This is a genomic window from Catenovulum sp. SX2, from assembly GCF_052056295.1.
In the GTDB taxonomy this organism is placed as follows: domain Bacteria; phylum Pseudomonadota; class Gammaproteobacteria; order Enterobacterales; family Alteromonadaceae; genus Catenovulum.
Genome location: NZ_CP182493.1, coordinates 3,344,945 through 3,402,615, shown reverse-complemented (window position 1 = coordinate 3,402,615; position 57,671 = coordinate 3,344,945). Strand labels below are relative to the sequence as shown.

The 57,671-nt window shown below is 38.8% G+C and carries 51 protein-coding genes, 7 tRNA genes and 1 riboswitch (2 of these 59 running past the window's edge); of the genes, 5 read left to right on the top strand and 53 right to left on the bottom strand.

From position 1 onward, the window contains the following. The 11 genes from ACMZOO_RS14225 to prfC all read right to left on the bottom strand — a co-directional run. On the bottom strand, positions 1-57 hold the start of the coding sequence (locus ACMZOO_RS14225) for an HvfC family RiPP maturation protein (protein WP_440903969.1). 687 nt of this gene lie to the left of the window's left edge; the window shows 57 of its 744 coding nt (coding positions 1-57); the start codon lies at positions 55-57; its stop codon lies beyond the left edge, outside the window. Continuing rightward, on the bottom strand, positions 44-907 hold the full coding sequence (locus ACMZOO_RS14220) for an HvfB family MNIO-type RiPP peptide maturase (protein WP_440903968.1): 864 nt from the start codon (positions 905-907) through the stop codon (positions 44-46). Before ACMZOO_RS14220 ends, ACMZOO_RS14225 begins: the two co-directional genes overlap by 14 nt. After that, positions 894-1,271 (bottom strand): HvfA family oxazolone/thioamide-modified RiPP metallophore, encoded by a 378-nt coding sequence (locus ACMZOO_RS14215; protein WP_440903967.1) that lies wholly within the window; start codon positions 1,269-1,271, stop codon positions 894-896. Before ACMZOO_RS14215 ends, ACMZOO_RS14220 begins: the two co-directional genes overlap by 14 nt. A 181-nt stretch (positions 1,272-1,452) precedes the next feature. Then, positions 1,453-2,727, bottom strand: a complete 1,275-nt coding sequence (locus tag ACMZOO_RS14210) for a tetratricopeptide repeat protein (protein WP_440903966.1) — start codon at positions 2,725-2,727, stop codon at positions 1,453-1,455. A gap of 65 nt (positions 2,728-2,792) precedes the next feature. Continuing rightward, positions 2,793-3,407 carry an energy transducer TonB gene (locus tag ACMZOO_RS14205; protein WP_026016878.1) on the bottom strand — a complete coding sequence of 205 codons (615 nt, stop codon included), beginning with the start codon at positions 3,405-3,407 and terminating at the stop codon, positions 2,793-2,795. Position 3,408: 1 nt separating this feature from the next. Next, positions 3,409-3,810 (bottom strand): ExbD/TolR family protein, encoded by a 402-nt coding sequence (locus tag ACMZOO_RS14200; protein ID WP_016956802.1) that lies wholly within the window; start codon positions 3,808-3,810, stop codon positions 3,409-3,411. An 11-nt stretch (positions 3,811-3,821) separates the two neighbouring features. Then, a complete protein-coding gene (locus tag ACMZOO_RS14195; protein ID WP_016956801.1) occupies positions 3,822-4,346 on the bottom strand; it encodes a MotA/TolQ/ExbB proton channel family protein in 525 nt (174 codons plus the stop codon). Between the two features lies 1 nt (position 4,347). After that, positions 4,348-5,709 (bottom strand): MotA/TolQ/ExbB proton channel family protein, encoded by a 1,362-nt coding sequence (locus ACMZOO_RS14190; RefSeq protein ID WP_440903965.1) that lies wholly within the window; start codon positions 5,707-5,709, stop codon positions 4,348-4,350. Beyond that, positions 5,709-6,470, bottom strand: coding sequence for a DUF3450 domain-containing protein (locus tag ACMZOO_RS14185; protein WP_440903964.1), 762 nt, complete (start codon positions 6,468-6,470; stop codon positions 5,709-5,711). The genes ACMZOO_RS14190 and ACMZOO_RS14185 overlap by 1 nt, the downstream gene beginning before the upstream one ends. 479 nt (positions 6,471-6,949) lie before the next feature. Beyond that, complete coding sequence (gene argS, locus ACMZOO_RS14180) at positions 6,950-8,689, bottom strand: arginine--tRNA ligase (protein WP_440903963.1); 1,740 nt, start codon at positions 8,687-8,689, stop codon at positions 6,950-6,952. Positions 8,690-8,698: 9 nt separating this feature from the next. Further along, positions 8,699-10,279 carry a peptide chain release factor 3 gene (gene prfC, locus ACMZOO_RS14175; RefSeq protein ID WP_440903962.1) on the bottom strand — a complete coding sequence of 527 codons (1,581 nt, stop codon included), beginning with the start codon at positions 10,277-10,279 and terminating at the stop codon, positions 8,699-8,701. 203 nt (positions 10,280-10,482) lie between these two features. On the opposite strand from prfC, the gene ACMZOO_RS14170 reads away from it, so the two are divergent. Beyond that, positions 10,483-11,490, top strand: a complete 1,008-nt coding sequence (locus tag ACMZOO_RS14170) for a phospholipase A (RefSeq protein WP_440903961.1) — start codon at positions 10,483-10,485, stop codon at positions 11,488-11,490. 380 nt (positions 11,491-11,870) lie between these two features. On the opposite strand, the gene ACMZOO_RS14165 is transcribed toward ACMZOO_RS14170, so the two are convergent. From ACMZOO_RS14165 to thiC, 11 genes are all read right to left on the bottom strand, one after another. Beyond that, positions 11,871-14,261, bottom strand: a complete 2,391-nt coding sequence (locus tag ACMZOO_RS14165) for a PilZ domain-containing protein (protein ID WP_440903960.1) — start codon at positions 14,259-14,261, stop codon at positions 11,871-11,873. A 93-nt stretch (positions 14,262-14,354) separates the two neighbouring features. Continuing rightward, positions 14,355-14,813, bottom strand: a complete 459-nt coding sequence (rimI, locus tag ACMZOO_RS14160) for a ribosomal protein S18-alanine N-acetyltransferase (RefSeq protein WP_440903959.1) — start codon at positions 14,811-14,813, stop codon at positions 14,355-14,357. Between the two features lie 9 nt (positions 14,814-14,822). Then, a complete protein-coding gene (locus ACMZOO_RS14155; RefSeq protein ID WP_440903958.1) occupies positions 14,823-15,272 on the bottom strand; it encodes a hypothetical protein in 450 nt (149 codons plus the stop codon). An 18-nt stretch (positions 15,273-15,290) separates the two neighbouring features. Then, a tRNA-Trp gene (locus tag ACMZOO_RS14150) sits at positions 15,291-15,367 on the bottom strand. 87 nt (positions 15,368-15,454) lie between these two features. Beyond that, positions 15,455-16,300, bottom strand: a complete 846-nt coding sequence (locus tag ACMZOO_RS14145; RefSeq protein ID WP_440903957.1) for an HDOD domain-containing protein — start codon at positions 16,298-16,300, stop codon at positions 15,455-15,457. An 89-nt stretch (positions 16,301-16,389) separates the two neighbouring features. Further along, a complete protein-coding gene (locus tag ACMZOO_RS14140; RefSeq protein WP_440903956.1) occupies positions 16,390-17,151 on the bottom strand; it encodes a HesA/MoeB/ThiF family protein in 762 nt (253 codons plus the stop codon). Between the two features lie 93 nt (positions 17,152-17,244). After that, complete coding sequence (thiE, locus tag ACMZOO_RS14135; protein WP_440903955.1) at positions 17,245-18,771, bottom strand: thiamine phosphate synthase; 1,527 nt, start codon at positions 18,769-18,771, stop codon at positions 17,245-17,247. Positions 18,772-18,815: 44 nt separating this feature from the next. Then, entirely contained in the window at positions 18,816-19,619 is an 804-nt protein-coding gene (locus ACMZOO_RS14130; RefSeq protein ID WP_440903954.1) for a thiazole synthase, read from the bottom strand. A gap of 1 nt (position 19,620) precedes the next feature. After that, a complete protein-coding gene (thiS, locus tag ACMZOO_RS14125) occupies positions 19,621-19,818 on the bottom strand; it encodes a sulfur carrier protein ThiS (protein ID WP_440903953.1) in 198 nt (65 codons plus the stop codon). After that, a complete protein-coding gene (locus ACMZOO_RS14120; protein WP_440903952.1) occupies positions 19,809-20,915 on the bottom strand; it encodes an FAD-dependent oxidoreductase in 1,107 nt (368 codons plus the stop codon). Before ACMZOO_RS14120 ends, thiS begins: the two co-directional genes overlap by 10 nt. A gap of 32 nt (positions 20,916-20,947) precedes the next feature. Beyond that, positions 20,948-22,873, bottom strand: a complete 1,926-nt coding sequence (gene thiC, locus ACMZOO_RS14115; protein WP_026016876.1) for a phosphomethylpyrimidine synthase ThiC — start codon at positions 22,871-22,873, stop codon at positions 20,948-20,950. Between the two features lie 62 nt (positions 22,874-22,935). Continuing rightward, a riboswitch (TPP riboswitch) is annotated at positions 22,936-23,034 on the bottom strand. Positions 23,035-23,221: 187 nt separating this feature from the next. Between thiC and ACMZOO_RS14110 the strand changes: the two genes are divergently transcribed. Next, entirely contained in the window at positions 23,222-24,865 is a 1,644-nt protein-coding gene (locus ACMZOO_RS14110) for a response regulator (RefSeq protein ID WP_440903951.1), read from the top strand. On the opposite strand, the gene ACMZOO_RS14105 is transcribed toward ACMZOO_RS14110, so the two are convergent. The 3 genes from ACMZOO_RS14105 to gshA form a co-directional block, all read right to left on the bottom strand. Further along, entirely contained in the window at positions 24,862-25,242 is a 381-nt protein-coding gene (locus ACMZOO_RS14105) for a hypothetical protein (RefSeq protein ID WP_440903950.1), read from the bottom strand. The genes ACMZOO_RS14110 and ACMZOO_RS14105 overlap by 4 nt on opposite strands. A 280-nt stretch (positions 25,243-25,522) precedes the next feature. Next, the gene (locus ACMZOO_RS14100) at positions 25,523-26,143 is read right to left on the bottom strand and encodes a transglycosylase SLT domain-containing protein (protein ID WP_440903949.1); all 621 of its coding nucleotides are present in this window, start codon (positions 26,141-26,143) and stop codon (positions 25,523-25,525) included. A 4-nt stretch (positions 26,144-26,147) separates the two neighbouring features. Continuing rightward, positions 26,148-27,707 (bottom strand): glutamate--cysteine ligase, encoded by a 1,560-nt coding sequence (gene gshA, locus ACMZOO_RS14095; protein WP_440903948.1) that lies wholly within the window; start codon positions 27,705-27,707, stop codon positions 26,148-26,150. Between the two features lie 347 nt (positions 27,708-28,054). Here gshA and ACMZOO_RS14090 point away from each other — a divergent pair, with 347 nt between their 5' ends. Further along, the gene (locus ACMZOO_RS14090) at positions 28,055-28,498 is read left to right on the top strand and encodes a DUF3010 family protein (protein WP_440903947.1); all 444 of its coding nucleotides are present in this window, start codon (positions 28,055-28,057) and stop codon (positions 28,496-28,498) included. 59 nt (positions 28,499-28,557) lie between these two features. Here ACMZOO_RS14090 and ACMZOO_RS14085 read toward each other — a convergent pair whose 3' ends face one another. Then, complete coding sequence (locus tag ACMZOO_RS14085) at positions 28,558-29,439, bottom strand: flagellar protein MotY (protein WP_016956780.1); 882 nt, start codon at positions 29,437-29,439, stop codon at positions 28,558-28,560. Between the two features lie 168 nt (positions 29,440-29,607). On the opposite strand from ACMZOO_RS14085, the gene rnt reads away from it, so the two are divergent. Beyond that, entirely contained in the window at positions 29,608-30,249 is a 642-nt protein-coding gene (gene rnt, locus ACMZOO_RS14080) for a ribonuclease T (RefSeq protein WP_440903946.1), read from the top strand. A gap of 394 nt (positions 30,250-30,643) precedes the next feature. On the opposite strand, the gene ACMZOO_RS14075 is transcribed toward rnt, so the two are convergent. Continuing rightward, on the bottom strand, positions 30,644-31,249 hold the full coding sequence (locus ACMZOO_RS14075) for a peroxiredoxin (RefSeq protein ID WP_016956778.1): 606 nt from the start codon (positions 31,247-31,249) through the stop codon (positions 30,644-30,646). Positions 31,250-31,455: 206 nt separating this feature from the next. On the opposite strand from ACMZOO_RS14075, the gene ACMZOO_RS14070 reads away from it, so the two are divergent. Further along, the gene (locus ACMZOO_RS14070; protein WP_016956777.1) at positions 31,456-31,665 is read left to right on the top strand and encodes a bacterioferritin-associated ferredoxin; all 210 of its coding nucleotides are present in this window, start codon (positions 31,456-31,458) and stop codon (positions 31,663-31,665) included. A gap of 323 nt (positions 31,666-31,988) precedes the next feature. On the opposite strand, the gene ACMZOO_RS14065 is transcribed toward ACMZOO_RS14070, so the two are convergent. The 26 genes from ACMZOO_RS14065 to ACMZOO_RS13940 form a co-directional block, all read right to left on the bottom strand. Next, a tRNA-Leu gene (locus ACMZOO_RS14065) sits at positions 31,989-32,075 on the bottom strand. A 42-nt stretch (positions 32,076-32,117) separates the two neighbouring features. Then, positions 32,118-32,193 (bottom strand) — tRNA-Gly (locus tag ACMZOO_RS14060). Between the two features lie 28 nt (positions 32,194-32,221). Then, positions 32,222-32,297, bottom strand: a tRNA-Gly gene (locus tag ACMZOO_RS14055). 26 nt (positions 32,298-32,323) lie between these two features. Continuing rightward, positions 32,324-32,410: transfer RNA gene (locus ACMZOO_RS14050), tRNA-Leu, on the bottom strand. A 30-nt stretch (positions 32,411-32,440) separates the two neighbouring features. After that, positions 32,441-32,514: transfer RNA gene (locus ACMZOO_RS14045), tRNA-Cys, on the bottom strand. 7 nt (positions 32,515-32,521) lie between these two features. Continuing rightward, positions 32,522-32,597 (bottom strand) — tRNA-Gly (locus ACMZOO_RS14040). A gap of 137 nt (positions 32,598-32,734) precedes the next feature. Next, positions 32,735-33,283, bottom strand: a complete 549-nt coding sequence (gene pgsA / locus ACMZOO_RS14035; RefSeq protein ID WP_440903945.1) for a CDP-diacylglycerol--glycerol-3-phosphate 3-phosphatidyltransferase — start codon at positions 33,281-33,283, stop codon at positions 32,735-32,737. A gap of 79 nt (positions 33,284-33,362) precedes the next feature. Continuing rightward, the gene (gene uvrC / locus ACMZOO_RS14030) at positions 33,363-35,201 is read right to left on the bottom strand and encodes an excinuclease ABC subunit UvrC (RefSeq protein WP_440906307.1); all 1,839 of its coding nucleotides are present in this window, start codon (positions 35,199-35,201) and stop codon (positions 33,363-33,365) included. A 327-nt stretch (positions 35,202-35,528) separates the two neighbouring features. Beyond that, the gene (locus ACMZOO_RS14025; RefSeq protein WP_440903944.1) at positions 35,529-36,335 is read right to left on the bottom strand and encodes a flagellin N-terminal helical domain-containing protein; all 807 of its coding nucleotides are present in this window, start codon (positions 36,333-36,335) and stop codon (positions 35,529-35,531) included. 92 nt (positions 36,336-36,427) lie between these two features. Beyond that, entirely contained in the window at positions 36,428-37,231 is an 804-nt protein-coding gene (locus tag ACMZOO_RS14020; protein WP_440903943.1) for a hypothetical protein, read from the bottom strand. A 2-nt stretch (positions 37,232-37,233) separates the two neighbouring features. Further along, positions 37,234-38,550, bottom strand: a complete 1,317-nt coding sequence (locus ACMZOO_RS14015) for a nucleotide sugar dehydrogenase (protein WP_440903942.1) — start codon at positions 38,548-38,550, stop codon at positions 37,234-37,236. Between the two features lie 62 nt (positions 38,551-38,612). Beyond that, positions 38,613-39,773, bottom strand: coding sequence for a hypothetical protein (locus ACMZOO_RS14010; protein ID WP_440903941.1), 1,161 nt, complete (start codon positions 39,771-39,773; stop codon positions 38,613-38,615). A gap of 46 nt (positions 39,774-39,819) precedes the next feature. Further along, on the bottom strand, positions 39,820-40,935 hold the full coding sequence (locus ACMZOO_RS14005; protein WP_440903940.1) for a nucleotidyltransferase family protein: 1,116 nt from the start codon (positions 40,933-40,935) through the stop codon (positions 39,820-39,822). A gap of 2 nt (positions 40,936-40,937) precedes the next feature. Then, entirely contained in the window at positions 40,938-41,522 is a 585-nt protein-coding gene (locus ACMZOO_RS14000) for an acetyltransferase (protein ID WP_440903939.1), read from the bottom strand. After that, positions 41,519-42,670, bottom strand: a complete 1,152-nt coding sequence (locus tag ACMZOO_RS13995; RefSeq protein WP_440903938.1) for a LegC family aminotransferase — start codon at positions 42,668-42,670, stop codon at positions 41,519-41,521. Before ACMZOO_RS13995 ends, ACMZOO_RS14000 begins: the two co-directional genes overlap by 4 nt. Before the next feature lie 3 nt (positions 42,671-42,673). Next, positions 42,674-43,873, bottom strand: a complete 1,200-nt coding sequence (locus ACMZOO_RS13990) for a UDP-N-acetylglucosamine 4,6-dehydratase (RefSeq protein ID WP_440903937.1) — start codon at positions 43,871-43,873, stop codon at positions 42,674-42,676. Further along, entirely contained in the window at positions 43,870-44,661 is a 792-nt protein-coding gene (locus tag ACMZOO_RS13985; RefSeq protein ID WP_440903936.1) for a sulfotransferase, read from the bottom strand. The genes ACMZOO_RS13990 and ACMZOO_RS13985 overlap by 4 nt, the downstream gene beginning before the upstream one ends. A 5-nt stretch (positions 44,662-44,666) precedes the next feature. Beyond that, entirely contained in the window at positions 44,667-45,803 is a 1,137-nt protein-coding gene (locus ACMZOO_RS13980; RefSeq protein ID WP_440903935.1) for a glycosyltransferase, read from the bottom strand. Between the two features lie 3 nt (positions 45,804-45,806). Further along, positions 45,807-47,246 (bottom strand): methyltransferase domain-containing protein, encoded by a 1,440-nt coding sequence (locus tag ACMZOO_RS13975; RefSeq protein ID WP_440903934.1) that lies wholly within the window; start codon positions 47,244-47,246, stop codon positions 45,807-45,809. A 3-nt stretch (positions 47,247-47,249) separates the two neighbouring features. Continuing rightward, positions 47,250-48,389, bottom strand: a complete 1,140-nt coding sequence (locus ACMZOO_RS13970; protein ID WP_440903933.1) for a glycosyltransferase family 8 protein — start codon at positions 48,387-48,389, stop codon at positions 47,250-47,252. Position 48,390: 1 nt separating this feature from the next. After that, complete coding sequence (locus ACMZOO_RS13965) at positions 48,391-50,298, bottom strand: sulfatase-like hydrolase/transferase (RefSeq protein ID WP_440903932.1); 1,908 nt, start codon at positions 50,296-50,298, stop codon at positions 48,391-48,393. 9 nt (positions 50,299-50,307) lie between these two features. Next, entirely contained in the window at positions 50,308-51,456 is a 1,149-nt protein-coding gene (locus ACMZOO_RS13960) for a hypothetical protein (protein WP_440903931.1), read from the bottom strand. Between the two features lie 131 nt (positions 51,457-51,587). Continuing rightward, a complete protein-coding gene (locus tag ACMZOO_RS13955; RefSeq protein ID WP_440903930.1) occupies positions 51,588-53,894 on the bottom strand; it encodes a 6-hydroxymethylpterin diphosphokinase MptE-like protein in 2,307 nt (768 codons plus the stop codon). A gap of 17 nt (positions 53,895-53,911) precedes the next feature. Beyond that, a complete protein-coding gene (locus ACMZOO_RS13950) occupies positions 53,912-55,114 on the bottom strand; it encodes an acyl-CoA reductase (RefSeq protein WP_440903929.1) in 1,203 nt (400 codons plus the stop codon). After that, positions 55,098-56,192: a LuxE/PaaK family acyltransferase gene (locus ACMZOO_RS13945; protein WP_440903928.1), complete on the bottom strand. Its 1,095-nt coding sequence runs from the start codon at positions 56,190-56,192 to the stop codon at positions 55,098-55,100. The genes ACMZOO_RS13950 and ACMZOO_RS13945 overlap by 17 nt, the downstream gene beginning before the upstream one ends. Then, positions 56,182-57,671: the 3' portion of an AMP-binding protein gene (locus ACMZOO_RS13940; RefSeq protein WP_440903927.1), read on the bottom strand. 37 nt of this gene lie beyond the right edge of the window; 1,490 of the gene's 1,527 nt are visible here — the last part of the coding sequence; its start codon lies beyond the right edge, outside the window; the stop codon is at positions 56,182-56,184. The genes ACMZOO_RS13945 and ACMZOO_RS13940 overlap by 11 nt, the downstream gene beginning before the upstream one ends.

Here is a 57,671-nt window from a genome sequence, read left to right as displayed (position 1 = left end):
GTTGCCTTGCCTGATAGCATTAGCAAAGTCGATTTGTTGTTGTTTAAATGATGACATTGATTTGCTCAAATTGTTCAGCTGCTACCTGAGCCTGTTTTATCTTGTTAACTTCCTGGCATAACTCCGGCAAAGATGGAATATTAAAATCGCGTTCAAGCAGGGTTGGAAATGTGCCGTGTTGTTGGTATGCATAAGCTAATAACTGCCAAACTTCGGCTATAACGTCGGTACCATGTGTGTCGACAATCAAGTCTTCAGCTTCGTTATAGTGACCAGCTATATGCCCATAGACTATTTTTTCTGTTGGCATAGCATCAATAAATGCTCTAGCGTCGTATCTATGATTGATTGAATTAACATAGACATTATTAACATCTAGTAATAATAAAGCGCCTGACTCAGTTAGTACTGAATTGATAAAGTCGATTTCGGATATTTCGCTATTCAAAGGTGTATAATAAGATACATTTTCTAGCACAAGCGGCCTTTCAATAATATCTTGTACCAGCTTAACCCGCTCGGCCACATAGCTGGCAGCTTCTTCGGTAAAAGGAATAGGCATTAGGTCGTACATGTGGCCATTCGCTGAGCAGAAGCTTAAGTGTTCAGAGTATAATTCTATCTTGTATTTGTCTAAAAAGGCTTTTATCTCTTTAACAAATTGGATGTCTAGCGGATCAGGGCTACCAATAGATAACGACAGTCCATGGGTTGTCATAGTATGCTGTTCTGCTATTTGCGCAAATAAACGCTCAAAACGACCGCCCATTTTCATCCAGTTTTCTGGTGCGACTTCGAAAAAATCTATCGGTTCGTCCAAACCATCTAACACTGAATCAGCAAAGTCTCGGCGTAAACCGAGACCTCCACCAGATAAATTATGGGGGAAAAGCTTATTTATTGCCACCACACTTACCTTCGCCGCATTTTGCTTCTTTATCGGCTTTACCACCACACTTGCCTTCGCCGCATTTTGCTTCCTTGTCGGCTTTGCCACCACACTTGCCTTCGCCGCATTTAGCTTCTTTGTCGGCTTTGCCACCACACTTGCCTTCGCCGCATTTTGCTTCTTTGTCGGCTTTACCACCACACTTGCCTTCGCCACATTTGCCTTCACCACACTTGGCTTCAAATGTACTGGATAACTCATAACCTGAACTTAGTTGTGTCATAGCAAATGGATTTGCGTTTGCTGTACCTGCAGCAGCTAAAGAGCCAACAACCACCGCACCTAAAGTAGCAGCAACAGAAGTTTGTTTAAGTGATTTCATAATTGTTCCTTTACAATATAAATAACAAAGTCACTGAATAAGACCTGTAGCGCTAACATATACTTTCAAATTAATTTATTCAATCAGATAAATTAAGATGAAATGAGAAATAGTTCCATTATCTGCAGGCATAAAAAAAGGAGCCAGAGGCTCCTTTTTAAACTTGTGAACATGCGCTAAATTAAATATCAACGTTTTTGCGTTGTGCTGTATCTTTTATGTAACCAATCCAGCCTTGAGCCATACGCTTGTATTGTTTGTTTTGCAAACTTTCACGAGCATAGCTATAAGCTTTTTTGTAATTACCTAAATAAAAGTGTGCTTCAATTAAAGCAACTTTAATACTGCCTTCTTTAGCTGAGCCTAAGTCTAATGCTTGCTCGTAAGCGTCCACAGCAGATTTATACTCTTCAGCAATAGCTAACAAATCACCCACTTTGCGGAAATGCTCTGGGTCTTTGCTCAACTTAGCTGCTGCTAAATATTGGTCTGCCGCTTTTTTATACTCTGAAGCTTGGTGAAAATAGTTAGCCGCAACACTTAAGTTTTTAGCATCTTTCTCAATCAAGCCTGATTTCATATGCTGCTGCATAGTTGTTGCAGCTTTATATGGAATACCATACATAGAGTACAGCTGTGCCAAAGTTGTATAATGTGCAGCTTTGTTTAAGAAGCCTTGTTTGTCTGACAATTCAAATGTAGACAATGCACGAGCATAATCTTCTTCCATTAGATAAAACTGCGCGAGTGGAACCCACCATTTTTTATCTTCTGGGAAGTATTTAATTGCCGCAACACAAACTTTAATCGCTTCCTTATAGTTTTTAGTATCTACGTAAGCAGACATTTTTAACTGATAAGGGTCAGCTTTTGGCTCTTTAGCATATTTAATCGCAAGATCAGCTTGTTCAACTGTTTGCTTGTAGTTTTTCAACTGATAATAACTTAACGACAAATGCGTATAAACAGCAGGGTCATGCTCTTCGGTAAAAGTAAACCACTTGCCATAATAGTTAATCGCATCTTGGTAGTTTTCTTCTTGCAAACTTAAAATCGCAAGAACTTTTAACACACCCGCTTGGTCATCCCAGCTTAAAACGTCAAGATCTGCAGCGTATTTGATTTTCTCAAGGGCTTTTTTATAGTCGCCTTCCTGCGCATATAATTTACCAATCAACTGAGCTAAGTAAGCTTTATCAAACTCTTTCTTAGGCTCAATCTCTTCAAGTAACTTAATAGCACCTTTAGGATCAGCTTCTCTGCCCTCTTCTTCGTTTGCGGTTAATAAGTCAATTGCTTCAGCAACTTTTTTACCAACACGCTCCGACATAACCTCTACAGGCCTTTCTTTTTTCTTTTCTTCCAAAGTTTTAGCAGAAACCTGAGTTGGCATCATAGTACCAGTCACAGAAGTACCCACTAAAACTGCGGTCAAAATCAATCGTGAGAGTTTCATACTTTCTCCGGGGTTAGCTTACTTACTGGGTAAGCTAACCTTCTTCAATTGAACGAAAGACAAACTTATTTAGCTAAGGTAAAGTCAAGACGCACGGTTAGACCAGGCTGCTTAACAGGTTTACCATCAACAATTTTTGGTTTGTATTTCCATTTAGCCAAGGCTTTTTTCGCTTCACGGTCAAAAATACGTCTTGGCTCTGAATTGATTACATCTACATCGATTACGCCACCGACTTCATCGATTGTAAAACTTAATTCAACCCAGCCTTCAATTCCATCTCGCGCTGCTTGCGCAGGATAACGAGGTTCAATCCGGACAATTGGTGTTGCGTCACCATCTTTCATCAACGCACCACTAATGTCGCCGATTCCTACGTCCACATTACCTGTGTTCACATTTGGAACATCAAGGTTAACACCACCAGCATCTGCTTTAGTAGTCTCTGGCTCAGCCTGTTGAGGCGGAGGCGGAGTCTGTGGTGGCGGCGGCGGCGGAGGCGGCGTTCTAGTACGCTGCTGTACAGAGTCCGACGGTTTATTCATCACGATTTCAATTCGCGGAGCTTCTTCACCCTTTTCAGGGCCGCTCTGATTGTTTGCAATCAACTCTGCCATCAGTACAAACAGGCCGAATGTTATCGCGATGCCTATTGGTATAGATAACAGTAGGCGGATCATATTACTTCTTCCCCGCTACTACTATTTTATCAATACCGGCCGCTTTGATTTGATCCATGACTTTCATTACCTTGCCATGTTTCGCTTCTTTATCCGCCTGTACAATAACCGCTTCAGTAGGTTGTTCAGCTAGCATTTTTTCTAAGTTAGCTTGAACGCGCTCTACGTCAACCATACGCTTATCCATCCAAATATCACCATTTTCACTGATAGCAATGAAGATGTTTGAATTTTTAGGTGGCGTCGTTGAGTTGTTGGCTTCAGGTTTATCAACTTGAATACCAGCTTCTTTAACAAACGAGGTCGTTACGATAAAGAAGATCAACATGATAAATACGATGTCTAGCATCGGCGTCATGTCGATCGCTGCATCTTCTTCTTCTCGGCGATGTCTACGTGCCATAATAATTCTCTCTAATGATGTGGCAAACTATCCACTAACTTTTCCACTTCCACTCGAACGCGTGTTTCAATTCTAGAGCTGAAAAATACCCCAGAAAGCGCCGCAACCATTCCAGCCATTGTTGGAATTGTTGCCATGGAAATACCCGATGCCATTAAGCGTGGGTTACCTGTACCAGAAACAGCCATTACTTCGAATACTGAAATCATGCCTGTTACCGTACCGAACAATCCGATTAAAGGACATACTGCAACTAGGGTTTTAATCAAAAGAATTCTGGCGTTCAGCAATTCTGATGCTTCCGAAATCCAGGCATCACGCACACGATGCGCATACCAGGAGGTCGTATCTTCTCGTGAATCCCAACGCTCAATAATGTTTTTGCGAATTGAAGGAAATTCAATCAACATAAACCAGTAGCGTTCAATCATCAGAATCCACATGATAGCTAGCACCCCGAAGACGATCCATAATACGTCGCCCCCGGTTGATATAAATCCCCTGACAGTTTCCCAAATATCTATCAGGTATAACATCTTATGCTCGCTCCTTCTCCGCGTGAGAAGCTACAATACCAGCACTTTGCTCTTCTAATACGTGAACGATAGATTTGCTCTTAGCTGCTGTAATACTGTGTAAGAAAATCAATGGTAAAGCTGCGATAAGACCTTGAGCTGTTGTTACCAACGCCATAGAGATATCACCCGCCATGATTTTAGGGTCACCCGTACCGAACAATGTAATTGATTGGAAGGTACCAATCATACCTGTTACCGTACCTAGTAGACCTAATAAAGGTGCGATTGCAGCTAAAATCTTAATTACGTTAACACCGCGCTCGATACGAGGGGTTTCACGTAAAATAGCTTCATCTAATTTAAGTTCTAATGTTTCGGTATCAACATTTTTGTTAGCACCATAAACACCTAAGATGCGGCCTAATGGGTTCTTTTCACTTGGATTCGCTAAATCTTTTAACTGGCTGCGGATTTTCGCACCAACTACAGTTAAAGTGATGAAACGCTCAAGAGAAATTAACATACCGAAGATTAATACTGCTGTGATTACATAACCTGGTAAACCACCTTGATGAAAACGCTCTTCCAATGTTGCTTTTTGCTTGAAGATATCAAGAATCGCACCACGTGAAGGGTCAAGGTATAAACTTGCATAGCCGCTAGTAGTCGCGTTGAAGTTTGCAACTTCTGAAACCATATGGCCTTCTGGTTGACGACCTAAAGGTTCAATTTGTTTACTTTCAGAGTTGAACTTCAAGTATTCAGTGTTGCTTAACAAGTTAAATGCACCGATACGAGTTACAGTTTGTACTGACTCACGGCCGTCTAATGCCACTACGTTAGCATCAAATTTAACTACTTTTGCTGACTCAGTCATTTCAGTTTGTAATGCAAACCATAATTCTTCTAATTCAGCTAATTTTGGTAACTCTTTAGCTTCAGCTAAAGTCGCTAAAATTTCAGTACGATTTGCGTAAGCAGGTTGAGCACTGATGATTGATGTAGCAACACGACCAACTGTTTCACCAGCTGCTTGACGTACCACACCAAACATTTCACCTAACGTACCTTTAGCATCGTCTAACTCTTTAGTTTTGTCAGTGATACGAGTTTCGTTATCCGCAAAAGTTTGTTGCAATTGCTTTTGACGAGCTTGCTCATCCGCTAATTCTTTTTTAGCTTTGTTTAATAAAGCTTGTTTCTGGTCACGTGCTGCACGGAACTCAGACTCACGCGCTGAATTAATTTTTGCTTCAGATACACGGTCAGCTTTAACATCTTGTAATAGCTTGTCTAACGCAGCTGTGTTGGCGTATGCACCAAAAGTCATTGTTGACAATGCAATAGCTGAAGCAGTTAGAATTGTTTTTAATTGTTTCATTATTCTGCACTCTCCGCGGCAAATACTGGCACTTCTAATAGATCAGGTGCAATTTGCTTCTTAGCCATACGAATAACCTTAGTTACTGGCTTGTTGTACTCTTCACCTAATTTAACCCAATCTCTTGCATTGTTATCCCAAACCCAAGAGTTTTTAAGGTCTAATGATTGTGCTAATAAAGCAACACGGCCGATATGAACCATATCAACAGTGATGTCATTTAACTTACCTTGGTAAGCAGACATAGCTGAACCATAATCGTTTTCGATTTGGTAAGCTTCAAGTACTTGGCGGTAACGCTCTGAAGTTGTGATGTTTGGCTCACCCATTAACTCACGGATACGCTCAACACGCTTTGTACGAGCTTCAACTTCAATTGGAATGTCTAATTGAATGAATTTCTCTAATGAATCAAGCATTTTGTACATTAAAGGCACAACACCTTTTTTAGTATCTTCAATGCTATCGATCTGACTTTGTAAGGAACCGATCAATCTTTCTTGGTTATTTACCAATTTTTGAACATGATCATTGTATAAACGCAAGTTATCAGTTTCATCTACAACTTGGCGGTATTCACTTAGTAAGTCAATTGATTGCTCAAAATACGAATCTACGCGTTTTTGAGATTTGACTGCTGCATCATGAATAGCACGCTCTTCTTTATGCAGGTTTTCAACCTGGTCTGCTGAAACTACTGTAGGCAGTGACATTGCACATGCAACAGCAATAGCAGAAGCGAGTTTTTTGCTCTTTATCATCTTTGACACGATTCCCAATAATTAAAATTGTTTGGAACATACTTAGCTTGGGTACAAGTCTAATATCTTGTACCGAGCCGCTTACTTGTTGGAGTCTGGTTACTCGAAGTCTCGCACTAAAAACTCGATCATCAGATTCACTTTATATAGACGCAGGTAAATCTTAGCTAAAATGTGCAGTAGAATGCAAAGAATTTTATATAAATACGTAATATTTTGGCTATTTTCTTCACTCTGATTAACAAAAGTGATTATTTTGTATTAAAAATAGCCAAAGCAAGAAGTCTAAAGGTTATTTTTTATACGTTTCTTTTCAGCTATTTCTGCTTGAGAAAATCTTATTCGATTAAGTTGTAAACAAAAATATTAGAATTGTTTATATGCTTGTTGAGTGAATAGCGTTTAAGTAGGGGTAAATCAGAGATGGGTCAACAAACGCAACCGCATGCAGCTACGTTTGTTAACATTTATACAAGTGTTTACATTTTTTCGGTTGTGGCAATACCAAGCAAAGTTAAACCTTGTTTGATAACACTTGCAGTCCAACGACTGATTGCCAAGCGGCTTTGTTGCACTTGTGGCTCTACGTCAGATTTTAATATTGGGCAAGCCTCATAAAAACTCATAAAGGCACTGGCTAATTCAAACAAATATTGACATAACACATGCGGATGCGCTTCGGCTGTTACCAAATCTAAAGTATCTTCAAACTGAAGTAATTTAATCGCTAAGCTACGCTCCTGCTCTGCTTCGATGTTAATTGGCCCAGAGATATCCGCAACATCAATGCCAGCCTTAGCAAAAATAGATTTAACTCGAGTATATGCGTACTGAAGGTAAGGTGCTGTAGCACCATCAAAGCTCAGCATGCTGTCCCAGTTGAAGATATAGTCACTGGTTCTATGTTTTGATAAATCAGCAAATTTAACCGCACCTATACCAACAACTTGAGCAATTTCTTGTTGCTCTTGCTCGGTTAAATCAGTGGAGCGTTGAGCAATAAGCTCTTGTGCCCGTGCTACCGACTCATCTAACAATTCAACAAGTTTAACCGTACCACCTGAACGAGTTTTGAATGGTTTGCCATCACTGCCCATCATAGTACCAAAAGCATGATGTTCAAGACTCATATCTTGCGCAACAAAACCGGCTTTTTTCGCTAGGGTAAACACTTGTTGCATATGCAGTGACTGGCGCGCATCGATAAAATAAAGGTTGCGATCAGCTTTAAGCGTTTGACCACGATATTTTAATGCAGCTAAATCTGTTGTTGCATATAAGAAGCCACCGCCCGACTTTTGAATGATTACAGGCGAAGGGTTACCTTCTTTATCAGCTAGTTCTTCTAAAAAGACCACTTGAGCACCTTGGTCTTCAACAGCTAGACCTTGTTGTTGCAAATCTTTGACTATATCCTGCAACATGTCATTGTATGCACTCTCAGGGCGAATATCATCACGACTTAGAGTAACATTCAGTGTGTTGTACACCTCTTCGCTATGCGATACCGAAATATCGATAAATTGCTGCCAAAGCTCGATACATTTAGCATCACCACCTTGCAACTTAACCACGTATTCACGTGCTGTGTTGGCGAAATCTTCATCATCGTCAAAACGTTTTTTCGCTTCACGATAAAATGTTTCAAGATCAGACAATGCCACTTCTGCAACTGAGTTATCTGCCAAAATCGTTTCTAAATGGGCAATTAACATACCGAACTGTGTTCCCCAGTCGCCCATGTGGTTTTGACGAATAACTTTATGTCCTTGGAATTCAAGTGCACGTACCACCGCATCACCAATTATGGTCGAACGCAAATGACCAACATGCATTTCTTTTGCCAGGTTAGGCGATGAATAATCAACCACACAAGTTAATGGCTGTTCCGTTGCAGTAACACCGCAGCGCTCGTCAGCAAGGTTTTGGTTTAAAGTTTCAGACAACCAAGTTTGTGCCAAAAAGATGTTGATAAAACCAGGGCCAGCAATTTCAACTTTACTCGCAATATCAGATAAATCTAATTGTTCAACAACTTGTTGTGCCAATGCTCTTGGATTGGTTTTTAATTGTTTAGCCGCACCTAAAATACCATTGGCTTGATAGTCACCAAATTGAGCTTGTTTTGACAAAGCAATATGTGGCCCATGTTCAGCTGGAATTCCAGCAGCTTGCATAGCTGCATGAACTTTGTTTGTTAATAACTGTTTTACTTTCATTTATCTACCTTAGTGTTCACGCGTTTGGTGGAATTCAATATCTGGGTATCTTTCTTGCGCTAAACTTAAATTAACCATAGTTGGTGCAACATAAGTGAGGTTGTCGCCACCGTCTAATGCTAAGTTAGCTTCAGCTTTGCGTTTAAACTCATCAAATTTCTTGCTGTCTTTACCTGTTACCCAGCGAGCGGTTGCAACATTGATAGATTCATATATCGCATCAACATTATATTCAGACTTCAATCTTTGCACTACAACGTCAAACTGGAGCACACCAACCGCACCCACAATTAGATCGTTAGAAGCTAAAGGTCTAAATACTTGTACCGCGCCCTCTTCCGACAACTGAACTAAACCTTTAAGCAATTGTTTTTGTTTAAGTGGATCTTTTAGGCGAATACGGCGGAACAGCTCAGGGGCAAAGTTTGGTATACCACTAAATTTAAGTTTTTCCCCTTGAGTAAAGGTGTCACCAATTTGAATGGTACCGTGATTATGTAAACCAATAATGTCACCAGCATAAGCGTTGGCGGCACGTTCACGATCGCCCGCCATAAAAGTAACCGCATCCGAGATATTAACCGTTTTGCCAATGCGCACATGGTTTAACTTCATGCCCTGCTGGTATGTACCAGATACGATACGCATAAATGCAATGCGGTCACGGTGTTTTGGATCCATATTCGCTTGAATTTTAAAAACAAAGCCGCTGAAATTTTCTTCTTTTGCTTCAACGTTACGTTCTTCGGTTGCACGCGGCATAGGCGCTGGCGCCCATTCAGTTAAACCATCTAACATATGGTCAACACCAAAGTTACCTAATGCAGTACCAAAAAATACCGGGGTTAACTCGCCTTTTAAAAATAACTCTTGGTCAAATTCATGCGATGCACCTATTACTAATTCAAGCTCTTCGCGTAAGGTTTCTGCTAGTTCTTCACCAACAGCTTTATCTAAGTCAGGATTGTCTAATCCTTTAATAATGCGCTTTTCTTGAATGGTATGGCCTTGGCCTGTTTGATACAAAATACATTCGTCACGATGAATGTGGTAAACACCTTTAAACTCTTTACCACAACCTATTGGCCAACTTATAGGTGCACAGGCAATATTCAGTTCAGTTTCAACTTCGTCCAATAGCTCCATAGGATCACGAATATCACGGTCGAGTTTGTTCATAAAAGTAACAATAGGCGTGTCGCGTAAGCGCGTTACTTCCATGAGTTTTCGAGTTCTATCTTCAACACCTTTGGCTGCATCAATAACCATCAAACAAGAATCCACTGCCGTCAGTGTTCTATAGGTATCTTCCGAGAAATCTTCATGCCCAGGGGTATCTAGTAAATTAACTAGCTTGTCATTATATGGGAATTGCATGACAGAGGTTGTAACCGAGATACCACGCTCTTTTTCCATTTCCATCCAGTCAGATTTAGCATGTTGATTAGAGCCACGGCCTTTTACCGTACCAGCCGTTTGTAAGGCTTTTCCGAACAACAAAACTTTTTCGGTAATTGTGGTTTTACCGGCATCGGGATGCGAAATAATCGCGAACGTGCGGCGGCGTTGAACTTCTTCTAAAAATGACATCAACAAACTCTCTACTAGATAATGGCAAGTATAAATCGCGGGCATTATACCGAATTCAGCTAAATATGCATGATTTTGGACAGTTTATCTGCCAATAAAAAGCCCTTCAGTGATACTTTTACCATCGGCTTATGTTTACAATGCTAACGAACAACCACTATGGTAAAACAAACACGTAAAAACAAACTCTAGGCTATCTTTATATGCTAGTTAAATTTAAGCACATTATTTATATCTGGTTGGTTAGTTTAGTTAGCTATGCAACTCCTGGCTATGCTGAGCTAAGTAAATTTGAACAATGTCAATTACGCCAAATGAAACGGGTAAACGACAACTTAGACGTGGCACAAATAAATCAAATATGTGCGCAAATAGAAGCACTAGAAAAAGCCTCCAGCAATGGCGCACTATCGGAACGCCTAGAACAAGAACGAAAAACCGCATTCAGCCCCTACGTAATTACCCCACATAGGATGAACTATATCTTAGCTGCAAGCTACACCACAGGTTACAATGAACAGGCGTACGAAGGTTCAACATTAATTGACCCAAAGCAACAACTTGAAGCTAAAATGCAGCTGAGTTTTAAAGTGCCACTTAACTATGCACCTATATTTAAATACGGTGACGGTTTATTTTTTGGCATGACAATGCAGTCGTGGTGGCAAGTATATAGCAGCTTATACAGCAAACCCTTTCGAGAAACTAACTATCAACCAGAAGTGTTTTATTTTCTGCCAACCAAATGGCAACTATTTAACACCACAACCAATTTAGCCATAGGTTTGGAGCATCAATCGAATGGCCGTGAGCTTCCTTTGTCACGCAGTTGGAATCGACTTTATCTTGCCGTATTAGTTGAACATCAAGACTGGGTTTTAAACTTTCGGCCTTGGTGGCGATTACCAGAAAATGCCAAAAAGTCGATTGATGACCCAAATGGTGATGATAATCCAGACATAGACAAATACATGGGACATTGGGAATTATCTGGTGCTTATAGAATTGATAAAAATCTGCAAAGCCAATTTTTAATGCGCTATAACTTCAATAGTGGCCGAGGTTCAATTGAAGCCGGTGTAACTTTTCCGATTTGGGGACGTCTTCGAGGATACGTTCAAGCATACAGTGGTTATGGTGAAAGTTTGATCGACTACAACCATTCGCAGCAAAGATTAAGCTTGGGCATTGCATTAACAGATTTATTATAAGAAGAAAAAGAAAACCCGGGGTGCACAGTCCCGGGTATAAACACTTAGGAGAACTTTAAAATATTATTATTATAGAATTCCACCCCACTCAATGCACCAACTCAGTTCAATACAAACATCAGATAAGCTAATAATTAACTAGAATTTATAAAATCTAAAAACAGATTATTTATTAACCGTAAACAATGGAATTTAGCACCAAAATAAAGCACAAAGCAAGTTTGATTGAGACCATTGTGGTCTTTTAAACTCCAAATTAGAAATTAAACTGCTAAATGATCATTATATGAAAACAAACTAGTAGAGCTAAATCACCATAAATTGCGATAATCAGCTGGAGATAAAAGCCATTTAGGCAAGGCAAGTTGGTACAGGGCTTGTTAATCGAAAATATCGAAAATAAACTCATTTTGCTGAGTATGATTTTGCGAGATTTGCTCAGCGGTGAATTCGTATCTAACCAAAACTTCACGCGTTACATCAGTTAAGGTGTAAGAATGTTTAATATGAGCAAAATAATTTTGCAGCTGTTGAGCACCAGCAGGTTGAAAGGCACTCAGGTAACTTAGTTCAAGTTCAATTGCATGCCAATCTGCTTCAATTGCATCGTGGCACTCTAAACGCACCACCCAAACATGGCCTAACGCAAGTTGTTGCTGAACTAGGAGTTGGCGGCTAGGTTCATCTGTGACTTTATCTAACCACACATCAGGAAAAATATCATGCTGGTTAACCACAGTAATCACCAACTCAAAAATACTCTTGTTGATGGCAAAATTATTTTGTTCAAAACGTTTGAGAATAAAATGCTCCAAAGCTTTTGCTTGGTAGGTATGGCACTTATCTAACAAGGCACTTAAGCGGTTTGACGTACTGGGTTGCGCCAACATGTTAAATTGATTGTGTTCTGAACGATAAACAAAACCACAACACTGCGAGGTAGACATCACTATAAGATTACGAATGGCATGTTCTAGCGCCGTGCTTGCAGGTGACTGAGCTTGCTCCATTCTAGCGTCAAATATTTTACCCAAAGCTTGCACCAAAGCGCTTGACCCACTAACTAAACGCAGCCCCACCAAACAGTTGTCCGCATTGGTAGCCATAACTTGATATTTAATCAGCTCGCCTTTGAGTTTTAATTTTTTTGCGAGTTCTGGAAATGCCACCAATACATATTGACCGCGCTCCAACTCGGGCCAGTTTTTTAATTTTAACTGAATACCATTGGTTGAGATGTTCATAGTTTGGCCAGTAACTTTAGTGTCGGTTAACTCTAATTGGATTGCACTTGAATATCTTATCCGCGGTTCTTTACGTTTCCCCAAAAACTGAAAGTGCAAAGCCTGAGTTTGGGTTGTGGCTAATTTCTCTTGTTTAAAACGCATTAAGCGTTCAAGCTGCTGAGTATCCACTTGATGATCAGAATAACTCGCTTTGGCATATTGATTGGTCACGTCAATCAGCAAGGCAAAATGGGTTAAATTGGCTAACTGTGCAGTCACTTCAGGGGTAATAGGTTGGTTTTGCTGAGTAATTTCTTCCCCCGCACTTTCAGGGATCGCGACAGCTCTTTGGGCATTTTTAAGATCTATCTCTTGTAGCTGTATTTTCAACACTCGCCAACTCGATTTTTGCGCCGCAAAGCCAAGAAACAATCCTAATAAATCAGCTTCAACCAATTCATCGTAAGTAGCACTAAAATGATACTTTTTGCCCTGCTGAATATGGGTAAAACAAAATAAATATTCGTGTTTAACTGGGGTAATTTGATTTAACAGATTAAGTAAACGAGCACCGGAAAATAACTGCCTTAACTGGCAAACACTGTGCTCGTCTTGCCAATAATCAAGCACATGGGCATTGCTTGATTGTTTGCAAACATACGGAATATGTACACCTTCACTGTCGCGTGTTAACAGCAATGGCAGTGCGGTATGGGTATAAAAATAGCATTGTTCAAATAAAATATTGCGTGCCGACTGTAAGGTATTGCAAGCATCTAACTTATACTTGCGTCGATAGCTTTTGACGTATTTATCAATAAAAACGCTGAATTCAAATTGATCTAAGTCCGGTAGTATGGCTAAACCCAATAAGGTATTATCCCCTTCAAGCTTCTGCCAACAGAGTTTATAGGTTGCCCGACAAGTTTGTTCAGCAAATTTACTTTGCCATTTAACAAAAATAACTTGGAGCAACTCGTCACTTTCAAAATGATGTTCGGCCTTAATTTTTATTCTCAAGCCCGACGGTGAAATATCGCAGGTAATTGCTTCCAACTTTAACTTGCCGATATTGAGCGATACTTGGGTGGTGTAATGCATACGCTCTTCATTACGAATAACCCTTTGACCAAACTCAATTGGGCTGATAAGTGTTCGTTCTATTTCACTGCGCTGTGTTTTTGAGTCGTACGATTGTGCTTGAGGTTTTTGTTTATATTCAAACAAAATCTGTTCATAAATAGCGAAACAATAGTTTTGTTTATATGTTTCGAGCAATTGGTTTAACCGCTCAATAGCCGGTTGCGGCAGATAGTGCTGAATGCCGTTGGCTTGGTGAGCTTGGCATAAACTGCCATGTTTGCTGCGCAAATCAATCGGTCGTTGGCAAGCTTTGTTTAGTCGGTTAACTTCCATTTTTACTAAAAAGCGTTCCGAATTAGATAGTTTTTTAGTCTGCGCCTTAAACACTTTGTCAAAAGTAGCCGAGGCTTTTGCCGGCGATAACTTATCAACAATACTTTGTAAGTGCGCAGGGAAATCCAACTTAGCCTTCCTTATAATTTGATAGCTTGCTTTTTGCTGTCAACACAATTGCAGTTACCTTAAATAATAAACCAATTTAGCAATTACGTTGATTTAATTGCAATTGGCTAGCTCAGCTTGCATGATTATCGCATCTTCAGCGGGGACTGTAGCTGTGGCAGCATAATAATTTTTGCGTAGTGCAATCTGCTGGTATCCGAGTTTTTGATATAACGCCAGTGCGGCTAGGTTAGACTGGCGAACTTCCAAACATAATTTATCTGTGCCACGCATAAGAAGTTGTCCAACAAAATGCTGATGCAGCGCTTGGCCAATGCCATTTTTTCTTTGCTGAGGATCAACACAAATATTCATTAAACAAGCTTCGCCAGCAATCCAGTCAGCAATTAAAAAACCCAATACTTTGTTGTTTTCTATTGCAACAAAATTGAGATACCGCGGCGACAAACAGGATTCGAATAAAGAGAGTGACCAAGGGTCGGGCTGGCTTAGAAGTTCTATTTGATGAACTTGGGTTAGATGCTCGGCGGACAAAGAAACAATTTCTATCATCAGGCTTGATCAAAATTTGAATCGGCTAATTAACTGCCAAAATGCTTGTTTGTCTTCAGCTTTGCTCAAGTCAAAGTTGAAAACTGCTTTATCCAACGCTTGGTCAAAAATCAATTGTTCAACCGCATTTGCCTGATTTGTTTGCTGGCTGTCTTGGCAGTTTAGGCCTACTTGCTTAAACCAAGCCTTCAATGCAGCGAGATCCAATTTGTCAAAGTTTACTAGCCGAACTTGTGTGTTAGCTTTCTGAGTAACTGGTTCTGATGTTTCAGCTTTAGCCAAACCAATAGCTGATTTAATTTGCGCTAAATGATCTATTTTTTCTGCAGGCTTAGAAATTTCTGCAACTGAAGTTGTTGTTGGAATATCTTGTTTGGCTGCAACTGAACTTTGAGCTTTAAAAGTATCTATGTTCAATTCGGCAAGAACTGCCATTTGATAAGTATTTAACTGCGACATAACAAATCTTCGAAAGACTGGCAGGGGCGGAGGGACTCGAACCCCCAACCATCGGTTTTGGAGACCGCTGTTCTACCAATTGGAACTACACCCCTATCGAGTTGCTGCCGATTATACATAGGCTTTTTATTGTGTAAAGCAATTAATTTCATATTCAGTTTGTTTGCTTATTTTATAGACTATTAAGATTGTTTAGACATAACCGCTTCAATTACATCATTTAAATCTTCTTCTTCAAAATCAAAAAACTCCAACAACTGTTCTTTTACCACTATCCACTCTTCACTGACTTCTTTGCCTTTTTGTAAATCTAGCACTATATGGCGAGAAATTTTCAAAATGGCTAGTAGCCACAAGCCGACACGGCTGAGCTCAGATGTTGAAAAAATGCCATCACTATCATGCTGATAATAAATTACTTCAACTAAATCTTTGGCTAACTTCCATCGCTGGCCTAATAAAGCACCAATGGTTGTGTGGTTAGTATCAAATTGCTCACGCTCTAAAGCAAGTAGTTCACTACCCCAGCCGATATCTTCAGCTTTATGCATTATTGCAGCAAACTCAGGGTAGTTAATTACCATTACAGGTATACCTGCATCATGAAACAAACCCAACATATATGCATTATCTGCCAGCTGAGGTTTTTCTAACTGGTTACACACCATAGCACAGACATTAGCGACATCGGTTGAATCCTGCCAAAAAGTCGCTAGTTCATCGCTCGCCTGCATCGCACTTTTAAGCGCAACAGCTTTAACAATAGGGAAAACACGTTTAAGGCCCAAAACCATAACTGCTTGGTCAATTGATTTAATTTCTTTGGCGCGACGAAAAGCTGCAGAGTTAACCACCTGCAAAACAGAAGCCGAAATAGCAATGTCACTGGATATGGCTTTAGCAATAACCGTCACATCAGGCTCAGGCTTTTTTGCCTCTTCACTTACTTTTAATAAAGCTTCTGGACGCGGCGGTATAGTAACGTTTTGTAATATTTGTTTTTCGGCTGCGGTAATTTTTATCGCCATGAAATTGAATACCTTAGATCACGCGTAATGCATTGGTTTAAGGTTAAACTCTGTTGACGTTTCGGGCAAGTATTTAGGCTGATTTAGCTCTAATTGCTACAAACAGGGCAAGTTGGGTCAGCGGCTAAGTTAAACTGTCTATTTTGATCTGACCAAATATCAATAATATTCAACTTAGCAAATGAACAAGATTCAGGTTTAACTACATATTTAACAAATTCAAGTGCTTGTTTGCTGCCCATTAAGCCTAACAATGGCCCTACAACCCCTGCGTTGCTGCAATTTAGTCCAGCTTCGTCACCGTCGAGATCAGGGAAAACACAGTGGTAACAAGGTGACTTTTGGTGTTTAAAATTAAACATCATAAACTGGCCTTCACCACGAATGGCTGCTGCACTAATTAAAGGTACTTTAGTTTGCACACAAGCTTGATTGATTAAATAACGGCTTGAAACATTGTCAGTACAATCTAATACAGCGGTCGCATCTTTAATAACTTGCTCAAAGTTACAATTTTCGACCTTTTTGCCAATTGCTTGTACTTGAATAAGTGGATTTAACGCCTGCATTTGATTTGCCGCCATTTGGGCTTTTTCACGGCCAACATGATTGGTTTTATATAAAATTTGCCTTTGCAAATTTGTAACTTCAATTGTATCTGGGTCGATAATGGTAATTTTACCAACACCAGCAGCGGCTAAATATAAACAGACAGGACTACCTAAACCACCCGCGCCAACCACCACAGCATGCGCGTTTTTTAGTTTTATTTGCCCAGCTTCACCAATTTGACTTAACAATAAGTGACGGCTGTATCTTGTGGCTTCTTGGTCGGATAATTTGTCCTGCACTATTTAGCTCCGTTTACATTAAACACGAATTCAGCCCTAGTATATGTCAAAAGAAAGCTTGAATAATTGATCTATTGCAAATCACTTTTAAACTTAAGCCTCAACAATTTGCTGCAAAGTTTTAAACGCATCTTCCGGTGACTCAGCTTCAGTAATTGCTGTAACCAAAGCAATAGAGCCGACACCTGTTTGTTTAACCTCGTGTACACGCTGCATATTAATACCACCAATAGCAACAACAGGTAAATCATTGACTAAATCTAAATAACGTTCAAGGCGTACAACACCTTGAATTTGCCCTGTCATGTCTTTAGTTTTTGTTGGGTAAATTGCGCCAACTGCAAGATAACTTGGTTTAAGTTGTTTAGCGGCAAGCAACTCATATTCACCATGAGTGCTAATGCCCAAACGCAAACCTGCCTGTTTAATTACTTGTAAATCCGCATCGGCTAAATCTTCTTGGCCTAAATGCACACCATAAGCTTGGTGTTTAATCGCCAACTGCCAATAGTCGTTAATAAAGAGTCGAAAACCATATTGCTGACTTAAAGCCACAGCTCGCTGAATTTGTTGTTCTATTTGTTCTACAGCCAAATTTTTTAAACGCAGTTGAATGGTTTTAACCCCGAGTGGCGCTAACCTTTCAATCCACTGAATATCACCAACAACTGGGTATAAACCTAAAGATAACGAGCCACAATCAGCAAAATTATCAGCATAGTTAAATTTGCCTTCAGTGCCTTGCTGCCAATCCAATTCGTCAGCTAATTGCGAGTCTGTTTGTAATATGCTTGGATAATCTGCCAGTTTATTTGGCCAGTTGCCTTGGCGAATCGGCCCATACGCACCTTGATAATCTTGGGCTAAACGCAAACCTTGATTAATATAGGCTTTGGCAACAGTGACTGCATCACGCAATAAATAACCTTGCGCAAATAAAGCTGCAATAGCAGAGGCATAAGTGCAGCCAGTACCATGGGTATGTTCAGTATCAATACGTTTTGACGCTAACCAAAATTGTTGATGACCATTGTCTGCCATATCAACACAATATTCTTTATCAATATCAATGTGGCCGCCCTTCAACGCAACAGCCCCAACACCTAATGCCATCAATGCTTGAGTCGCATCTAACATGCTTTGCCAGTTTATAATGTAGACACCTGACAATCTTTGTGCTTCATTCGCATTCGGCGTTAACACATCAACTAAAGGTAATAACTTTTGTTTAATCGCAGGTAAAATATCTTCTTCGGCCAAATTGCCACCAGCCGATGCAATAGCAACTGGATCGTAGACCACTTTTGGCATTGGCATACGGGCAGCATAATCAACTAACCATTGTGAGATAGCATCAATTTGCTGCACATTGGCTAACATACCAATTTTGATAACTTGTGGTGGGCGGTCAATTGCCAAGGCATCTAACTGCGACAACAATACATCAACCGAAACAGCATTGATTTCCTGTACACCAAAAGAGCTCTGTGCAGTATTTGCGGTAATTACTGTACTGACATCACAACCTAAATTGTGCATGGTTTTTAAATCGGCTTGAACACCGGCACCACCAGAACAATCAGAGCCGGCTATGCTCCAAACTATCGGAAAATTTTGCATGTTAACTTAACTATTTTATCTATATTGTTTTTTGTCTATAACTCTTAGGACTGGTGCCAAAATGGCATGCCTAAAGTCGGGGTACTTGGCTGTGCAGTATCTTTTTCCGGCATTTTACCGGCTAAATAACCAAAACGCCCAGCTTCACAAGCAGCTTTAAACGCATTTGCCATGACAATAGGATCTTGCGCTTGCGCAACCGCTGAGTTTAATAAAATTGCATCATAGCCCAATTCAAATGCTTGTACTGCATCTGATGGTTTGCCAATACCTGCATCCACCACCAGGGTCGTTTGTGGAAAACGATTGCGGATAGCCGACAAAGCATACGGATTTAATAAACCTTTGCCCGTACCAATTGGCGCGCCCCACGGCATTAATACTTCACAGCCCAATTCAACCAAATGGCGACAAATCACTAAATCGTCCGTGCAATAAGGTAAAACTTTAAAACCATCATTGATTAAAATTTCAGTCGCTTTAACCAAATCAATTGGGTCGGGCTGAAGATTATATTCATCCCCCACTAACTCTAATTTCACCCAATCAGTTTCAAAGATTTCGCGCGACATTTGAGCTAGCGTCACAGCTTCTTGAATAGAATGACAACCAGCTGTATTGGGTAATATGGTTAAACCCAAATCTTTAATTTGTTGCCAAAACATATTACCACCACCAGATTCTGGTGACTGGCGACGAAGTGACACAGTAACAATTTGTGCTTGTGAAGCTGCAATTGAATCTTGCATCACTTTGGGTGAGGGATATAAAGCAGAGCCAATTAATAAACGGCTGCTAAATTTTTGCCCATATATGTCTAACAAATCTGTGTTTACATCAATAGCCATATTAACCACCTTGTACTGGTGACAAAATTTCAATTGAATCTTGTTCAGCTAAATTCCAACTTTCGTGCTGACTTTTTGGCACAAATTGGCCATTCACAGCTAGAGCGAAAGGAGCGATTGCACCAAATTCACCAACCACGTCTAACAAAGATTTTGTTTCAGTAACTTCGACCGTTTGGCCATTTATTTTTAATTGCATAGTGACAATACCTGTGGGTTTATCTGAGTATGCGAATTTTCATCTAACACAGCCAAAGCTTGTTCCATAATAGCTGGCGCTAATAAAAAGCCATGACGATATAAACCATTTATTCGCATTAAACCTGCTTGATTAAAGATTTTTGGTTCATTATCAAACAGGGTTGGTCGCAAACCACTTTCAATTTCTAAAATTTCCGCTTCGGCAAATCCAGGATGTACACTGTATGCGGCAGACAATAATTCAAGTGCCGAACGCACAGTTGGTGGCTTATCTGACTGCGACTCAATTTCAGTTGCACCTATCACATACTGATTATTTGGTTTAGGTACAATATAAATTGGATACCTTGGGTGCATTAAGCGCACCGGCCTTTGTAGATAAACCTCTGGTGCATATACCCGAGCTACTTCACCACGTACGCCACGCAAAGTTTTAATATCGACATTTGCGCCCATACCACGGCAATCTATAACCAAATCAAATTCTAATGTTTTATCCGCGAGCAATACTTGATTTGGCGCTACTTCAACTTGAGTTAACCAATGCAGATTTACTTGGTTATCAAGTAAAGCTTGATTTAACGCTAGATATAAAGCCCGGTTATCAATTTGCGCTTCGGTCGGAAGATACAAACCTTGATGAAAGCGCCCTGCTAACTGCGGCTCAACTTCGGCAATTTGCTCGCCAGATAACCACTGCACTTTGCCGTTTTTAACATCTGCATCAGGACTAGGTTGATCATACAGTTTCAACCTTTGGTTAAAACTGAGCAAATCCCCTTTGTCTTGCGCGTGTGCAACAATCAGGCTGCCATTTTGTTGATAAAAAACAGTTTGCGGTAACTGCTTTAATAACTGAGGCCACAACTGCAACGAGCGCTCGCCCAAACTGCTAACTAAAGCACCAGAAATGACCGACTCAGCAACAGGTGCAACCATAGCTGCAGCTATGTAACCCGCACTGCTTTTACCGGATTCATCACCTTTTTCAAACAAGCTGACTTGATTTAACTGACCGAGAGTTTGGCTTGGCAAACTCAATTGCCAAGCCAATAAACGCCCAAGTAAACCACCGCCTACAACGGCTATTTTCATCCTGCTAACTACCTAAGTTTAGAAGCAAAAAATTAAGCTTTGTGATAAATCTCAGAACCTTTTTCACGGAACTCTTTCGACTTTTCCGCCATACCTGAATTAACGTCAGCCGGCTGAATTTCAATCGCCTGGGCTTCGGCTTCTTGCGCTTCTAAACCCGCAGCATAGTCACGTACTTCTTGCGTGATTTTCATTGAACAGAATTTAGGACCACACATAGAGCAGAAGTGCGCAACTTTACCTGATTCTTGTGGCAAGGTTTCATCGTGGAATTCACGTGCACGCTCAGGATCTAAACCTAGGTTAAATTGATCAATCCAACGGAATTCAAAACGCGCTTTTGATAATGCATTATCGCGAATTTGAGCACCTGGGTGGCCTTTAGCTAAATCGGCTGCATGCGCGGCGATTTTATAGGTAATTAAACCTTCTTTAACGTCTTCTTTGTTTGGTAAACCTAAATGCTCTTTTGGTGTTACATAACACAACATAGCACAGCCATACCAACCAATTTGTGCCGCACCTATACCAGAAGTAAAGTGGTCGTAACCGGGTGCGATATCTGTGGTTAATGGGCCTAAGGTATAGAAAGGTGCTTCATGACAGTGTTTTAATTGCTCAGTCATGTTTTCGTGGATCATATGCATAGGAACATGGCCTGGGCCTTCAATCATAACCTGTACATCGTGTTTCCAAGCAATCTTAGTTAACTCACCTAAAGTGCGTAATTCACTAAATTGTGCTTCGTCATTGGCATCTGCAATTGAACCTGGGCGTAAACCATCACCTAAAGAGAATGAAACATCGTACTGTTTCATAATTTCACAAATCTCTTCAAAATGCGTGTACAAGAAGTTTTCTTGGTGATGCGCTAAACACCACTTAGCCATAATAGAACCACCACGCGACACAATACCGGTTAAACGCTTGGCTGTCATAGGTACATAACGTAACAAAACACCTGCGTGGATAGTGAAATAGTCAACACCCTGCTCGGCTTGCTCAATTAGAGTATCGCGGAAAACTTCCCAAGTTAAATCTTCAGCAACACCATTTACTTTTTCTAGTGCTTGGTAAATTGGAACTGTGCCAATTGGTACAGGCGAGTTACGGATAATCCATTCACGCGTTTCATGAATATAACGACCAGTTGATAAATCCATTACAGTATCGCCACCCCAACGCGTTGACCATACTAGTTTTTCTACTTCTTCTTCAATTGACGAAGTAACAGCAGAGTTACCGATATTCGCATTTACTTTAACCAAGAAATTGCGACCAATGATCATAGGTTCGATTTCAGGGTGATTAATGTTTGCTGGAATAATTGCACGACCTTCAGCTACTTCTTTACGAACAAACTCAGGTGTTATTTCGTCTGGCAATTTAGCGCCCCAAGCTTGGCCTTTGTGCTGTTGCAATAAAATTTGCTCTTTAACTTCAGCGCGTTTCATATTCTCACGAATGGCAATATATTCCATTTCTGGGGTAATAATACCTTGGCGAGCATAGTGCATTTGCGAAACATTTTTACCCGCTTTAGCGCGGCGAACTTTAGGTAAATGGTCAAAACGAATATGGTCTAAACCATCATCTGCTAAACGTTTTTGGCTATAGTGAGAAGTTACTGAGTCTAATGCTTCGGTATCGTTACGCGCATCAATCCACTGCTCGCGAATACGCGGCAAACCTTTGTGAACATCAATAACAACTTCAGGATCTGTATATGGACCAGAAGTATCATAAACATTAACCGGCTCATTTTTTTCGAAAATAGGATCTTCTTTAGTACCACCAGCAAAAGTGTCAGAAACACTGATTTGACGCATAGGTACACGGATAGAAGGATCACTACCTTCAACATAAATCTTTTGTGAATTAGGGAATGGTTGACCAGATAAGCTACTGATAAACGCTTGCGCTTGTGCGCGTTTTTCTCTGCGGTTTGGTTGTGACATATATTTGCCTTTAATCATTAAAGTAAATTAAAGACGGAGTGTGGCTATCGACAAGACATTATACTGAAACGTATCTTGTTCCCTACGCTGGTATAAACCAGATCAGGTTCGACGGATCCCGCTATTGCGATCTCAGCCCTAAGGCACTCCGACAAGTAAAATCACGACAAAGTATATAGTTTACGGAATAATTTTAAAGCTTAATCAACAGAATATTTTTATATAATCAACATAGCAGACCAGTAATATGGCTAATCACTTGTAATTTTTATGCATTAAATCAATAATCAATTCATTCATCGAGCCAAAGCTTTTGTCAGCAGGCATATCGATAACACACGGATAAAAATGAACCCTGAACTGATTAAAAACGCCAATGTGCTGATTATTGACGATCAAGCTTTAGCGCAAGTTTTCTTAAAACAGTCGTTAGAAAAACTCGGCTTCGACAAAATTATGGTTGCGGAAAGCGCTAAACATGCTTTGCGTTTGGCGGACGAAAGTCAGTTTAACTTGATTATATGTTCATTTAATTTAAGCCGTGACAAAGACGGTTATCAACTATTTGAAGAATTAAAAGCCAAAGGCGCAATTAAACTTACCACAGCCTTTATATTTACCAGTGCCGAAACAGATGCAGCTTTAGTAAATAGTGTGGTTGAACTGCAACCGGATGACTTTCTTGCAAAACCTTTTACTGCTAAAGAATTAAGTGACCGCCTACGCCGTGTATTAACCCGCAAACATAAACTGGCTAAAGTTTATTGGGCAATTGATCAACAAGATTATGTGATGGTGCTGGAGCAAGTTGAATCTTTATTAATGGATCCGAAAGCGGCTAATCTGTATCCCTTATTGATGCGTATGAAAGGTGATGCATTGCTTGCGTCAGAAAAGTATCAGCAAGCGGCACAGTTTTACTACGAAATAATCACCTTACAGAAATTTACTTGGGCCATGGTTGGTTTAGCCAAAGCTTATTTAGGTTTACACAAGGAAGATGCTGCAATTAATATTTTAGAGAAGTTAGTTGCTAAACCTTCTACCCGTTTAGCCGCATTAGATTTGCTTGGCCAATATTACATAAAACATGATGAGTTTGAACTTGCTTATCAAAAACTGCAAAACGCCAGTGAATTATCGCCACGTAATATTGATAGGCACAAAAACGTAGTGCAGTTAGCGCGTTTAGTACATGACCACTCAGGCCAGTACGATGCAGCCAAAGCTATGCTCAAATATGCGAAACGTTCGTTTCATGAAACACCTGATTTGTATCTAACAGTAGCAAGAGCTGGTATTGATTATGCGCTGACCCTGCCTGAACAAGAGTCAGCTGTGATTGTGCGTCAGTCGGAAAAATGTCTAGAAGCAATGAAGGACCAATTCCCTTCTTCGGTTGAAAACAAAGACAAAATATCTATTGTGCAAGCGCGTATCCATTATTTAAAAGATGAAGAAAGCAAAGCCAAACAATTGGTCGCAGGCGTATTAGAGCACGAAGAAAGTGGCAACTTAGAAGACTATATTGATAAAGCTAAAGCTTTTCACGAATTGGGTTTTCAAGACCAAGCTTTGAATATTTTAGAGCATATTCATCAGCACCATACACCGGACAACTCAATTAGTGACAAAGTATTAACCACTTATTTAAACCAAGAAAAAAGTGAAAAAACCGATATTCCATTTACGCCAAGGCAGCTGAATAATATTGCGGTGCAACTATATGGAAAAAAACAGTATCCAGCTGCCATTCAAGCTTTTGCTGACGCGCTTAGACTTATGCCAAAAAATGTTCGTATTGCATTAAATATGTTGCAAGCATTAGTTGATCAAAAGTTTCGAACACAACTCACTGAAGCGCAGTTAGCTTTATATAACAATGCGATTAGCATTATTTCAGTACAACAATTACCAAATGAACAACAAACTAGATATGAAAAATTGCTTGAGCGTAGCGCCCAAGCACAAGAGGCACACATGAAAGATTAGGTTAAATACCATTTTTCGTATTCAATAAACTTGAAAGTTGCAACACCTTGCACACTGTCATTACAGCGTTCAAAATGTCTGAATAAACCACCAGGGCTAACTAAATGACAATAGCCTTGATAACAAGGTTCAACAGCCCATTCATCATGACCACCGTTTATACTGTCTATCAGTACTTCACCACTTACTGCATTATAAATTTGATACAAACCTATGTCGTGTCCAGCTCTAAACTTCCACATTGCATTAGGTGCATCCATTTCTCCGGTCAGCTTCAACTGACCTTGCTCCGCGATTAAACACAATCCATCTATTGTTTTTATTTGCCAATTCCTTGAGGTATACGGTTTAGTCGACGCTTGCTGCGAAACTTGCATACATAACCCTCAACTGCGTTCAATTTAAAAAGTAAAAGGGGGGAACCCTTTGCTTAAGCCTAGTTGAATGAAAATAGATTGCAGAAATGAAATATTTGCGAGAAATAACTGACCACAAGTCTCGTTATTTAAGTAATTTCAGGTTTAAAGTAGAATCATGCAGTTAGCAAAACAAGGCTAAGTTGCTTTGCTAACAAAAAGAAATAACATATAACAATTTGTTAATTAAAAAATTACTTATTAACACAAAATCGGTACAACTGACCAAAAGACGGTTTTTTTAGCCAAAAAACAAGCGCCATAACCAACCACTTTGTAGGTCTTCTTCACAGCGTTTTAGTTGCGCACCATAAGTTTCGGCGCGGCGCTGTACTTTAAGTGCTACGTTTTGTAACCATTTCTTTTTATTATAAGTTTTTTTGCGATAACCACCCCAACCTTCGTGGTAGTTTAAATATTGTTTGTTTGCATCCCATTTTGAAACGCCGTTAATTTTATGCGTTTTATAAATAAACCAGCCCATAAAATCTATCGCATCTTCAAAATCGTCTCTATCAGCCCAACCATTGCCTGTTTCACGTTTATAATCATCCCAAGTCATTGTTTTAGCTTGCGAATAACCATAGGCGCTACTGGCACGACCAATCGGAATAAAACCTAAAAAATACTCCATTGGTGGCTGAGCATCTGATTTAAAAGAACTTTCTTGGTACATCATTGCCATTGGAATATGAATTGGCACACCCCACTTGTCTCTGGCATCAGCTGCCGCGTCGTACCAATCTCTGTGCTCATAAAAGATTTCACATAAATCATCTGGCTTCTGTGGCGGTGATGTTGCACAGCCCGCAAGAATGGCGCTAGCAATCAAAAGTCCTATATATAATTTGAATTTCAGCATATTACTATTTTGCAAAATAATCATTTAAAAAATCGGCAAACTCAGCTTGTGGAGTTTGCTCTATAGCTTGTTGTTTAACCACACTTTGTTGACTGGTTTGCTGCAAATATTCTTGGCTAAACTGCACATAATCACGCTCAAGTGCAGCTTGTTTAAAGTCTGCAGCTATATTCAAGCCTAGGGTTGCGTTATCCCAATTATTTTCCGTTAGCGCAGCAACAACTTTACCCGAAGGGGTTAAATCAGGATTTAACAGTTTTTCTCTTTGGCTATTTAATGCATTTTGATAGTCATTCGAGTTAGCGCCATCAAAGTAGCTCGCCAGTTGGCTAAGCTCTATCATTATTTGCTCAGCCCAATCAGTTAAAGCTATTTTTTCACCAGACTTATCCAACAATATGCCTGGTTTACGCCCATATAATAATGTTTGCTGCAAATTAGCTGCATTTAAAAATTCATTACAGCTGTGAATTTCTGGCGATTCAACCAGCGCGCACCAAGTTAAAAATAGATCTAAAAATCTGATTTGTTCAATATTAACACCGGCAGGAGAAAAAGGGTCAATATCCAAAGCTCGCAGCTCAATATACTGCACGCCACCGCGTAACAAAGCGTCCGTTGGTTTTTCACCGCTGTTGGCGACACGTTTTGGACGGACAGGTGAGTAATATTCATTTTCGATTTGCAATACGTTTTTGTTCAACTGCTGATATTCACCCTGCTCACCTGCTTTGATGTGGGCAAAATCCGCTGATGGCATTTTTATCGCTTGTTTAAGTCCATGAATATACTCAGCCAAATTATTGTAACGAATACTTAGCGCTGCTTGAGCTTTATTGGTATATCCCAAATCACTTAAACGTAAAGCAGTTGCATAGGGTAAATACGACGTACCTTTACCAACTGTTTTAAACGGATAGTTTGATTTTTTACCTTTTAAGAATGAACCACATAATGCAGGTGAAGCACCAAATAAATAAGCTAAAATCCACAAATGACGTTTGATATTTCTAAGCACAGCCAGATATTTAGCCGAAATATAATCTTGCGTTAAACTTTGCCCTTCAGACTGAGCCAACTCTTGCCAAAAACTATCAGGAAATGAAAAATTAAAATGCACACCAGATATCACCTGCATATAACTGCCATATCTATGTTTTAAGCCTTCACGATAGAGGGTTTTCATTTTACCTATATTCGAGCTGCCGTATTGGGCAATTTGAATATCTGCTTCACAGCCAACAAAACAAGGCATGCTCATAGGCCATAACAATTCATCCCCTTGGTGGCTGTAAGCAAATTTATGCAAATCGATTAATTGCTCTATGCTGGTTTGCGCATTGTTCTCAACTGGCGTAATAAACTCCAACAAACTTTCTGCATAGTCAGTTGTTATGTAGGGGTTAGTTAAAGCTGCGCCTAAAGGTGCTGGATGAGGTTGTGTCGACAAGCGCCCTGTAGGCGTAATGCGTAATGCTTCTTTTTCGATACCTCTATTTAAACTATTGGCATACTGCACACCATGTTGTTGAAAAAATAGTTCAATCGAATCAGCTAAATTCACGCAATTTTCCTCAATAAAATAAGATGGTAAACAAAATACCCGAAAAGTTAGTTATACCCAAGCGACTTGAGTATAAACCCAATAGTTTTGCTACTCAGCAACAAAATTGATTTAAGTTTAATGTTGTTGCTAGGGTCTGTTTATCTTTTGAGTACAATTTTGCAGCATTTTGACTTAATCCATTAGGCCTTCAATGCTGCGCCTTGATTAAAAAGTATTTAGTTAGAACAAAATTTGTCCATAAAAGTTAAACAGACCCTAGTTAGACCGTATATATGAGGACAAAATTACAGTAAACTAGGGTCTGTTTATCTTTTGTGTATATTTACAAGTGTTGGAGTAGCTAAGTGAAAGTTTGTGGTGTAGAAATTAAGTCAAACGAAGCCATTATTTGTTTGTTAACTATGGATGGTGATGTATTTGATATTCCAAATTGTCGTGCACAAAAAGTGGTTTTAACTGATGCCAGTTCAGCCGAAGGTCTAGCTGATTTCCAATTTACCTTTGGCAAATTAATGCATGACTACAAAATAGAACATGTTGTAATTAAAGAAAGACCAATGAAAGGCAAGTTTGCTGGCAGTGCATTAGGTTTTAAACTTGAGGCCGCTATTCAACTTTTGGAAAATGTAACGGTTGAAATTCAAAGCCCACAAACAGAAAAAGCTGTGATTAAACGCAACCCTATGCCGGTTGATTTTAAAGAAACTGGCTTAAAAGGTTTCCAACAAAGTGCTTTTGTTACTGCCTATAGCTTTTCAATGAAAAAGCACTTCAAAATTGAAGAGTAACCTCTAGGGTATATCTAGGAGCATTAGCGATTAAATGATGGCTAATGCTCATTGAAGTATTACTGAATTTCACGCTCCATACGAATAACCACACGACGGTTTTTTGCCCGGCCCAATACATTCTGATTAGTTGCAATGTGGCGTCGCTCGCCGTAGCTATCTACTTCTATTCGTTTTGCATCTACCCCAGCTTCAGTAAAAAAGTTACGAATATTTTCAGCTCTTTGTTTGGCAAGTTGTTCGTTGTGCCAACGGCCACCATAACTATCACTAAAACCATCGAGTAAAACTAAATCTAACTGAGCATCCTGTTTTAAATATTCAGCTATCATAGCTAAACGTTTTTTTGAATTTTTAGTCAGTTCAGCTTTATTACTTTGATATGTTAATACGGTTAAACTGATATCATCGAAGTTAAATGGTAGTAAGTTATCCATACAAGTTAAAAAACTTTCATAGGCGTTGTGAAAATTAGCTGAGCTAATAGCAACAGTTATATGATCAAAATCGCTATACCAGTCTTTATAATAAAAGGTTGGCGACATGCCTTTTTCTAGTTCAGACAACATAGTCCAGGCTGGTTTATCAATTAGCTCACCATCAAATTGTTGTAACAGCTGCATATCAATAATTTCACGGCTAGGTACACCGGCTCTATGTGTGGGTGGTACCGACAATACTTTGGCCATGTCGTAACCATGTGGTGTTTTTAACATGTCTAAATTAACTGTCATATTAGTTGCGCGGCTTGCAACGCTAGAAAAGACCACTTTGCCATAACGCGGAATTGGGTGCTCTAAACTGCAGCTGAGTCGTGCATTTTGTTGGTTCACCCATTTAGAATCGGCAATTGAGGCTTGATAATGCCGTACATCGGCTAAAACCTGCCCGGCATATCCAAGGCTCACAATAGCGGCCAATTGAGCAATTTTACCTAACATTTAACCTTTCTCCAGCGACAAAACTTTGACTTGATCATAGACAAACTGACAATTACCTATGATTTAGCAAGTTTTAGACCAAATTACTTTTATACAACGGGTGAGCAACTAAGTTAATTCTGGCATAATGCTCAGCAATTTTTCCATATTGGCACCTGTTTTTATTTTATGCCACATGCACAGCTAAAAAATAGATTTCGTGGGTATTACCCTGTTGTTATTGACGTTGAAACTGCTGGTTTTGATCCACAGAAAAACGCCTTATTAGAAATTGCTGCAACTTTAACCGAGATGAATGACGATGGTGAGTTTTATTGCGGTGAAACCATTCAGTTTAATATTGAGCCATTTGAAGGTTCGGTATTGGAACAATCAGCGTTAGAGTTTAATGGTATAGACCCGAGCAATCCACTCAGAGCAGCTGTGGATGAGCGAACTGCGCTGCAAGAAATTTTTAAACAAATTCGCAAGCGCCAAAAACACTACAATTGCCAACGTTCAGTTATGGTTGCACATAATTCGGCTTTTGATATGGGTTTTGTTAACGCAGCAATTGCCCGAGCGAACATTAAACGTAGTCCGTTACATCCTTTTGTATCTTTTGATACCACAAGTTTAGCCGGTTTAACTTTAGGACAAACTGTGTTGGTGAAAGCCTGTAAAGCTGCGGGTATTGAGTTTGACAATAAAGAAGCGCATTCGGCTTTATACGATACACAAAAAACTGCAGAGCTTTTTTGTTATATGGTGAATAAGTGGAAAAGTTTAGGTGGTTGGCAAGAGCCTGAAGAAGCCGCTACGGATAAATAAAGTTTTTAAAAATTTTATATCGCTTAATTAGCTCGTGGCAGAGAAGTTCAAAGGTAAATGGGGTATCACTCATAAAAACGCTTTGAACTCATCCATGAGCCGCTCACACAAGATATCCCTATCTTGTGAAGTTTTATTCGCAACACACCCATCCACCTTTTCAGCAACACAGTCTCTGAATATTCGTCGAAGATAAATATGTCAGATGAAAGCCTATTCACATGCTAATTTCCTAAAACTTCAAACGTCTTGGATGACGTTTGGGAGCGCCCAGGGATTGGGTTTACAGCGATTTTAGAAAATTATGCTGAGAATGGGCTTTGTTGCACTCCCCCAAAAACGAAAAAAGCCGGTATAAACCGGCTTTTGATAAATCAAATTATTGAAAATTCGATTATAGCTTGTCAGCGTTCTCAGAAAGGTAAGAAGCAACACCTGAAGGGCTAGCGTCCATACCTTTGTCACCTTGATTCCAACCAGCAGGACAAACTTCACCGTGCTCTTGGTGGAATGCTAAAGCGTCAACCATACGTAACATTTCGTCTACGTTACGACCTAATGGTAAATCGTTAACTACTTGGTGACGTACGTTACCTTCTTCGTCAATTAAGAAAGAACCACGGAAAGCAACACCAGCTTCTGGGTGCTCAACGTCGTATGCTTGACAGATTTCATGTTTAACGTCAGCAACTAAAGTGTATTGTACTTCACCAATACCACCTTGGTTAACTGGAGTGTTACGCCATGCGTTGTGAGAGAATTGAGAATCGATAGAAACACCGATAACTTCAACACCACGTTTTTGGAACTCAGCAAAACGCTTGTCGAAAGCGATTAACTCTGAAGGACATACGAAAGTGAAGTCTAAAGGATAGAAAAAGATAACTGCTTTTTTACCTTTGATTGCTTCGCTTAAAGTAAAGCTATCAACGATTTCGCCATTACCTAAAACTGCAGCAGCTGTGAAATCAGGAGCCGGACGGCCTACTAATACAGACATAACATTCTCCATTTATATTATTGTGAACGTGAATATACACCGCGAATAAATATGATTATTCGATAACTGGAAATGAGTATATAGGCGAATGAATAAAAACCAAGGGCAGAACTCAACTATTTTTTATGAAAAGATCTAAAAACATAGTTGCTAATACGAATATTTCTCATTTATAATATAGCTATATTTTGTAGAGGATATTCTATATGTTCGTTTGTTTATGTAATGGCATCACTGATAAAGACATAATTGCAGCAGCAGAAAAAGGCTGTAGCAGTTTAGTTGAGCTACGCAAACAAATGGATATCGCAAATGATTGTGGGAAATGTCGTAAACAAGCGATCAACATTTTGCGTGAAGCACAACCAAAACACAAAATTGAAGACAACGATTTATTGATTGCAGCTTTTGCATAACCCCAGCCAAAAATAACAACCACTTACACACACTACTCCCTTCTACCCCACCAAATAAACAGGTTATTCTGTTTTTCGGTTTAAACTACCTCAACTGCGCGTAATTAAAATGCTCAACATACCCATCCCTGCATATTGTTTTTTCTACTAATAGCAAGCCATATAGAAGGATAAAAACACCTTAATAGATGAATAACTATCCGCATGCGGCAGTAATGACAAACGAGTCAGCGAAATAGTTTTGAATAGATAGGGTGACTAAGAAGCTAGCCGAATTAAAAGGTAATAAAGAGTATATTTTGAAGCATTCTTAGTAGTAAGAATGGTGCCCGGGGCCGGACTTGAACCGGCACGCTGTTACCAGCGAGGGATTTTAAATCCCTTGTGTCTACCAATTCCACCACCCGGGCAGACACGAATTACACAAACATAAGTTCATATAATCAAGATTTTGGAGCGGCTAACGAGACTCGAACTCGTGACCCCAACCTTGGCAAGGTTGTGCTCTACCAACTGAGCTACAGCCGCATAATAAAACAATGTAAAACTAACAATTTGGAGCGGCTAACGAGACTCGAACTCGTGACCCCAACCTTGGCAAGGTTGTGCTCTACCAACTGAGCTACAGCCGCACTCATAATAAAGTGCAAATAAAAATTGGTGCCCGGGGCCGGACTTGAACCGGCACGCTGTTACCAGCGAGGGATTTTAAATCCCTTGTGTCTACCAATTCCACCACCCGGGCAGACACTTTATCTAACATGTTTTCGTTTAATGGAGGCGGGTCCCGGAGTCGAACCGAGGTAGACGGATTTGCAATCCGCTGCATGGCCACTCTGCCAACCCGCCGCACTTTTGGAGCGGCTAACGAGACTCGAACTCGTGACCCCAACCTTGGCAAGGTTGTGCTCTACCAACTGAGCTACAGCCGCATCTCACTGAAGTTATGTCATGTTTCTTTCATAACTCCCGAAAACGAGGCGCATTTTACAAAGTATTAGGAACGAGTCAACTGTTTATTTAAATCTTTTTTCTAACCGCTCAATAAACAAGCGAATGTGGTCAATTTTTAATGGATTTGCGTTAAACTTGGCCAAGCGGCACGTAAATACACCATCATAGACCAGAAAGTTAAGATGACAGCTATATATAAAAGTGCGACCGAAACGTAAAAAAACGACCCTGTTTGAAAAATTAATAAACCAACAATTGCCGCCATTTGCGCAAAAGTTTTAAATTTACCAATATTCGACACTTGCACATGCGCCCGCTTGCCTACTTCTGCCATCCACTCTCTAAGCGCCGATATCAAGATTTCTCTGCCAACCATAACCACGGCAGGTAAAGTTATCCAAAACACGCTGTAATGCTCTACTATTAAGCCTAACGCGGTGGCAACCATCAACTTATCTGCTACTGGATCTAAAAAAGCACCAAAAGGGGTACTTTGTTGCCAACGCCTAGCTAAATATCCGTCCAACCAATCTGTGAATCCTGCAACGGCAAATAAAAACGCAGCCAATAAATGACCCCAAGCCACAGGTAAATAAAAACACAGTACAAAAAAAGGAATTAAAACTATTCTAAAAACAGTCAGAATATTGGGTATGTTCCACATTCGTTAATACTTCACGCAAAGTTAATTAAAGTTAATATTTAAACGTTTCAGTTATTGTCGCATTAATTGTAGGCTTTTGTTAGTCGCTTTTCTCATGCAAATGGTAAAAAACCGTTTCAGCTAGCTGCAAGCTGAACCCCGGTACTTTTGCGATATCATCAATACTGGCGTTTTTAACCTCTTGCATACCACCCAGATATTTAAGTAAATTCTGACGTTTTTTCGGCCCGACACCGGCGATTCCTTCCAAAGACGAGGTTGTTTTAACCTTTTGCCGCCTTGCTCTGTGACCAGTAATCGCAAACCTATGCGACTCGTCACGAATATGCTGAATCAAATGCAGCGCAGGCGAATGCGATTCAACATTCAGTATTTGATGACTACCAGCCAAAATTAACGTTTCTAACCCGGGTTTTCTACTTGTGCCTTTAGCAACACCAATTAACAAGGGCATTTTTTGTGGCCAATCAACAAAATAATTCTCCGCTTGTGCAAGTTGACCTTTACCACCGTCGATAAAAATAATGTCTGGTATTTTATCTTCCGGTTGAGGTGATTTGTACCTACGCGACAACACCTGCGCCATAGCCGCATAATCATCCCCTGGAGTAATACCCGTGATATTGTATTTGCGATAATCGGTTTTCATTGGTCCATTACGGTTAAACACCACGCAGGATGCGACCGTTTGTTGCCCCATAGTATGGCTGATATCAAAACACTCCATACGCTGAATGGGCTCTGGCAATTCCAATAACATATCCAAAGCTTCAAACCGGCGCTGCATAGATAAAGACTCACTCAACTTAGTTGAAACCGCATTTTCAGCATTAGTTTGCGCAAGCTTTAAATAACGTAAACGTTCACCGCGCGTCGGCACTTTTAATTCAACTTTTGTTTCATGTAATTGTTCTATGGCATGCTGCAAACCCACTTGCTCAGTTAACTTAAATGGGATCAATAACTCTTTAGCTGGCGTTCGTTCAGATGTTTGATTTAAATAATACTGAGCAACAAACGAAGTTAAAATCTCTTCATTTTCAGAATTTTTTGGCGTTTTCGGATAATAACTTTTACTGCCAAGCACTTTGCCATCACGCACAACCAGTAAGTGAATACACACAACCCCATGTTGACTGGCAAAACCTAAAATATCTAATGAATCATGGTCACCACTAACTGATTGAGTTTCTCTAACCTTTTTAAGCGCAGTTAATTGGTCTCGATACATAGCAGCTTGTTCAAAAGCCAAGTTTTGGCTGGCAGCATCCATTTTATCAACCAACTGAGTAACCACTTCTTGATTACGCCCCTGCAAAAACAACTTAACTAAATTAACTTGCTGGGTGTAATCAATATCTTCAACATACCCTTCAACACAAGGTGCTAAACACCGCTTTAACTGGTGCTGCAAACAAGGACGACTGCGCGCTTGGTAATAAGTATCTTCACATTGGCGAACCGGAAAAACTTTTTGCATAATACGCAAACTCTCACGCACTGCCCCACCGGATGGATAAGGCCCAAAATATTGGCCCTTTTCTTTTTTTGGCCCACGATGAAAAGCCAAACGCGGATGTTTATGCCCAGATAAAAAAATATACGGATAACTTTTATCATCACGCAATAAAATATTGTATTTAGGTAAATACTGCTTAATTAGATTATTTTCTAAAATCAGCGCTTCTGTTTCAGTATGTGTGACAGTGACTTCAATATTGGCAATTTGCCTAACCAAGGCTATGGTTTTTTGGCTAGTTTGATTAGCACGAAAATACGAACTAACACGTTTTTTTAAATCTTTAGCTTTACCAACATAAATAACCTGCTGATTATCGTTATACATACGATAAACCCCAGGCTGATTAGTTAAATTTTTTAAAAATGCGGCGGAATCAAATAAAGAAGTCATGCAAATAGTTACGACCGTACCTGAACTTTAAATAACCTGAACTCTGGATAACAACTTGCTTTCTAGGGGCTATTTATCCTTACAGCTGCGTTGAATTCACTAGTAATAGCCAGCTATTACGTACGTAAATTCGCCTTGCTCTAAGAATAACTATCTCCCTAAAATACTTATGAATAAACTTTGTTATAAATTACAAAACATTAGCTAATTTGTTATCCAGAGTTCAGGTTAAATACAAACAAAAATGGCGGTGTACTCAATTTAAGTACACCGCCATCTTAACAAAAACTTTAGACTATCAGTAGTCGCTAAAAATTAGCTTACTAAACTCGGCTAGCTTAACAGACTTAAAACCGACTGCTGACTCTGGCGAGCTTGCACCGCAACTGCGCTAGTGCTTTGCGACAAGATATCGTTCGCGGCTTTATCAGCTGTTGCTTGTGCAAAATCAGTATCTTGCAAACGGCTACGTGCAGCTTGCACATTTTCGTTAGTCGTCGACAAATTATTGATAGACGATTGAAATGCATTTTGCGTAGCGCCTAAATCACCACGCTGTTCACCAATAGTGCCAATTGCATCATCCAAAGTTTGCAACGCTGAATCAACACCACCCGCAACAGTTACATCAATATTAAATACAGCATTTAAGTCAGAAGATAAATCACTAGTGTTAACCGAACGTGATTGCCCCGCACCCGAGCCTACTAGGAATGAAAACTCACTATCTTCAGTGAACAAGGACTTACCGTTAAACTCGGTGTTGTTAATGGTGTCTTGAATGTTTTGCTGCAAACCAGAAATTTCAGATTGAATGGCTTTGCGATCAGCATCAGTTAAAATACCACTACCGGCTTGCTGAGTTAACTCACGAATGCGCTGCGCATCGTCATTAATGCCCTGCAAAGCACCATCTGCAACTTGAGATAACGAAATACCATCGTAAGCATTACGAATAGACTGCTGATAAGCATTTGATTCAGAAGATAAACGCTCAATAATCTGTTGAGCCGCAGCTGCATCAGCCGCTTTATTTACTTTTTTACCCGAGGCTAGTTTCTCTAAATTATCATCTTGCTTACGCTGAATTTGATCCAAAAAGAAACTGTTTGAACCTGAAGAGACATTATTAATCGCCATGACCGTATCCTTTGTACAACTTAAACATCAAGTGGATAATATTTGTACAGTATAGCATATTGGTGGGAAGGGCAAGATTAATAAACAACTAGCTATGAATAAAATCTATTTCTAAGTTGTGTTACGATTGCATCACACTTTAAAACATCATCTTTAGCCCAGTTCAAATAGTTATCTAATTCGAATTTTGAGGTTTGATTGATTTTATCGTTAAAATCTTCGAGTATTTTCTCTTTAGACAGTACTTGTAAATCTACCTGACAGACCTCTAAAATTTTTTTCTTACTGTCACAGTCCAGTGCTTCAAATACGTCTTCGTATCTCAGCATCAACGTTTCGCAATCTGAGGCTACCTTATCCAATACGTAACGATTTTTAAATTCCCAAATCCAACTCAAGCGTTCTATCAAATTCATATTTTGCCATCTATTGCGATAAGGATCGTTTTCTAAATTTTGTGGTGACACAACCCAAGAGCTATCACGCAAATATTTCAACTCAGATTTCCCATTTCGGATTTGCGTTCGACTATATGCTGATGGTATCCAAGTTCTCGGGTCACGAACAATGTGTATGACATTACAACTCTTAAACAATGAACAAATATGCGGCAACATAAATGTAATGCCACCATTAGATTCAATATAAGTGCTTCGCCCTAATGAACGAAGCTCATCTAACATATTAAGACGGTTCATTTTAAATAACGCGCAATAATCGGAATCAACTTTCCCCTGAGAATAATACTCAAATGCCTCTTTTTGCAAATTAGGTTGAGGTTCATGATGGACTAATGCATGGTTAGCATATTTAGATAGTTTATCAGCTAAAAAACGGGTCCCAGTCCGCCCAGTCGAAATAATAAAGGTAGCATCTACTTGAGACCACTCCAACATAGTTATGCCCATACCACTTTGTTGTTTGTTTCTCGATGAAGGAAGTGGCCTCTTGTGTCCACGATAAGTTGAGCATGCGATAAAATCATCTCATAGTCGAAACCATCATGCTCCGTCACCAGCACCACTGCATCGTATGTGGAAATAACATCTGCGGTAAGGTTTGTTGAATTCATATCAAATGAATATTTTCGAAGTTTAGGCATAGTTGGAACGTGAGGATCTGAATAATCCACGTAAGCACCTTTATTTTGCAATAACTCTATAATTTTAAGCGATGGTGATTCTCGGGTGTCGTCAACATTCTTCTTATACGCAACACCTAAAACTAGAATTGAGCTACCATTGACTGCTTTCTTATTGTTATTTAATGCGTCAGTTATTTTAGTGACGACCCATGCAGGCATACCTGAATTAACCATACCAGAAAGTTCAATAAAGCGAGTTTCAATATCAAACTCTTTGGCTTTCCATGTGAGATAGAAAGGGTCGACCGGTATACAATGTCCACCGATCCCAGGTCCAGGATAATACGGTGTAAAGCCAAATGGTTTAGTCGCTGCGGCACGGATGACCTCAAAAATATTAATTCCCATCTTGTCGCAAACGATCTTCATTTCATTAACGAGTCCGATGTTCACAGCTCTGTGAATATTTTCTAATAACTTGGTCATTTCAGCTACTTTGACAGACGTAACTGGTACGAGAGTTTCAATTGGGTGCTTATAAAGAGCTAATCCAACTTGTAAGCACTCCTCGGTAACCCCAGCTATGACTTTTGGTATGCTATGTGTGCTATATTTTTGATTACCAGGGTCTTCTCGTTCAGGAGAATAAACCACATAAAAATTTTCACCAACTATCAATCCAGCAGATTCAATTCTTGGTACGATAACTTCATCAGTTGTGCCTGGGTAAGTAGTACTTTCAAAGGATAAAACTTGTCCAGGAACAAAATACTGAACAATCTGATCCAAAGTATCCGTTACATATTTAAGGTCTGGTTCTTTATATTTGTTTAGTGGCGTTGGTAAGCATAAAACAATCGCATCACATTCACTTACTATCGACATATCTGAAGTTGCAATAAAACCGTTTGCAAGCCCAGCCAATATGTCTGCTTTCGATACTGTTTGAATGTAACATTCTCCAACAGATAGCTTCTCCACTTTGGTTTTATCTATATCAAAACCAACTACTTTGAAACCTACCCTTGAAAACTGCATAGCTAAGGGTAAACCTACATAGCCAAGTCCAATAATACCTATGGTCGCTTGCTTATTTGCCAACTTGCCTAATGTGCCGAGAGTTTTATTCATACCATTTCCAATTACAGGACTTAATTTGATATCGGATAAATAAATTTATCCTTTATAGCTAATTACTTAATCGTTGCTTGTACCCAATTATCAATAACGTTGTCCCATTTACTAATGGACTCGATTATGTCTGGGTTTATCTGCAAATTTTCATAAAGTTCATCAAAATTGCTCATCGCTCTCGTTATCACACCACCGATCTCAGAAATTTGGTCCACCTTTGACATTAAAATACCTCGTTCTATCAAGGTAGAATATGGAAGCCATGACCCCGTGATCACTAAACAGCCGCAATACAAGTGTTCTTGCATTGAACCTGAAAATGAGTCTGAAACTTGGACTTGAATTAATATATCCGTCAACATTCGCAGTGCAGCAACTTGTTCATTGGTCATGAACTCTCGAATAATTACATAGTCTGCATTTTTATCAATTAGCGCTTTTTCTACTTTCCGTATGTATTCACTTGAATTGCCATAAGTCATCGGTAACCATATTTGAGCGTTGCTAAAAAAGTCATCTGACAAATTCTCTATGACTTTTAAGTGTTGTTGAGCAGAAGAGGCATTATATCCTAGCGCAATAATCTTTTTATCTGTTGGTGCGATATGTAAAACATTAAACAACTCGAGTTTTGAATATTGCTTCTCTTTAAATTCAGAAATTAACTCTAGTGGTGTTAAACCAAAAAAACATTGAGTCCAATTTTTTTTACTTAAACTGGCGTTTGGTAAATTTTCCAACAATGCTTGTTTTAACTCAGGAGTGTGGCAATTAATTTGATCTGCATCTTTAACTATTGTCTCTAGTATGTCGAATCGGTTGCATCTGAATAAATCTGTCCCCCAAAAAACAATCCAGATTTTTTTACCAATCATCCGATAAAAACGCATTGCATATTGGTGTAAAAGAGAAACATATTGAACTTGAACAACGTCGTATCGATCGAAACGAGCATGCTGAATAATGTTAGGAATTAAGTTTAATAAAACACCCAGTAGCCAGCCAATTCTCGCTCTAGTCTTAAAATTGCGAGTCCACCATTCGAAAATACTATTGTTATAAATTTTATCAAAAACATTCTCTTGGTTCGATTCAAGAGGACGTAAAGCAAAACAGTCAATTTGAAGACTAGGGAGCTTCTTTCGGTATGCTTTGACTAATTCCTTTATGAGTTCAGCGTTGGGGTTACCAACAATAAGTAGCTTTTTACAATTGGACATAATTATTAATCATAGCAATAACATCTAACTTTATTTTGTGGTTGTGTTAGTCATGTGGAAGTTCTAGCCCTAAAAAATTTTCGTCTCCATTAAAATGTCTGACGGTTTTAATATATTCAGGCCACTCTCCAATATCAAACCATGACTTTTCACTAACAGGGAATACGCCGACTCTCCCTCCACGCTCCTTAACGGTATTGATCAGGTCTGTAATATGATAAAAGGTATTGTTAGGGATCTCTTTCAACAAGTGAGGTTCTAATACGTATACACCGGCGTTAATTTTAAACGTGAGTTCAGGCTTTTCATTAAGTGAATCTAACAACCCATCTTCTTTAGTTGTGATTGTGCCATAAGACAACCTATGATGTTTTAAAGCTGATACTAAAGTAATCTCGTTATTATTGCTTTTATGAAAATCATATAGTTGACTTAAATCTTGCTGAAGTAAAATATCACAATTTGACAAAAAGAAAGTTTGGTTAATTTCGTCTTTTAGAAATGCCAATGCACCAGCTGTTCCTAATGGCTTTTCTTCATAAACATATCTAATATTAATGGATGGTGTAACCAACTGGTTCAAAAAATGCTCTATTAGATCTTTTTTATAATTAACCGATACATAAAAATGCTTGCACCCGATATCACTAAATTGAGACATAATAGATTCAATGATAGTTTTGTCACCCACTGGTATAAGTGGCTTGGGTAAAACATTAGAGATTGGTTTAAGTCTAGTACCCTGACCTCCAGCCATTAAAACTACAGGGGCATCAACACGGCTATTTGTTACAGGGAGTTGTAATTTACCAAACAAGTCTGTCCAGAAATAAATTTTGACAACATTAGCTTCAGAATCAATAACTGGCATAAATTCACAACGAATTTTAACCATCATTTTCTTGATTTTCTGAATGGAATCTACATCACTTGCTACTAACTTACTCTCTAAAACTGTGCTTTCAATTGATGAATTCAAATCGACATCATTAATAATTGCTCGTTGCACGTCACCAATTGAAAGCAAAGTTAGATATTTAGCATTCTGATCAACGACAATTAATAACTTTTTGCCCAATTTGTCCATAAGCTTAAGTGCAAACAATAATGTTTGTTTTTCACTGATAAATAGCTCATGCTCTAGGATAATTTTTGAACTCATAACTAAGCCCCTTTGTATAAGGATTGTGCTTTAATAAAAGAGTTTTTTGGTATTTTAGCGCTCTGCACACACACACTTCCGCTTCCAATAAAACAATTGTCACCAACTTCAACACCTCCATTTAAAATGGCGCCAGTTGAAATATGACAATTGTCACCCACGAAACAATCATGTTCTATAAGAGATTTTGAATTTATTATACAGTTTGTTCCCACAATGGAATTTGCATTGATTAAACTATCATGCATAACAATAGTCCCCTCACCAACTCTGACGTTAATGCCCACATAAGCTCTCGGTGAAACAATCGTTGCAAACGTCCCACCACTTTCTTTAACAACTCGAAAAAGCTTAATTCGGCTTGCAGTAACACCAATTTGGCCAATAGCGTTTACAAAAAGGACATCCTTGTTGAGATAGTATTTGATGAGTTCATCTCCACCCAGCACTTCATGCCCAAACACTGAGTGCCCTTTAGGCAATCTAGAATCCAATATACCCAGAATTTCATATTGCCTTGTAAGCTGAATAACATCTATAACAGAATGGCAATGTCCGCCGCCTCCAAGTAATACGAGTTTAATCATAGCGCTGACTTAATCGAGCTCGGTAAACAAACTATTGTGTTATAGGCTTCAACTGAATTGCTCAAATTACCTATTTCACAATCTCTTAAATGTGGGAGTGTATGCAATAATTGCCATAGGGGTCTGACTAAAATTTGAGCTTTAATACATTGTTCTATTAGGTTTTGTTTGCTGTCAACATCAGGACAACGTATAGCATTTAACCAGTAGTTTGACTTGCAATTTTGCGATTCCACAATAAATTGATATTCACTATCTTCAAATAAATTTCGATATAAGTTTGCTAACCTTCTCTTATCATTTAGATATTCTGGCAACCTATCAATCTGAGCACATCCTAAAGCCGCGTTTAAATTGGGCATCCTATAATTGTAACCCAACTCATCGTGATACATTTCAAAGGCATGTGCCACTTTGGCAGTTGTAGTTAAGTGCTTTGCCTTATTTGCTAAAGTCGAATCCTGAGCGAATATCGCACCACCCCCACCAGTAGTAATAATTTTATTACCATTAAAACTGACCGCCCCCAAAGATGCTATTGTTCCACAATGCTTACTCTTATAGGTAGAACCTAATGATTCAGCAGCATCCTCCACAACGGGTAAATTCCAGTCATTCGCAACCCTACACAGTTCATCCATATCGCAAGGGTGTCCAAGCGTATGCATAGGTACAATAGCACTGATTCTGCGTTTAGTTTTAACATGAATACAGGCTCCATCTTCTGTCAATTGTGCATTTTCAGACAAATATGTTTCAAGTGACGACGGCGAAAGACCAAGCGTTTCTGTATCAACATCAATAAAGATAGGGCTAGCACCGCAGTATTTAATAGCATTTGCTGTCGCTACAAAACTGAGAGCTTGCGTTATTACAAAATCACCGTTTCCTACACCAGATAAGCTTAACGCAACATGTAACGCAGATGTGCCATTCACGGTAGCAATACACCTGTTACTGCCTGTAAATGACTCCAATTTTTGCTCGAACAAATCTACATAACGACCAACTGTAGAGACAAAGGTCGAGTCAATTGTGTCTCTTATAAGATCTTTATCTGTTTGATTAAAATATGGAGCATGCAAAGGTATTACCGAATTTGTTTGGTAATAATCTTGTATAAATTTGACCACATCTAGTGTTTTCATATATTACATTTTTTGATCTAAATATTTATCGAGTTCTAGATGGCTAAACTCTGGAACATACTTACAAACAAACTCCACAATTGATCGTTTTGACCAGAGCTTCTGCTGTCGTAGTTCATGGTAGTCTAGTTCAAACTCTGTGACAGAAAATTCATCGCTCCCTAGCGAATTTGCAACCACACCAATTTCTAAATATCTCTCCAAGTCAACACTTTCCCCGTCTACAAAAAATTCCTCGAATGGTTTTTCACCTGTAGTGTCTGAATCGGAAAATACGCAGGGCCATTTCGAAGAATCAGCTTTGGATGTCTTTAGAAAGAAAGCTCTCGATTCTAACTCATTTTCACACTCGAAAGGTTCTAACCCCATAGACTTCAGATATTTTTTAGCAATATCAGCGAAAGTAATAAGATTGGTTTTTTCATCTAATTTTGGAAAAAAAATGTCTCCGCTATAACCTAATAGACAGGACATTAGGCATAGCACGCCAGACTCTTCTGAGGTCATAAAATATCGTTTGATGTCTCTAGGCGCTGCTATAGGTTGCCTCTTAGAAAGACGTTTCTCAAATCCATATAAGAGAGAACCATCTGAAAAGGCAACATTTGCAAATCGAGCCATGGATATATCTATTTCTTTGCTATAACTCCCAACCACTTTCTCCATTAAGCGCTTTGTTGCACCCATCAAGTTTACTGGATTAGCAGCTTTATCAGTTGAGACACAAAAGTATTTTTTTGTGCCTCTATCTTTAAATTTTAACAACGACGTTTGTGTATTGAGAACGTTGGTATTTAGCATTCTCATCAATGTATATGGGTCTCGTTCACTTCGAACATGTTTCATTGCAGATAGATTCAAGACATAATCATATTGACCGTCAAATTCGATGAACCGATCAAATTCAAGTGAACCAATATCTAAAATAAGTGTCCTAAATTCACCTTCAATATAGCCGAATGAGCTTCTTATATCTCGAACGAGCTCAACCATGTTATTTTCGCTAATATCAACAACATGTAATTTTTTGGGTGATCTTTTAAAAATCTCTTTAGTCACGGCTTGACCGATAGTCCCTGCCCCACCTAAAACCAAGAATGAACTTTCAGACACAATCTCAAGTAATTTATTAGAATTTTTCTCTAGATCGAATTCAAAAAGGCCCGTGTTTCGACCTATTAACGAAAGTAAAGATGTATTCATAGGTAATCCTTAATAGGCCCAATTATCCGCTCGAATGCTCGAATTTTAGTTGTTCCCCAATCTTCAAACGAACCAATCGAATACTCCTTAACTTGATTTCTAGGATTTGAAAAACAACTTAGAATCTTATCGCTAGAAGTCGCAAGTGTTGGATCAATAAACTTCGAGAATTTGTTGAATTCATTTAAGGTATCAGTTTCAAACAATTTCTGATGTGATATTTTTAGATAATTCAACGGTTGTTTAATACTTGATTCTATTAACTGATTGTATTTTTTCCAATGCCAACAAAGTTTCTCAAACTGACTAAACTCTTCCCATGTGTGGAATTCAGGATCATCCGGAAAATCTTTAGCGTTTAGCCTAGCTCTAGGATCAGTGTCCGAAAATAAGGTATACCTAGACTGTTGAACATTGCTAATTGCTGAGCGAATATAACTCAAAGGAGACCGTTCAACATGTATAACTTTAAGTCTAGGAAAAAACTCAATTAACGCAGGTAAAAACATTACCAAGTTGTTGTTCGATTCAACGTATATTGTTTTATTACTTTGTTCGAGCCTCTCCAGCACGGGCTTTCGCATTTTCAAATATTGCTCAATCACTCTTTCATTAGAATAGTTTTCTCTATGGTATTGAGTACCTAAAACAAAACCATCTGGATAAGGTTCATGTTCAGCGTGAATACTAGGGTAGATTTGAGGAAGAGCATGAGCCAGAAATTCAGTACCGGTTCTACCTGTACTCACAATAATCGTAAAATTTACCGAATTCAGATAATTTACCACTATGCTTACCTTATATTATTTCTAATAAATTGGATTAAACTATCTGACCAACTTGACCAAGTTAAATTTGCTTTAGCATATTTCTGAATCGCTTTATTGGTCACGCCAGTAGTACTAAATTTTTTATATTGTTCTAATAAATTATGAATATCCAAAGCACTTTCATCGGAGTCATAAATAATACAGTAGGGTTTTTTTGAAAGTTCTTTATCTATATTTGTCGTTACAGTTGGTAAGCCAAAATACAAATATTCCCTTCCTTTAAGTGAACTAATCGTGAATACATGCTTTCGATGACAACCTAAAGTATCGATCCCTATATCGGAGCTTAAATAAAACGGCAGTAATTCGTCCGCAAGTTTAAATCCCCAAAAATGAACCTTGTCCGATAAATTTAAGTTGTTAGTTATGCTCTGCAGCTTATCCAAGTCACTGCCATCGCCAACCAAATTGAAATGAACATCAACTTCATGTTCTGATTGATAATATCGATCTAGACCTCGAATCACTCTATCAAATGCATGCCAATCACTAATATTGGCTACAGCCAATAAATCGATGCGATGCTTTGGCCATTGAATGTTATCTAGCTCTGGCTGGAGCCAAGCGTCAGAAACCTTATTATCAAAGTAAAAGTTTAATTTACCCAGTAGTTCAGTTGCAGGATTAGTTGACGAAATAAATGATACAAACGGTAGCAGTGTCGACCTATTTTCAACATCACGTTCTAGTTGTGTTTTATCTTTTATTTCAAATTCATACGGATAAGTGGGGAACTCAATTGATGTAACAATGTTATTACTGTACAAACTTTGAAAAAATTTAGCTAAATTTTGACCGTCGTACATTTGGTCATATCTAGCATAAACAAAGTCGGGTTTTACTTGACAATAATATTGATTGGCTAATTCCCAAAAATATTCTCGCTCGCCAAGCTTTGATACACCCTTTTGTTCAAAAATTATGCTCAAAGTATCACGCTGTACATTGTACTCTGCAATTTTAAACGAGTCGTAACTCATATACATAAAGAAGGTTTGGTGAGCATGAGCCAACGCCCTCACTTGCCCAAGTACTTTCTTAAACACTCCAGCCATTTTGGTTGAGTGTTCGTTAATTCGACAGCAGTACAATATCTTCATAATTTATTTAACTAAATGAAATAGTTTTCTCCCGTGTTCCATGTCTGAAATAAGTTCGAATCGGTTCAAGCATGAATGTTCGATTACAAAGCGAGCAAACTCTTCATCTTTATAGTTTTTATACGCACCAATCATTTGCGGTTCATCGGTTGAATGTGTTTGCAAAAACATCTCATTAATATCGAGCTTGCCCAAAAATGTGACGAACATTTTGTGGAGCTCAGGTGTTTTAATAAAGTGGTGAAAGATATTTAAAGCCAAAACAACGTCAAATTTACTCTGCTCAAAATCAAATATACTGGTTCTGACCGCTTTAAATTGTTTCTGATTTGCCGTTCTAAGTTTATCTAGAAAATAGAAGTTTTTTACATCACCTTCAACTGCTGTACAGTCATAGCCAAATTTTTCAAGAAATCCACATAAATACCCCCAGTGACTGCCAATATCTAAAACAGTTGTACTCGTTGGTAAAATATTCCGTTGAATCAATGTGTATCGGCTAGAATCTTGAGTTTGCTCAAACTCTACAAAGTCTGGATGTTCAACCGGGGCATATAGTTTTCCATGGCAAAAAGCATTGGCGTACGATTTAACTTCAGATTTGAGATTTACCCACTGTGCGTGACGAACAGAAACCTTTACAGGTATAGACTTTAGTTTTAGTTGTTTGGCAATTGATAACCTATGCCTTCCATCTGCAAAAAGCATTTTGCCATCTCTAGAAATATGGATCGTCACATAATCAACAGCTTTACTTTGAATCCAACCTTCTTCGGAAATTGATTGAAACAAACTGTCCATGGCTGCACAGTGTCGAATTAAATCGCTTTCACTACTGCAACCAAATCTTGATTGTCCACTTCGAATATCGCTCAAAACTTCAGAAAAATAGTGCGTATCTTCCCATGGTACGTTTTGTTCGACTCTCTGTTTGAGAGATTCATAAAAACTTATGTGCGAATCAAACGGAACACAGTCTAGATCCCAATCCCCACTGAGTATTTGTCCGTGACAAATTTGTGGTAAAGAAACACAATCATGAATAAGTTGCGGATCAATATGGATAACTTGACAGGACTCAACGTCACTTAAACTAAAATAACTAAGCAATTTAGATACAGAAGTAGAAATTGCTGGCTTATCTGGCGTTAATATATTGACCTGTTCAACATTGTATTTTTGGAGAAACCTGTAAACATTCAAATACGATACAACTCTATCGTTCGGCTGGACTAATACTATTGAATCATACTCTGGAAAGTCTATTTCTAGTGCTTCATCAAACATAGCTGCGTCTAAATATAAGGTTGAACTCTCAATAGGCAAACTATACTTTTTGGTTGTTAATAACGTGACTTTCCCAGACAATGCAACAGACGCAATGCATTTTTCTACGACAGATTGAGAAGCAGCTGCCACCACTAAAGTTCTTTGTTCGGACATGAATTATTCCTGATAAATAATAGAGTCTGGTTTTATTCCTTGTTCAACAAGTTCGTTATATATCTCTCTCGCAAACTTCTCAGAACAAACAATAATCCAATCTCGATCATTTTTTAATGTTGCTTCAATTGTTTTACCAAGCCAATTTGACCCTGATACCTTTTTATCGACCATTTGCGAGATTTCTAAATAGGGTAAATATTGAGATATATAGCTGGAAATTCTTCGTCCTTTAACTCCGCAAGCATATATAACAACTCCGCAATTTGAAGGAAGCTTAGTAAGCCGACTTAGTAATTTTTTATCATGCTCATCAAGATAGAGTTGCAATGGCTGAAAACTGAATTCAGATAACGCTCGATATTTTAGGTAATGCTTAGTATAGGGGTGGTCACAAGTAAAGTGCCAAGGCTTCTCCGCTCCTGTATAGTGGATTATCTTGTGCTCAACATCTTGCGTTGAGCCAATAGCATTTGGGGCACTGTTGACTAAATACTGAGTTTGTAAGTTCCATCCGTTAGCAATTATCTTAACTCTGTTCTTTAAAACTACATTTAGTATGTCTTGATCATTGAACTTAACATTCGGGTGTTGCTCATAAGCTGCCCACAAGTGCTGAGTTATATTGGACGCTCGCCATCTGGCCATGTCAATCATCATCATCCCAGCATTAAAGTAGCGGGCACCATCTACAAGGTTTTTGGCGTACATGCTATTAGAAACCAAAGCATCTTCAACAACAGCAGCTAACTCTCCATCAGTAAAGTCTAATGCAAATATTTTCGCCAAGTCAGTGAGCACTAGCATATCTGCATCTAGGTATAATATTTTATCAATATACTCTGGAAGTATACTCGCCAATTCAAACCTAAAATAGGTCGCAACAGATAAGCGATTCTTAAATTCATCACTGACATTTAAGCAACCAATGTGACTTGATGTGTACGAATAAAAGGATATTAAGGCATCAGAAGATAGGCTTTTTTTAAGTAGTAATTTTTTTTCACCTGAAAGGCCTTGATAAATCACGTGATAATGAGGAACAAAAGATCGCGCTCTATTTGCTTCTATACTTGTTAGTAAAACTCCCAAAGGCTCGACAAATCGTTCGTCAATACAGAATACGAAATTAAACTCAGCCATTTTAATTGCCCACCAAACCATATTTTTTCAAAAAATGAACTAAAATGCTTTTCTGATAAACCTCATTGGTTTTTTTTACTAATTCCCCATTATCAAATTGATAAAGTTTGCCAAACAACCTATCGTTCCAGTAGTGCTGATTGTTATACAGCACACTATAGTTAGCAGGGGCGTTTCCTTTTAATGTTGCTGAATGAAAAAAGTAGGGCCTTATTTCGGTTGAGCAAAATAAGCTTTCCCCCAAACCTTCAACTTTGTTCTCAATCCCCAAAAGATCCATAAGAGTTGGAAAAATATCAAAGTGACATGACGACTCAAATTTATTTTTAGGACGATTTGCTAATTTGGGGTGCTGTAAAAAGAATGGAACTTGAAGTTGGGGAATAATTGAAGAGTTACTATGAAAATAATATCCAAACTCCCCAAAAGACTCACCATGATCGCCCGTCAACACAAATATAGTGTTGCTCAAATCCACTTTGGTTTTAAGTTTTGTCAGAAATTCATCCAAAATAAAATCAAACTCTTCGACTGCGTTGAGGTATTTCGACTTTTCACTCCCGTCTTTGTGACGGTTAAACTTTTCAGAGTTAACAACTTCATATGGCATATGTGTTTGGTCATTAATAATATGTAGAAAAAAAGGTCTTTCCTTTGAGTTAACTATCCCAGCAACTTCATCAACCATATTTAACAAACGATAATCTGCCTTTAACCCCTTGCTTGGCAAATCATTTGTTCCCCAAATTTTGTCAAACCCTATTCGCTTTAACAGTTTCCAATAATCGTACAACTTAATATCAGCCAGATCTAAAAACATGCTGAAATAGTTATTTGAATTAAGCTCTTGTAAATAAAGCGGCTCTTTTCCGTAGAATACAGAGTCATTTTTGTTGTATGGGTTGTTAGAGTAGTGACCAGTATAAATTTGATTCGTTGCTACCGTTGTGTTCGGACATAAGCAATAATGATGCTCAGAAAACATAGCGTCACGAAAATGATTCTGTAATGTTTTCATATCTACAGAAGCATTTTTGTATGGTTTAACATAGGCTCCCAGAGATTCAACGGTAATCAGAATGACATTGGCGTTTTTGCATAGGCCAAATAAATCACTTTTGTTTTTGCTTTTGTTGCTTTTTCCTTTACCTTCAAATTCTCTGGCAATTTGAGAGGTGTCAACATCAGCTAAATCGGAATCCTTTAATGAACCAAAAAACATACTAGCCAATGTACTTGGGGCTGAATAAAAAGCTGTACCGCGTAACAAATAAAAATGAATAACGAGTGGCAGTATAGGCAATAAACTTACAACTATCTCGGTAGTTTGATCGGAGCCAAATGGAATAAAAGGCTGAAAAAACATGCACAGTATTGCTAGTAATACAGCTGAATATGGCGTTTTTAATGACAGTTTGTACTTTAATGTAACCCCCCCAATCAAAACTATACTTGTTAAAATAGCTGCTGATAGAAGGTGGCTATTAGGCGCTACAATCAAAAGTAATAAAGGGCCCCAAAGCAGAACAGTCATCCAAAGGTTTTGTTTGACTAGATTTAGCGCAAATGAGCTGCCCTTTTGAATCCCTTTACTACCTGAAAAAAACCACTGGATACTCTGTGGTGTAAGCTCGATACGATATTGAACAAACAATAGTGCATCAATAAAGAGAAAAATACACCAGACTTGAACAAGTGCAAGAGAAAGAAATTGAATTGCAAATATGCTTGAAAATATACTCCCAACTAACGAGAACAGTGCAACAAATATGACGTCTCCAATGCAAAGATCAAAGAACAATGCACCTCTCTTAGAACGTATATTTTTACTAATTTGAACCAAAGGAAGACAAACTAAAAACGTTTGCATCCAGATAGTGACGAAATTGGAAAAGTTAGCACTCCACATACTAATGACCTAAAAGTTCTCAAAAACATTTGAGAACTTTTTATACATACGCTCAACTTCGTCTAACGAGAATTTTCTCGCACAAACATCATCCAACGATAGTGGGAGTTGAATAACTCGACCTCTATTACCTAAGCCGTCTTTTAAATGAATACTTGCTAAAAAACTTTCTCGTTTAAAACCGGCAATATAGCTAGAATACTCAACCCAAACGAGTTTCGAATCTAGCATACCGTTCAATTGTTTAATCAGAGCACCTATTTGAGAAGTGAATGAATCAAGAATTTGGAATTTAGGTATAAAAAACGCAGCATCAGGTGAACCTAATAACGCTTTATAGGCTTTTAATGCAGAAGTGTAATCCAAATTAAAAACATTCGAGCCATCCCTAAAAAGCGACAACTCTGATTTATTTTCAATAAATTTAGGTTGAATGACTACTTTTAGATCTCCCTCAGAAAATTGCTTAGAGAACAAAGACAATACTTCGGATAAATTCTCACCCCACCCATTTACCAAAATCGTAGAACCATTACAGTCTAGCTTTTCAAAGCACTCATCAGAATCCCAAACGTTTGCATCGACGTAAAGCAACCTATTAGATGGCTCATCTTGAACTGTCCCATCTAAAACTTGTGTAGCCTTGTTAATTCCTTCAAAAAATTTGTTGGCATATGGTTCTGAATTCAGAAAATTAAAATGAGTAAACTTAGTGTTATGCCGACAAAAAATCAACTCTCTAGCTGCTGACAAAGAAATGGAATGGTCTAGTTTAATAATCTCGCTTACATCACTTATGACGCAATCAAGAGCATTACTCCAAGCAAATTTAACTTTCTCAATAGAATCTGAAAGTGCCCCATCTTTTTTAGAGCATAAAAGCAATTTGCTAAAAAAAGCATTAGCATAATTTACCGTTCCGTAGAGCAAGAAAAACAACAATGATTTGCTGTGAGAGTAGGATGCAAACAACATTTCCTTTTGTCTTTGAACTAAGTACTCAATATCTTTTTCTGAACCAGAAGTACTGTCAACCAAATCTTTTAATGCTTTTAATTCAAATACCAAATTTTCTTGTTTAAATTTTTGCAAAAGTTGCTCGAGATATGAAGAAGAATTATCTCCTGTATAAAATACATCGCGTTTGAAATTTGCCACGCATGTTGCTTTATTGTCGCGTGAAGAAACCAACAATACGCTGTCCAAAATTAAAGGACTCGCACCGCGAATACTAGCGCCATCTGATGCATTGAAACACTCAATTTTTCTTGAGGATAAGGTTTGTTCGATTATTGTTTTAGAAACTTTATATTCGTGCTTGGTGAAAACGGTTGGCGAAAATTTCCAGGAATGACTAATGAAGTATTATTTTTATCTTGGTAGTTATAAAGCTCTTTACCTTCTTCTAAGTAATATCCTGATTGCTGGGAGTGATGGTTAACTGGATCGACAAAACCTAAATCAACTCCAAACAAATATATCTGATTAAACCCTACATTTGTAAATAAGTTTAATGCAAAGTTCGACACAGTTGGAAAAGCAAATTTAAGCTCTTCGTAGTTTTCTCTGCCTAGTATAGTTAAGGCTGAAATCGTAGATGACTCACCCTCTTTAAACGCTAAATATACATCCTTAAACAAATCACAGGTGTCTGGATGAATACCGTTACAGCTAATTAAACTAATTTTCTTAAGGTAGTCAAAATCGCCAATACGACATATCCAGTCGAAGGTTGAACGGTTTTGCTCTATCTCCGCATGAAAATCAGGCACTATGCCATTTTTGTATAGTGGCATTAGTGCTGTACCGCAAGAAATTACAATAGCTTGCTCTTTCCACTCTTTAATAGTTTCTATGCTTTTATCTAACGATGGTCCGTTACCAACTAAAAATATCGGTACTTCTTTATCTTGGTAGCTGAGCTTTTTTGCTGCATCTTTAATTAAAAATGGGTAGCCACGCGATATTGTTTCAGTGGTATGAGCTATACCATACCTTGCGTGGTCGTAGTATTCTCCCATAGAGATTACAACCTGTAGCTGTTCACGCAGTTGGGCTACAGCAGATACTAAGTTTGAATTGTAATAGCTTTGGTAAAAATAGGTATTGGCCAGAATATACGGGCCAATTGAATAAAACTGGTTTAATAAATCGCGGAACAAATGCGTACCATCATCACCAATATTTAAGTATAGGCGTGCACCTGAGTCGTCAATTTGTTTTAAATATTTTGCCCAATCAATCGCATGTAACGAGGCATAAAAGAAGTCGCGATTCGGCTCACAAATAAATAGGTTTTCGACCCTGTGATTGGCAAACAAACTATCTAATTGGTAGCCAGTGCCTATACCAAATACTATTAGAGATTTTATCTCTTCTGGAAGTTGGCCTGCTTCTTCTTCTAATTCTTCAAGAATTTTTTCGGTTTCAGCAACAAATTGGTAGTGTAAATAATGTTTAAGTTTAGTGCCTTTGTAGCCTAAAACTAAACCGTCTTTATTTGGATAACGGCTAAAATTAGCAAAATTCTGTTCGCCTTCAGTTTTAGGATCATCCCCATGCCAACAAGCTAGTGTGTTATTTTCAATTAGGTTTATTTGTTTATCAGCATGCAAAACTGTATTCCAAGTTTTACTTTGATACCGCTCGAACTCTTTCGCTATCGCTGGGTAATATTTTTTAAATGCAGCTATATTATTTTTAAAGAAGCTTGAATCGCTCTTTTCTACATCTTCGACTGTGTCCAAAGCAATGGATTGTGTCCAAATAGGGATATAGTTAGCTGCGCTTTGCTGTTTAACTCGTATGCCGTTGGTTACACAATATTGCCAAGTATGATCACGTAAACTGGCCGCTACTGAATCAAATATTGGGTGATGGTAATGCTGATACAAATAAAACTGTTCAAACGCAAAGTGTTGATTCAGCTCTGACAAATCTGCGGTTATGTCACGGCCGTCTTTGTTTACTTGTAAATAAATTGAAGTTTTTTTAGCTTTCGCTTGGTCGAGCATATTTTCCCAATCAGTCGCCATCACTGAGCACTGAAAATATTGCACTTCAGGTTCGTAAACCACTAAATGACGAATATTGTGATTTGCGATGAGCGACTGGATATGTCTACCTAAACCAATGCCAAGTACAACTAAAACCTCGATGTCTTGTGGTAAAGCGGTTCGAGATAAATATTCTTGGTAGTTGGCTGATGTTGAGAGGCCTAGATTGTTAGCGTCACTGTTTTCGTCTTGATCTGAATCCTCACCTTGTTCAACTATGCTGTCCGCTGCAAGCTCAACTTTCTGTGGAAAACGACAAAATTCTTGATACTGCTTGTCAATTTCTTGTAGCGGATTAAGTCCATACAAGGTGCGTCCATTACCATAATCAACTATATTTTTTTCACCAAATTTGTTACAGATTAAAGCTGCGTTAGATGTTTGCACATGTTGCACTAGCTCTAATAAACTCGGAATATGATAACTAAATGCTTGGATATTACGTGCATGAATACGTTTGATGTCAGCAGCTAAGTTAGCTTCTATTTCGCTTTGTTTTTCTTCGTCTTGTTCTATATGTAAGCGAATATCTTTTAACATTGTCTAAACTCTAATTCCTAGCTATTGGGGCTATTAATACTTGTAGTATTGATAAAACACTCAAGCAAGTTCTGCCCATCCCAAACTGTATCAAACGCCAATGCTTGGCCTACTTGCACACTGCGTTTGCCTACTTGTACAGTCTCACCCAAGGTTGGGTCATCAATAATCACCGACTGCAACTTTTCATTACTGGCAATTTCAGATACATCGTCAATATCAGTTTGCAACACTAAACCATTACCTGAATGGGCAACTAACATTTCACTTGTCAATTTTTTGACTTTACATTGGCCTAACGGCCCTATGCTTTTTATCTTAGCAAATGACTTGCCAGTATGGTTGGCTAATTCAATTCCATGTTCTACCGCAAGTTTTTGCAGCAGTATGTGCTGTTCAACTTTGTTGCTCATGGTCAGTTGGTTACGGCTATTCGGCAGCAAGTTTTCTATATTTGACCAAAAGTTTTGTTGTTTTTCTTCTGGCACATTTAGCCAATAAATAGCTTTTGGTGACGAGCAAGCTTGTTGATTAAATGGCAATACATCGGTTAAAAACTGTTGCGCCGTTTGTTTTATATCTTTGTTTAAGCTCAGTAGCGCTATTGAATATCTGTCAGGAAATTCAATTTGTTTGGTATTCGGCTCTATTTGGCTAATTGCAGCTATGCTTTGGTCGCCGCCCCAAATTACTCTTAAATCGCACCAGCGGCTTAGTTGTGCGGTTACATTTTCAAGCTGCGCCGAATATTCAGCCACCGCTAAGTAGTTAGCGAGCAGTTTACCTGTTGGGCTTTGGCAATATATTTTTAATAGCTCCACCAGCATGCGGGTAATATCACCACTTCGCTCACTGATGCGCACTATGTTTTGGTTACCACATAAAACCGACAGTAAAGCTGAGTACAAAAAAACTGTATCTACATTCGCAGGTGCGATATGAAAAACCTTACCGGCAGTTTTACCAACGATGTTTCGTACCTTGTCCGATACAATTTGCTCTGTTTGCAATTGTTTTAAATGCGCAGGCCGAAACCAATACGCTAACGCAATAATTTCTGGAAACTGTTTTAGTTCAGCTTGCTTTAAAATAAAAGTCGAAAAGCCTGCAACTGCCTCAACTAGCTCGATCTGCCAAGCTAGGTTGTTTTGAGGGTTGGCGAAGTTCTCAGTTTTCAGTGGCCATTTAACCGCTTCGATAAATTTAAGAGAATGTGTCACTACACCCCCTCACTTGCGAATTTGGCACTCGACCATGCAATGTAAAATATTTGCCTAAACGACCACATGGGCAGTCATCTTCGCCATGAATAACAGCTAAATCTTCGGTTAATATACTGTGGCCTGGGTAACTGGTTGGTAGTGCAGAATTCACTTGCAGCAGTCCTTGTTGACCATTTGGCAATTGTGCCAAGCTGTTGATATCACGCACTACTACATCTGACCACACAGGGCAGTGTAAATGGCCATGTTCGCATTGCATATAAATAGTGCCAGTTTGTTCAACCATGCCATAGTAGTCATGCACACTGACATCACCCAGTTGTGCACTTATTTGTTGTTTAAAGGTTTTATCGTCCACGGCTTGCTGCTGCATTTTTTTCCATCCTCCGCCGTGAATTAATATCGCCTGCTGTAAGTTAAACTTTAATCCTAAGCTTTGTAAAGCTTGAATAAATTGCTGCCAAACAATAAAGGTAAAACCAAATATAAAGATTTGTTGGTTGTGGAACTGCTCAATAAAACTTTTAACCTCATCAGTACGCAATTGCATGTTTTCATCTAGCGCATAACAATGGTTACGCCCAAAAAACGACATACCTTGTAAACCTGCCGCGCGTGCGCTCATGCCGTTTTTATTTTGCATGGTTTCTTTCGCGTCAATAATCAGCATGGGTCTGCGCTGTTTGCCTAACCAATGTTGCAGCGTTTTCACCAAAATTTGGCTTTGTAATTTAGCTGAGTCAGCATCTAAATAAATTTGTGATTGACGACCACTGGTGCCAGATGAGCGCATTAAACGAAATACTTCATCATCTTTAATGCTTTTTAGGCCGTAGTCTTTAAATAACCTTGCGGCGACTGGCGGCACTTGCTCTATATGTTCGATATTACACATAGGTGAATTGGCTTCGCCAATACAAGTTAGTAGCCGAGCATACTCAGGGCAATGAGCTGCATGATGATGAGTGAGCCAATTTAATCTCTGTTGTAAAAACGCCTGCTTTTGCACACTATTTAAGCCGTATACTGGAAATTGGCTGAATACTGCAGCATTGTTATAGTCATCAATTTGCATATAACACCTGCTGTTTTAATTTAGTGTAATCAACCTTGTTATTGGCAGTAAGTGGTAGACTCTCTATGTGAGCTACCCGCAGATAGCTTGCATGCACTGACAATAGTTCACTTGCATCTTGTATTAATTGTTGCTGAATTTGCTCTAAGTGCTTTGCTGCTACCTTGCCCGCTACAACTAACACTAACTTATCATCTTCACCTGATGCTAGTATTTGCGTTTCATCTGTTAAGTTTCTAGCTAAATCTGATTGGCTTAACCAAGCTTCTACTTCATCTAAATTTATCCGTTTACCGACTATTTTGATAAAACGTTTGAGTCGACCAATTATTTTGTAGTCGCCTTCAGCATCACACTCGGCTAAATCACCTGTAGCTAACCACTCGGTTTTCTCTACCTGTTCGAGCATTTGTCTGTTTTGTGCTAAACCTAAACTCACATTGCCTCCACGATAGTACAACTCACCGGTTTGGGTTGTTTGGGTGTTGCTATCTTGGTTATCGGCGTGATCAGCGAGATCATTAACCAGTTTAAACTCACCACCTGGAATAGCTTGGCCGATGTAGCCGACTTTTTCTGGTAGTTTAGCAGGATGCAGATAAGCCATACGCGCGGTCGCTTCAGTTTGCCCATACATAATAAAAAGCTGTTTTTGGCAGGAGCCATCATTTTGTTGCTGGATATATTCATGCAATTGCAAAATTAACGAGTTATCTAACCGACCACCCGCTTGCGCGAATAATCTTACCGACTGCAGCGGCAAACGTATTAAACCCAAACGCGATAACATTTGGTAGAAAAACGGCACACCATATAAACAAGTTGGCTGATATTGTTTGAACAGCGCCCATAAGCTTTTATCCATAGGCGTAGCGTTGCTCAGCACCAACTGACTACCATTTGCAATATGTGTATGAATTACCGACAAACCAAAACTATAAAACATAGGCAAGGTCGTCACTACAGCTTCGTTAGCTGATAGTTGTAAATATTGGCAGATAGATTGGCAATTCGCTTGCAGGTTATCTGCGGTTAATTTGACGTATTTGCAACTGCCAGTAGAGCCACTGGTTGTCAGCAATAATTTGATATCTGGATGAATGCTTTGTGCTGGTAAAAATTTTAGTGGTAACTGTTGATATAGGTTTTGTGTAGATTCGGCTAACTCTGTCACCAACAGATTTATCAAGCTTTTATCCAACAATAGGTTTATTTGATAATTTTGGATAATTTGTTGCTGTTTAAGCTTATCTTGGCCACTTTCTAGCAATAACAAACAGTGCTGGCTGCGTAAAAGCGCAAAATACATTACCAAGCAATTTAGGCTGTTGTCGCTTTCTATTCCGACTAAACATTTACCCTGCAGCTCGAATAACAACTGAAATACTTTTTCAACTTGGCTAACGGTTTTATCAAACTCAGCATAATTCAACTGCACACCTGTTTCGCCATCGATAATGTGGCTAGTCGTGTTTTGTG

What these genes read in the sequence shown, in the direction of transcription:
- ACMZOO_RS14215 (WP_440903967.1), bottom strand. Translation starts at nt 1,271, where the DNA reads ATGAAATCACTTAAACAAACTTCTGTTGCTGCTACTTTAGGTGCGGTG.
- ACMZOO_RS14120 (WP_440903952.1), bottom strand. Translation starts at nt 20,915, where the DNA reads ATGAAAATAGCCGTTGTAGGCGGTGGTTTACTTGGGCGTTTATTGGCT.
- ACMZOO_RS14195 (WP_016956801.1), bottom strand. Translation starts at nt 4,346, where the DNA reads ATGTTATACCTGATAGATATTTGGGAAACTGTCAGGGGATTTATATCA.
- ACMZOO_RS14070 (WP_016956777.1), top strand. Translation starts at nt 31,456, where the DNA reads ATGTTCGTTTGTTTATGTAATGGCATCACTGATAAAGACATAATTGCA.
- ACMZOO_RS14210 (WP_440903966.1), bottom strand. Translation starts at nt 2,727, where the DNA reads ATGAAACTCTCACGATTGATTTTGACCGCAGTTTTAGTGGGTACTTCT.
- ACMZOO_RS14000 (WP_440903939.1), bottom strand. Translation starts at nt 41,522, where the DNA reads ATGATTAAACTCGTATTACTTGGAGGCGGCGGACATTGCCATTCTGTT.
- ACMZOO_RS13965 (WP_440903932.1), bottom strand. Translation starts at nt 50,298, where the DNA reads ATGTGGAGTGCTAACTTTTCCAATTTCGTCACTATCTGGATGCAAACG.
- ACMZOO_RS13975 (WP_440903934.1), bottom strand. Translation starts at nt 47,246, where the DNA reads ATGTCCGAACAAAGAACTTTAGTGGTGGCAGCTGCTTCTCAATCTGTC.
- ACMZOO_RS14170 (WP_440903961.1), top strand. Translation starts at nt 10,483, where the DNA reads ATGCTAGTTAAATTTAAGCACATTATTTATATCTGGTTGGTTAGTTTA.
- argS (WP_440903963.1), bottom strand. Translation starts at nt 8,689, where the DNA reads ATGAAAGTAAAACAGTTATTAACAAACAAAGTTCATGCAGCTATGCAA.
- ACMZOO_RS14100 (WP_440903949.1), bottom strand. Translation starts at nt 26,143, where the DNA reads ATGCTGAAATTCAAATTATATATAGGACTTTTGATTGCTAGCGCCATT.
- ACMZOO_RS14185 (WP_440903964.1), bottom strand. Translation starts at nt 6,470, where the DNA reads ATGATAAAGAGCAAAAAACTCGCTTCTGCTATTGCTGTTGCATGTGCA.
- rimI (WP_440903959.1), bottom strand. Translation starts at nt 14,813, where the DNA reads ATGATAGAAATTGTTTCTTTGTCCGCCGAGCATCTAACCCAAGTTCAT.
- ACMZOO_RS14155 (WP_440903958.1), bottom strand. Translation starts at nt 15,272, where the DNA reads ATGTCGCAGTTAAATACTTATCAAATGGCAGTTCTTGCCGAATTGAAC.
- thiE (WP_440903955.1), bottom strand. Translation starts at nt 18,771, where the DNA reads ATGCAAAATTTTCCGATAGTTTGGAGCATAGCCGGCTCTGATTGTTCT.
- ACMZOO_RS14085 (WP_016956780.1), bottom strand. Translation starts at nt 29,439, where the DNA reads ATGTTAGGTAAAATTGCTCAATTGGCCGCTATTGTGAGCCTTGGATAT.
- ACMZOO_RS14105 (WP_440903950.1), bottom strand. Translation starts at nt 25,242, where the DNA reads ATGCAAGTTTCGCAGCAAGCGTCGACTAAACCGTATACCTCAAGGAAT.
- pgsA (WP_440903945.1), bottom strand. Translation starts at nt 33,283, where the DNA reads ATGTGGAACATACCCAATATTCTGACTGTTTTTAGAATAGTTTTAATT.
- ACMZOO_RS14020 (WP_440903943.1), bottom strand. Translation starts at nt 37,231, where the DNA reads ATGTTGGAGTGGTCTCAAGTAGATGCTACCTTTATTATTTCGACTGGG.
- ACMZOO_RS14205 (WP_026016878.1), bottom strand. Translation starts at nt 3,407, where the DNA reads ATGATCCGCCTACTGTTATCTATACCAATAGGCATCGCGATAACATTC.
- ACMZOO_RS13995 (WP_440903938.1), bottom strand. Translation starts at nt 42,670, where the DNA reads ATGAAAACACTAGATGTGGTCAAATTTATACAAGATTATTACCAAACA.
- ACMZOO_RS14005 (WP_440903940.1), bottom strand. Translation starts at nt 40,935, where the DNA reads ATGAGTTCAAAAATTATCCTAGAGCATGAGCTATTTATCAGTGAAAAA.
- ACMZOO_RS14130 (WP_440903954.1), bottom strand. Translation starts at nt 19,619, where the DNA reads ATGGCTATTGATGTAAACACAGATTTGTTAGACATATATGGGCAAAAA.
- ACMZOO_RS13955 (WP_440903930.1), bottom strand. Translation starts at nt 53,894, where the DNA reads ATGTTAAAAGATATTCGCTTACATATAGAACAAGACGAAGAAAAACAA.
- ACMZOO_RS14190 (WP_440903965.1), bottom strand. Translation starts at nt 5,709, where the DNA reads ATGAAACAATTAAAAACAATTCTAACTGCTTCAGCTATTGCATTGTCA.
- ACMZOO_RS13980 (WP_440903935.1), bottom strand. Translation starts at nt 45,803, where the DNA reads ATGAAGATATTGTACTGCTGTCGAATTAACGAACACTCAACCAAAATG.
- ACMZOO_RS14010 (WP_440903941.1), bottom strand. Translation starts at nt 39,773, where the DNA reads ATGTCCAATTGTAAAAAGCTACTTATTGTTGGTAACCCCAACGCTGAA.
- ACMZOO_RS14200 (WP_016956802.1), bottom strand. Translation starts at nt 3,810, where the DNA reads ATGGCACGTAGACATCGCCGAGAAGAAGAAGATGCAGCGATCGACATG.
- thiS (WP_440903953.1), bottom strand. Translation starts at nt 19,818, where the DNA reads ATGCAATTAAAAATAAATGGCCAAACGGTCGAAGTTACTGAAACAAAA.
- ACMZOO_RS14110 (WP_440903951.1), top strand. Translation starts at nt 23,222, where the DNA reads ATGAACCCTGAACTGATTAAAAACGCCAATGTGCTGATTATTGACGAT.
- prfC (WP_440903962.1), bottom strand. Translation starts at nt 10,279, where the DNA reads ATGTCATTTTTAGAAGAAGTTCAACGCCGCCGCACGTTCGCGATTATT.
- ACMZOO_RS14075 (WP_016956778.1), bottom strand. Translation starts at nt 31,249, where the DNA reads ATGTCTGTATTAGTAGGCCGTCCGGCTCCTGATTTCACAGCTGCTGCA.
- rnt (WP_440903946.1), top strand. Translation starts at nt 29,608, where the DNA reads ATGCCACATGCACAGCTAAAAAATAGATTTCGTGGGTATTACCCTGTT.
- thiC (WP_026016876.1), bottom strand. Translation starts at nt 22,873, where the DNA reads ATGTCACAACCAAACCGCAGAGAAAAACGCGCACAAGCGCAAGCGTTT.
- ACMZOO_RS14015 (WP_440903942.1), bottom strand. Translation starts at nt 38,550, where the DNA reads ATGAATAAAACTCTCGGCACATTAGGCAAGTTGGCAAATAAGCAAGCG.
- ACMZOO_RS13990 (WP_440903937.1), bottom strand. Translation starts at nt 43,873, where the DNA reads ATGAATACATCTTTACTTTCGTTAATAGGTCGAAACACGGGCCTTTTT.
- ACMZOO_RS14025 (WP_440903944.1), bottom strand. Translation starts at nt 36,335, where the DNA reads ATGGCGATTAATAATGTCTCTTCAGGTTCAAACAGTTTCTTTTTGGAT.
- ACMZOO_RS14145 (WP_440903957.1), bottom strand. Translation starts at nt 16,300, where the DNA reads ATGGCGATAAAAATTACCGCAGCCGAAAAACAAATATTACAAAACGTT.
- ACMZOO_RS13970 (WP_440903933.1), bottom strand. Translation starts at nt 48,389, where the DNA reads ATGGCTGAGTTTAATTTCGTATTCTGTATTGACGAACGATTTGTCGAG.
- ACMZOO_RS13945 (WP_440903928.1), bottom strand. Translation starts at nt 56,192, where the DNA reads ATGCAAATTGATGACTATAACAATGCTGCAGTATTCAGCCAATTTCCA.